The following is a 57671-nucleotide window of genomic DNA, read 5'->3' as shown; positions in this document are numbered from 1 at the left end:
GACGGGGATGACCTTCGATTTTTTTAGCAATATCAAAGGCCTTTTGATATTCCAGCTTACTATTGATAATCTGACGAAAGGCCATATTTTTCTCATAAGCAGAGGTCAGGCTATCGCCAAAGCGGATTTTCTTGGTGATATTGGTCAGCTCATACTCTGGCAGACCGAAGCGCTTGAAAACATCGCGAATGGCCTGCTTGGCTCCGAAGGTTGAGTAGGTCACAATCTGAGCCGCATGCATACTGCCATAGCGGTCCCGAACATAGCGGATAAACTCCGGCCGGTAAACATCCGGTATATCAATATCAATATCGGGCATGGTATAGCGCTCTAGATTGAGAAAGCGCTCAAAAAGCAGGTTATTCTTGACTGGGTCAATCCCAGTAATCTCCAAAGCATAGGCCACCAGACTGCCAACAGCAGATCCTCGGCCCATGCCCATATAATAACCCTGACTGCGACCAAAGCGCAGCAAATCCCAGACAATGAGGAAATAATCATCAAAGCCCATCTGATGAATGACATCCAGCTCCTGATCCAGCCGTTCCTGATAAAGTTTACCTGTTAAACCGCGTTTTTTTAAGCCAGCTTCAGACCGCTCCCTTAGTTCTTCCACAGCTGGCCGCTCCCGATTAAAGCGGGGTAGTTTCAGCTCCCTATTGATATCATAGTGAACATGACGGACTAGCTTCTCAAGATTAGCCAAACTCTCTGGGAAAGTTTCCTTAAAAGCTCCTGCCAGAGCATCTGGTGCCAGCAAAAACTCATGATTGGAAAGACTGCCAATCTCCCGCAGGCTGGCATTTTCTCGAATAGCCCGGAGCATCTGCAAGGTTTCCAAATCGCCCGTGTCAAAATATCGGACAGTATGCAGGGGCAGGGTTGGCCGACCGAACTCCTGCTTAGGTGTTGCTGGAAAGACACCAACATAAAAATCCAACCCCAAATCCAGATCTGCTACTCCGTTAAAAGCAGGAACAATCACAGCCAACCCCTTAAAGAGATGCTGGAAATCCTCCCAGTTTTTTTGTCCCATCATCTTGAGAGTCGAGACTTTCATCAGATTGCGATATCCCTGACTGTCTAAGGCCAGCAGACGGAGATGAAGCTCCTGCTCTGCCTTGATCAGACTCAGCTCCAAGCCTAAAAGCGGCTGCAGTCCCGCAGATTCGGCTTCCTCTAAGAAATGATAGGCTCCATAGAGATTGTCCACATCCATCATGCCCAGATGACTGTATCCTAAGTCCTTGGCTTTTTGCACATATTTCTTTATCGGGATCAAGCTATCCATAAAACTGTAAACAGTCTTGGTATCAAGTTGTATCACCACATTTTTCTCCTTGAACATGCTTTGCTTCTTCTTATAACTATTATACCGCAATTCACTGAATGAGGGAAATAGGAGTTTGACTAAACAGAAAGATTCCATTCACCCTTTCCGGCTTTCTTTGCCATTTTCCTAAGGAAAAGGTATAATAATTGTAAATTGAAGAAAATAAAGGAGACATGTATGAATCAGTATCCTCTGGTCTATCTTGACCATGTCCATAAAAATTATGGCGACGCACCCGCCCTGTATGATGTGAGCTTAAACATACAGCCCGGCAGAATCATCGGACTTCTAGGTCCTAATGGTAGCGGCAAGACAACTATTATCAAGCTTATCAATGGACTTTTGCAGCCCACCTCTGGCCATATCTATCTCAAAGGCGTCAAACCTTCTCCTGATACCAAAAGAATCGTTTCCTATCTGCCAGATACGACTTATCTGAGCGACAGCTCCAAAGTAATCGAAGCTGTAAAGTATTTCCAAGATTTTTATGATAATTTTGACAGCGCGAAAGCTATGCAGCTTCTAAAGGATCTTCATATCGATCCTCAAGCACGCATCGGAAGCCTTTCAAAAGGAAATAAAGAAAAAATGCAGCTCATTCTGGTCATGAGCCGCCATGCGGAACTCTATATCCTAGACGAGCCTATCGGTGGTGTTGATCCGGCTGCTCGCGACTATATCCTGCAGACCATCATTCAAAACCGCACACCTCAGTCTTCTGTCATCATTTCCACCCACTTGATCGCAGATATCGAGCCAATCTTGGATGAAGTAATCCTGATTAACCAAGGTCAGATCTTTTTGCATGAAAATGCTAATCAGCTGCGTCAACAGTACAATCAATCCATTGATAATCTCTTCCGCAGCCAGTTTCGCTTTTATTAGGAGGGCTTCATTATATGTTTGGAAAACTGTTTAAATACGACTTTAAGTCTAATTACAAATGGTATTGTATCACCTTTGCCATTCTTCTCATTCTATCAGTCTTTATGGGAATCATAGCTGGCAGCATCCTAAGACCTGAGGCAATGAATCGCTATAGTGAACATCCATTGTCTATTAGTGGTGTTATTATCACTTTCTATCTACTATTTCTCTTGCTGTTTTCTGCATCTTGCGCAGTCTTTCTATCCAATACCATCATTATTATCCGTCGATTTTATAAAAATGTCTTTGGGAGAGAAGGCTACCTGACTTGGACCTTGCCGGTCACCCCGCATCAGATTCTTCTGTCCAAGCTTCTTTCCGCATTTGTTTGGACCCTCTTGTGTATGCTGACCATGTTTATTAGTGGTTTAGTCATCTTTGGCATTGCTCTTCCCCTTGTAGGCTTTTCATTCAATGAGATTTTTAAATTTATTGGTGAAATACCAGATTTATGGCTATGGATTGTCAAATACGGCTTCCTTAATCTCCTTCAAATCCTTTCTGGTATTCTCTTCTTTTATCTAGCGATCTCAGTCGGACAGCTTTTCAAGAAGAATCGGATTATGATGGCTGTGCTCTTTGGATTTTTGATTTGGACTGTTCTGGCAGTCCTGTCACTCTTATTACCTAGTTCTTTTGATTCATATGGACTACTTAGTTTATATGATTACAGTTACTCCTCTTCGGAATTTGAACAGATGCTAGATGGCTTCATTATTATCAGAGTCGTCTTTGAGCTGGTCAAAATTTTCGGTTTCTATTTTACAATCTATGCCATTGTAAAAAACAAACTAAATCTTCAATAAGCAAAACAAGGTTGAAACAAAACGTTTCAACCTTGTTTATTTTTACTTCAGAATAATCGCTGCCACGATGGGGCTGACCAGAACGTACATGAGGCCGGTCACGCCAATCGCAAGTCCTGCCATAGCTCCTGCGACCTGGCCGTATTTAAAAGCGGTTCCCGTTCCTACCGCATGGCCGGTTCCCCCTAAAGCTAGACCGATAGCTACCGGGTCTGTGATTTTTAAGAGCTTAAGAAGCGTTGGCCCCAAGACACTGGTCAGAATGCCCGTCGCAACAACCACCACTAATGTCACTGTAGCAAGACCTTGCAGCTTGTCTGTGATACCGACAGCCATGGCCGTCGTGACAGATTTCGGAAAAAGAGAAACAGCCAGAAAGAAATCCATGCCGAAAAACTTAGCCAGCAGAGCAGTGAAGCTGGTATTGACTACAACCGCCGCAAAGGTCCCAATCAAAATACTGCGTGCATGGTGCTTCATCAAATGAAAAGTCTTGTAAAGCGGAATCCCCAAAGCAACCGTAGATGGCACAATTAGGTTGTTTAAATAGGAGCCGCCGACATAGTAATCCTTGTAGGAAATACCGGTTAATTTTAAAAATGCAATAACCAAAACTGCTGCAATCAGCAACGGTGTTGTCAAAGGATGAGGAAATCTCCGAAAAATCAATAGACCGAACAGATAGGCCAAGATAGACAAGGCAAGGCCAAAGAGAGGGTTGCTCCATAAATCAGACATTGCTGGCGTCTCCTTCCTCATAATCTCCTTCAAAACGAGTCTTAATCAGCTGCACCACAACTGCAATCACACAGACATTGAGCACAATCGCTCCTAAAACAATCAAAATAATCGGCAGCAGATAAGGTGCAATGACCTGAAATTTATCCATGATACCAACTGCTGGAGGCAGAAAAAGAATGGTCATATTTGCCAAGAGAAAATTGCCAACCATACTGATATGACGCAGGCGCAGGAGCTTGAATTGCAGAGCCAAAAACAGCAAGACCAAACCAATGATACTGCCTGGAACAGGCAGGTGGAAAACACTTGAAATTCCTTCTCCAACGAGGGAAATCATAAAAATAATCATCAACTGAACGTATAATTTCATACCAAACCTCCATCACTTGTATATCCAGTTTACTCCTTTTCAGAAAAATATCAAGGTACTTTCAGAAATTAAAACCTTTACATCCAAAATTTGCTTATAAAAATTCCCTCCATTGTCTGCAATAGAGGGTCTTTCTTATTTAGCAGTCGTCTGAGTAACTTCCTAAACAGATACTAGATGGATTGAATCATAAAGAAAATCATGAGCACAATCAAGGCAAGGCTTGCTAAAAGAACTAGAATTTTCTTTGCGAGGTGGGTTTCCCAGTAGCCTGACTTGCCAATCGATGTATTAGTTTCTCTATAAAATTGCTGGTTTTCTCTAGGAAGCAGACTAACCAGCAAAATCAAGATAAGGGCTACTACAATGGTAAATGTAATCAATATTGTTTGCATTTTATTTCCTCAAGGCTCCAATCAATGTAAAAATCAAGCCAATCAAGATCATCAAGCCCAAGGCGATGACAAAGGCCTTGTTGAGGTTTTCACCCAGGCTGGCCTTCTCTTTCTTGGGCTTGCCATGCTTAAGCTCATCTAACCGTCCCTCAATATCCTTATGAAATAAATCTTTTTTAGCCATGCTGACCTCCTAACAAGCTTTGGAGAGTCTCCTGATAAAGACTGACGGGTACATCATTGGCATGTCGGCCTTGAGCTTGCAAGGCTGACCGCATCTGCTCAACACCAGATAAGGCTTCTTCCAAAGTTGATGCCAGTTGAGCTGGCTGGCTGCTGTCGAAAATATGCTGTTGGGCAATGTAGTGCCTATCATGCAGTGTCTGCTCAAAGCCTAGAATCAAGAGATTGTTCTCAAAAGCCTTGCGCACTGCCTGCAGGACCTGACCGCCGTGATTGATATCCAGATAAATGTCCGATTCCAAGTAAAGCTGCTCGATCTGCTTGAGACTGGCATTTTGATAAAGGACGACATTCTTATAGGACAGCATAGATAAGAGTTTAGGTGACATTTCCGTGAGGGCAGCAATGCGAAAGACTAGCTGTGGCAGGGACTGAACCAAGGTCTCTAAGCCTTCAATCTGATCTGAATGGGTCAAAATTAAAGCATCTTTTCGTAGGTAGTTGTCCCGCTTGAAGTCATAATGATAGCCCAGATGCAGGAACTTCTGCTGCTGGTCAGTCGCTGCCAGACTCTTGGCCTTTTCATAAGTTGCTAAATCTGGAATGACAATGGTCTGCGTCCGCAGCTGGCTATTTTCCAGAATCAGCTGCATATTGCCCGGAAGCTCGTCATACAGAGGTTCCTGCCAGAAAAGAATATCCTGCCCAGCACGCCCTGTCAAGCTGTGGGAAACCAGGAAAGAATAAGCCAGCGAATTAAAGAGAATATGATCCAAGTCAAAGTCTAGCCGCTCTAAAAAGAAACGGATAAAATCCACTCGGCTTTTAAAAATCCGCAAGGGCTCTTGGTCCAGAGTCAGGATGATGTCACCGGTGGCGTGATTTTCCACGATACGCTCCTGACCATCAGTGCTGTAATAGGTTGTGTTGAAAGCCTCCTGGCCTGATTTATAGGCTGTTTTGGCAAAGCAGCGGCCTTGCTTATTATAACGCTCACTCAGTCGCAGCTGACCTTTTTTATCCAGCCAGTCTACCTGCTTGACCAGCCGGCCCTTGGCTTGACTGGCATAGTGAATCCGTGCCCTTTCTTCTCCCATGTCACTGACACGCGCCGCCTGATGGTCGCCTGTGATTTCCCAGAAAGGGGGCACTGGCACTTGATTGAAAAAGAGCGGGTGGTCTGCTCCCTCTTCATCCCCCAGAAAGTAAGTATAGGGGGAAATCATATCATCCGGCAGAAAGCCATTGGCCTCAATGACAATGGTCGGACAGTCATAGCCAGCTGCAAGGAGGGAATCATGCAGATCCTGGGTTTCCTGATTGTAATAATCAAAGAGCTGAATCATCTTTGACCTCCTTTAAAAGCTGGGACCAAGCCGCTTCAACCCGGCTGGTCAAATAATTCTCGGCCACTTGATAAGAGTGTTGGCTCATCTCCTGCTGGCGTCCTTGGCTAAAGAGAGCTATTATTTTCTCCACAAAAGCAGCAATAATCTGGTCCTCGACCTGATTGGAACTGACCGGCAGCAGATAGCCATTTTTACCATCATCGATAAAAGTCTGATTGCCATAGCGGACATCAAAGCCGATGAGAGGCAGACCTGATCCGACCGCTTCCATGAGAGTCAAACCAAAGCCTTCACTGGTTGAAGCTGTCAGATAAAGCTCATAGCCTGCATAAATCTGACTTAAATCTGCGTGCCCTTTGAGCCGAATGTAGTCTTGAGCTCCTGCTTCCTCAATCCTACGGCGCAGTTTCTCCTCTTCGCCACCCTTACCGTAAATATCCAGAGTCAGCTCAGGCAGCTGGGCATAGACTTGGACAGTTGCTGCCACTAGCCAATCAATATGCTTTTCTGTAGCAAGACGCGAAGCCGTGATCATGGAGTAAGGCTTGCGAGGCTCTTTGGGATAAGTTAGCTGGTCTAGACTCCCAACCGGTATGGTGACAATCTTGGGCTGCTTGTCCGAGTAATGCTGGAACTGCTGCTCTAGAATCGTTTTCTGAGCCTTTGTTGCCACGATGAAAAAGTCCACCTTGTCTGCATTAGTAAACTGGTAGTCATAGAAATTATTCCAGAGAATGTAGTCGTCACTGCTGGCATTTTCACTAAAATGCTCCGCATGGACCACTACTCCTAGCTTAGCCTTCTGGCTCTCCTCAAAGACAACCTGACCAATCCCTGTCTCCCTATCCAAGATGACCACATCATCTGCCTGCAGCTGCAAACACTGGAGAAAATAACGAACCAGCTCAGCCTTGGAATAGAAAATCCGATCCGGAAAGCGATAGAGCTCTTCCTGACCATCCTCTATCAGCATGTCATAGGCCACACTGCCGTCTTCGTGGTAAAAACGGCGCTGGTAGAGGGTTGCGGCGTCATTGTGGGGTGCGAAGTACTCACTGGCATAGCGGACATAGGAGAAATAATCCTTGCGAATCAATCTCCCCCGAGAGACATACTCCACATGCTCGACAAAGTCCTGGTCTTCCTGCCGCAGATAGCAAGTGATAAACTGATCATCCTGCGGATAGAAATAGCGGACAATCTTGCCCTCTCTCTCCGAGCGCTCCGGCTGACCTGCGACTTGAGCCAGCACCTGATCCTGCGTCACCGTCGTTGGTGCAATCTTGACATCAGTAAAGTAATTATAAAGCCAGATAACTTCCTCATCCAGAAAACCAATATTTTCCGTCAAATGCTGAATATTATCCGCTAAAATCATATCCATAAAGATAAACTTAGCCGGCTGCTGGATCCTGCGCAGTAGCTGGGCCCGATAAGCTTGGGCGTATTCTACACCGCTGCTGGCCCAGCCGATGCCTAAGTTGATGTTATATACTGTCATATTCTCCTCGTCTTACGGGAAGTACATGATGACTTCTCCTTTAGGGTTGAGTGCCAATTCACTCATCAAAAGATTCTTGACAATCTGCTGTTTCATGCGCTCCTTCATATATTCAAAGCCATCGTAAGCCTCTTGATAATATTCTACCAGAGGATTTTTCATAGAGAAATGCTGACCGCTTAAGGCTGTCTTGAGCTGCTGCAGATAGTCCACCTGCTCGACCCAGTTCTCATCAATAGCCTTGAGAACGGACACTCGCTGAAAATGGGTAAAGAGCTTGTCAGACTTGAGATAGGCTTTCTTTGCCTGTAATTCCTGCTCGGCAATATCCTGCAAGAGCTCTGCAATTTTCTCCGGCGAATAAATATCGAAATCATAAGGAATGCGCTCAGCATGATAGCTGAAATGGTCTAAGATAAAGCGATAGAGGTCAGCCCGCGTCCCATAGGACTGCTCATAGGCCGCCTGATGAATGACCTGACTGAGGACACGGCTGATTTCTTCATCGATCCGCTCCTCAGCTTGAATCAGGCGATTGCGCTCAGCATAGGTAATCTCCCGCTGAATCTTCATACACTGGGCATATTCCAGCGTCATTCGACGGGACATCTTGGCACTGCTTTCGCTGGCTCTCTGAGCCTTAGCCACTAAGCGTCTAAAGCGGCGCTGTCCTAGCTGGACTGGATGCTGCTGAACTTCTTCAGTTGAGTAGTCCTTGTAGAACTTCTTGAGCCAATCTGGCCCCCACTTCCTGAGCAGATCATCCTCTAGCGAGATGAAAAACTTACTAATCCCCGGATCACCTTGGCGACCAGAGCGGCCACGAATCTGTAGGTCAATCCGCTGGTTCTCCATCCGCTCCGTACCAATCACCACGAGACCACCCAAATCTGCGACACCTGGACCCAACTTTATATCCGTACCGCGGCCGGCCATAGATGTAGCCACCGTCACCGCACCTTTCTGCCCAGACTCAGCGATGATTTGCGCCTCACGAGCCGCATTGTTGGCATTGAGCAGATTGTGGGCGATGCCTTCTCTCAGCAGTAGAGATGAGTAAATCTCTGACATCTCCACTGAGCCGGTGAAAATCAAGAGCGGATTGCCTTGGGCATGGTAGTGCTTGACCTCGTCTAGTGAAGCAAAGACTTTTTCTGGCAGGGTCTGATAAAGCTGGTCTGGCAAATCCTGTCGAATAACTGGCTGGTTGGTCGGGATCTTGATGACAGACATGGAGTAAGTCTCCATAAACTCGCTCTCCACCACCTTGCCGGTCCCGGTCATACCAGAGATTTTCCGGAAGAGCCGGAAGAGATTCTGATAAGTGATGGATGCCATGGCACGCGTTTCCTCCGTCAGCTTGACATGCTCCTTAGCCTCAATGGCCTGGTGCTGCCCTCCCTGAAGCCGGGTCATTTCCAGCAGACGGCCGGTTGAACGATCCAGAAGCACAACTTCTGCCTCTTTGTCGCCCTGCCGGACTACATAGTCCTTATCTTTCTTGTAAAGCTTGTGGGCCCGCAAGGCTAGATTGAGATGGCGGACCAACTCTTGATTTTCCTTAGAAAAAAGATGCTCCAAGTCAAGAAAAGACTCCGCCGCAAGAATACCTTTCGATGTCAGCCAGACTTCATTTTTCTCGTCATCGTAGTGGTAATCCTCTTCTTCTTTCAAAGTCGTAATGAAGGTATCCATGATACTATAGAAGTTTGACTGAACTCGAGGCGCTCCAGAGATAACCAAAGGTACCTGAGCGCTATCCAAGAGAATGGAGTCAATCTCGTCTATGATGACATAGTTGAAAGGGCTAAGGTATTGGCTATCCTTATTCTCTGCTAGATTTTCAATCAGATAGTCAAAGCCCAAGGCACTATTGGTCGTATAGACAATATCCGCCTGGTAAATCATCCGCTTCTGCTTGGGCGTCAAATTTCCAGACCCATCAGCTACCACCGCTGCCTCAATAGTCAACCCAAGAAAACGATAGACCTGCCCCATTTCTTGAGCATCCCGCAGAGCCAGATAGGTATTGGTGGTCACCAGCATAGCTCCTTGTCCAGACAGGGCATTGAGATAGAGCGGCATGGTAGCCGTCAGAGTCTTGCCCTCTCCCGTAGCCATCTCAGCGACATTGCCTTCATGGAGAACAATCGCCCCCATGACCTGAACATCGTAGGGGAACATACCCAGCACCCGCTTGTCCGCTTCCCGCACCACAGCATAAGCCTCCGGCAGCAGGTCGTCTAAAGTCTCACCTGCGGCCAGTCTCTCCTTAAATTCCTGAGTTTTCTTCCGCAGCTCAGCATCTGACAAGCCAGCCATTTCTGACTCAAAGCTTTTGACTTTGGCTAAGATTTTCTTTAAGCGCTGAATTTGAAAATGATTTTTAATCATCAGACTCCTCTATGATTTGGTCAATGTTTAGGCAATGAAACTCTAAAGACTCAACTCCTGCACTCAGCAACTGAATCTTATAGCTATAGGCTTCGTTTGGGTAGGTAAAGATCATACTCTCCGAACGCTCCACTTGATTGCTGATTTCTTTCTCATAGCGGTCAAAGAAGATGATTTTCAGAAAGACGCTGGCTTCAGGATAGGTGGTCATATCTCTAGACAGGCAATAGCGAGCTCCCTTTTTGAGCAAGGGGAGAGCAGGCACCTGCCGGTCTCGCTGATAGTTCCATTTGGAAGACCATTCATGGATGGTCTGGCCGGAGGCCATCAGTTTATTTTCAAAAAATATATGTGAAGGGGAATGAATGATAAGGGTAGTTCCATAGAGATAGGTAAAGTCAGTCATTTTACCAGCTGCCGAAACCCCTCTCAGCTCTCCCCAGTATATGCCCTTTCTTTTTTGAATCTTCATTTCTTTCTCCCAAATTCCTTTTCCAATATCATTCGATAGTAATTCATGAACCAAGATATGGCTATAGTGGAGTCATCATTATGGCGTCCAGGGACACCTCTGCTAATCAGCTTGGCCTCAGTCAGATGAAGAGCTGCCACCAGATCCTCATAGGCCGTCGGATCATAGTCTTCTTCTTTCATATAGGCAATACCAAAGGTCGTCCGACTGAAATCAGCCTTCTCAAACTTACGCCAGTAGCGTTGATTCAGCTCCTCTACATGCTCCTTATCTTTGCCACCTGTGTGACGGTGAAGGACATCTAGAGCCGTCGGAAAGACCTTAGGCAGGCGTAAACGACCACGTTGGGCAATAGTCCCTAGATTTCCCAAGGGCTTGGACAAAACGATGGCTCGCGGACGAAACTCCGAACCGTAATAAACCGCACCATAGGTCCCCATTGACATACCCGACAGGATTAGATCCCGCTCAGTAAAGCCCAGAAAGTCCAAATGATCTTGGATAATCTTATGAATGCTGCTCTCCAGCTCCTGGCTGCCCAGATAAAACATACCGCCATCCACGCGCGGATCTGAAAACAAGAGAAAAGGACAGCCCAGACTCCGCATCATCCCAAAGCCCTCGAAGCCTTCCGCCCGACGGTAACCAGAAAAATAAACAGCCAAAGGCGGCTTCAAATCACCCGGATAAAAGAAATAATTAATCTCCTGACGGTGGCTATCGCGAAAAATCTTCCCACCCAGGACGTACTTGCCAAACTCATAGCGGGTTAAGCGCTGATGCAGAGCACCGACCTGAATCTGTCCCTCGCCTCTAGCCTCTAAACTGACTCCCAGATAGGAGGTAAAGTCATTGTCCAGAACCATGGATTCTCGCATGTCCTCTTCTGCGAAAATAGTCTCACGAGCGATATCCGCAGTCGAGCCTTCTTGGATATTATAGAGCCTCAGCCGCAGCTCACAGCTGCCTGACTTTTCATATTCAAGCCAGAGTTCAACTGGATTGAACTTATTGGCAATAATATTGTACTTCCAAGACAGGATTGGCTGAAAGTCCTGACCAAAGTCCCCTTCTAGCTCTAGATTTTCATAGCCATTGTAGCAAATCTTGCCCCGAAATTCAGGGCTAACCACCATATCAAGTGGGGTCATCTTATCCCCATACTGACCAGAAAAGAGAGCCTTGGACAGCTTGCGGACCAGGTCAGCTTGATCGCTCATATCCGTTGGCTGAGCGCAGTGACGCTTGAGGAAGTACTCAATATCCACTTCCTGGGTTTCCTGTTTCTGATCGTAGAAAACTGTATAAGGGACAATCTTGGCCTCAATCATAAACAAATCTGGAATCCGACGCAAATCGTCCACCAGAATCGCATCAAACTTGCCAATCTTATCCATCTCCATGACTTTTTTGATGGCTAGATTGGAGTTGGGAAAGAAATAATACCAGTTCATATTGTCTGGAATAGCAAGCTCCTTGCTCCAGTCGCTTGAGCCAATCTGTAAGATTTTCAGCTTATTTTGCATTCTCAGCCTCCTTGAGCCACTGCTCCCACCGGCCAATCAGCTCCAGACCAGTATTATGATGGATTTTTTCAATAGAATAAATCAAGGCCTGGTTCCAATTTTTCAAACCTTCCAAGAAATAGTCTGCAGCAGTCGGTAGATTAGAGATAGAGTCTAAGATATAGCCATTTTGCAGATGGGTCACATAGTCCGAACCCACCAGATTAATCTGCGGAATCCCGGCAGAAATCCCAGCAATCTGCGTATAGAGATTGGGCTGCTCACTCAGGTCGATGATTAACCGTGTATCGTCAAGCTCCTGAATCAAGCTAAGCTCGTCCGTGATATTCTTAATAGTGAAACGAAGATCCTGCTCCTGATTTTCCAGCAGGGCATTCTCAGCCTGCTCACTGCGGCGGTAGTTCTTGACAAATTCATATTGATTCAGATATTCATCAATGACTTCCTGCACCTTTGTCTCCACCTTTTGGATTCCTTCCTGCCAGGCATTGTAAACACCGATAGTCAGCTCCGTATCCGGATGCTTGGCCACATAGTGAAGAACCTTGAAAACGGCATAGTCATTAAGCCCTTCTTCCAGATTAATCTGATAAAAAATCTTGGATTCGCGGCGGCGTTGGCTCTTGCCCAGCTGCAGACGAGTATCAAAAGGCGACAGGTAGTGCACCTTCTGAGCCTGTCCAGGCAGGTAGCGCTGAATAGCCTTCTTGAAATCTATGCGATCAATCAAGACTAAATCTGCCTGCTGCAAATCTGCTTCTAAAGCTGGCCAATCAACTGTATGATTGCGCTCATGGAAAAAACTGAGAATGATTTGAACATTCTTGGGCAATAAGCGCAAAATAGCTTGAGTGTATAAGGGATGCGCTGCCAGGACGAAGCGGCTGTCCGCTGCTGCATTGCGCTCGATATAGTAGCCCAGCTTCTCCAAGATCAAATCCGGCATGCGGTCATACTCCAGCTTATCAAAGTCCAGTAAGTAAGCAGAATTGACCTCTACCCGGCAGTCGTCAGGCCTCAGATGCTCACGAATCCGCCAGTCACCATCCGGCTGCAGGTAGTCCTGATAAAGGGGCTGACCATCTTCATAATAGGTGATACTGGAGACAAAGCCCCGGTCATCAAAGATATAAAACTTCTCCAGCTGGTCATCCTTGAAAAACTTGATGAAGCTGATAAAGCCTTCTACTCCAAACTCGACATGGGCATAGAGCTGTCCCTGCCTGCGAACCATGATTAGAAAGGGCGTATAGACAAACTCGCAGTCTGACTCCCAGTCCAGATCCTTTATTTGCAAGACCTGCATTTCTTTAGACTGAATCCCCTGAATCTCATCAAAGACCGAGTAATAGTCCGTCTCAAAAATATCCTGCCGATGCAAGAGGTAGCGGGCATGCGGCATATAGGCTGGCAAAAGCAGCTGGACGGGCAGATTTTCACTTTGAAAAATCCGAATCTGATGAATCGAGTCATCAAACTCCAGTCGCTGCATAGAGCGATACCAAGGGACAATATCCCGGTGCCAAACCCGATCCCCACTGCCACTCCATGAAGGAATAAAGTAATACATAGTTTCTCCTACAACAATGAACGATAACGGTCATTAAGCGTCAAGGCATCTACCTCGTCCTTAATAGAAAAGACCATCCCGATAAAAATCATAAAAATCCCCGGAATCATGCTGAGTCGCAAATAGCGAATGTCCAGAAGTACCACTATCATAGGCAGACCAGAAATCAGGATAAGATAGAAAGCTCCCACTAGTGCAAAATAGGTCACCAAACCATTGATATACCGGCGGGTTGCTCCTCCCGGATAAACATTTTCAATATACTCTCCACTCTTTTGCATCCGCTCAGCAATCTGGTCGCCACTGATATTGATAAAGGCGAAGGCCAGTGCCAGGATGAAAATAGTCAGCAGATAGAGGATAAACCAAGCTGGACTTCCCATAGACAGTGCTTCTATCCAATGGTCAATCAACTGGTTGTCCGGCTGAAGAAAGTGGATTATCAAAAGGAAATACTGGGGAATGCTGACCAAGGTCATAGCGTACATAATCGGCATCCCACCAGCAGGATTCAGACGAATATCCAGATAAGAGTATTTCTTGAAACGGTTATGGATATTGATCTTATTGACTGGAATTCGGTACTTAGACCGCTCAACTGTAACAGCCAGATAGAGAAAGACTAGACTGAAAACCAGCATCAAGGCTAGCCAAAGTGAAGAAATCTTCAGCTCCTTGATGGAGTTCCAAATATCCTGTGGAATGTAGGCAATCATGCTGGCCATGACAATCATGATTGAGCCGCCAAGTCCCATGGCAGCATTCAAATCCGTCAGCCAGATGAGAAAGTAAGTCCCAGCCATCAAGACCAAGGTATCTAAGACCATAATCGTAGTCATATCCACCCCACCTGCTTCTTGCAGAGGCAGGTTTAAGACCAGCGCCACGGACTGAATCAAAGCAATGACCAAAGTCAGCAGCATCCGCCGCCTTTCCTGCACTTCCAGAGGGAGCTTACTCAAGCCTAGGCGCTTGGACACAGCAAACATCTGCCAGATCAGCATAGAGGACATCCAAGGAGACAAGCCGACAGAAAAGAGCGACATACTGCGTAGATTTCCCCCCATCAGGGCTGTCGCATAGTTCAAGGTCGTAGAGGTTCCGTCCATGGCAGCTGCCTTACTCATATCGACGAAAGGCAGGGTCAGCTTGGTTCCCAAGACATAGATAAATAAGAAAAATAAGGTCCACAGAAACTTCTTGATAATGACCGGTTTAAAAAATGACTTCACACTGACTCCTCATGACGATGGCTGAAAAAGCTCTAAGATAAGACTTCCATCACCGCATCTACTAAGACTTTCTTGCTAAAATAACCTTCCTTGAGCAGGAAAGAGAACTTTCTAACCCGCTCGACCATAGCCTGATACTCCTCGGCAGTCAGACCTTCTACGATCCGACTGGCCTCTTCCAAGTTGTCTACGACAAATCCCAGACCGCGCTCGCGAATCAGCTCTGCATTGGACAGGTAAGAAGGGACGATGACCGGAATCCCAGCTGCCAGATAGGTGGCAGACTTATGAGAGATATTGAGACCGTAGTATTCCGGCTCGTCTGCTGGATTTTCCTCAACACCCCAGACCAGGCCTAGACCGCCCTTGGACAGCTCCAAGAGCAACTCTGGCCGGCTGACCCAGCCGCGATAGCTGACATTGGCCTCTGGATTTAACTCTTCCTCAGGCGAAAAAATCTCCAGCGGCGTAGCATAAGACCAATTAATCAGATGTGGAAAACGCTCCACACTTCCGGCAAAATAGAGCTTAGGCGCAAACTGAGACTGGTGCAGGGGCAAATCATAGGGATGATCCCACATGCGTTGGACCAAAATCTTGTCCACAGTCAGCCCCTCTGCCACTAGCTTATCCCGCATCTGCTCAGAAGGAACGATGACTACATCTGACTGATTGTACATGTCGATATACTCTGGCATCAGATAGTAGTTTGACGGGAACATCAGCGGCGGCACATCATGGATAAAGGTCACCAGCTTGGCCTGCAAAATCTTCAGCTTGCTGATAAAGGCCTGGTCAAACTCCCGGCCGTTCCAAGTCGGCGACTGATAGATAACCACATCGCCGTAGCCCACACTAGCCATGATGCCGTCCAGACGCCGACTAAGCTCCGACTGGCTGTCGCTGTAAATATCGTAAAAGTAAAAACTCAATTCATTGAAGCCCAGCTGCTTGGCTAGCTTGGTCACATCATTCTGGGCAATCAAGGCCGTACTCTGGCCAGACATACCGTATAGATTGGTAATATTAACTTTCATACTCTTTTTCTAATCTTCATTCCTGAGCCAGATTGGCAACAATCTGACTGTCATAAGCCTGGTCATCTCTAAACTCAATATCCTGATCAAAGTTGTGCTCAGCTGTATGCTTGTGCGACAGCTTGACCTTGTGCCTAGCCCCCATCTGGAACCACTCATACTCTGAGTCAATATGTCCAATATCCAGGGCCCGATAACCTTCCTGAACCAGATCATAGACCAAGACCTTGGCCGTCGGACCCAGCATGGTCAAAATCAGACGATTATCCGCATGCTCTCGAACAGCCTGCTTGATGGCCTCCAGCTTGCTGTAGGCATTGCGCGAAGGACAGATAATCCGCTTGATGGACCTAGCCCCGTCAAAGAGGTCATTGCCCACACCAGAGCGGGAAGTCAAGCCCTCTACAATCAAGAGGTCCTTGTCCTGCCAAAGCTGCTTGAGCTTTGCAAAATAGCCCACAGACGGCGTCTTATCTTCCAAGTCAATATAAGGACGGGAAATAAAGGTCGATCCGTACCAAGGTGCTTGGCAAATATTTTTATATTTCTCAAGAAAATGTGGCAAATGATTTAGACTCCAAAAATTTTGGGCATCAATGGAATAGCGCTCTAGTCCTGTAAAGACATCGGGCAGACAAATCATCAAACGCTCATCGCTCTCCATAGACATAATCCCTCTCAAGCGTGCTGACAGCTCTGGATCGTATTCCTGATAGACGATACCACGACCTGCAATCAAATCCATCTCCCCATCTCCAAAGCGAACTACTGAAGCACCTTTCTCCAAGAGATAATCCAGCGACTGGTCGATAGAGAGTACAGAAATCTGCCGCTCCTCAGGCTCGGCCAATCTTAACTTCTCAATAGCCTGCACCATGACTTCAGGGTTATCAGCTGGAAAGACTTCCTGCCCCTGCTGACCATGGGCTGTGCTATCAAAGGCATAGACTGGCTTGCCAGCAGACTTAAAGCGAGCAATAATATCCCCTACCTCATCACCAGCATTGATATCCAGTAGCAACTGAGACTTGGCTTCCAGCGACTCCAAGAGAGCCGGAATGCCCGCAATATCTGAGCTGACGCTGACATTAGGATACTGGAGCAGACGCGTGATCGGCTCTGCCACCATGACCGGTGCCGCAATGTAGAAATGACAGGCAGGCAAGGCTTGAATCAGATAGTTGATATGCATCAGGTCACAAGAATAGGTGTAGACTAGGCAGGACAGGCTTGAGCTATCTTCCTCTTCCACCATCTTTTGAGTCAGGGCTCCGACTGGCTCGCGCATATCCGACCAATCCAATCCCTGATAGAACCACCAGACCTCACGATAGATGGACTGGGTGTACTCTTTCCAAGGCTTTCGCTCGGTCAGATAGTGAATCACAGGCGGATAGAGACCTTTTTCAGGTTCATAGTCCGAAAAGGTCGTGTGCAGCGTAATACAGTTATAAGCAAAAGGCAGCTCCATCCAGCGATTTTCAAAAAGCATATTGAGAATGCTTTGGTCACCAGACGGTACCTTGTCATGCCATTCATTGGTCAGTTCAATCAAACGTTGGCGAATATTTTCTCGCTTCCAAAGGGCATTATTGATTAATAAGAACCCAGCATTAAAGATATGCTGATGAAAATACACTTGCCCACCCAGATCCTTGACAGCAGCAAGTGGTGCATCTCTAAGTTCTGTTTCAAATAGGGAGCTTAAATCCCGCGTGACAACGATATCGCAATCCAAATACAAAGCCTTGTCTTCCTCAACAAAATCCGCTACAAAATAGCGCAGGAAAACAGTATAACTAATATCTGTTTTAAAATTTGATACCAGTGAAGCAGACACCCGAGCATTGACAATTTGGCAGTCCAGCTTGACCAGCTTTTTTTGTATGCTGACAAACCACTCTGTCGGAAAATCACTGTTGATGACATAAAACTTGATAAAGCGATTGTGGCAGACGATGGACTTAATGGTGGTTAAGACCTGCTCACTATAGGCAGCATTAGCCGCCAGCACCACAGCTCGAAAGGCTTGAGGCTTCTCTTTTTTCATCAGACTGCGCAGCTTTTCCACCATCTCCTGTGGATTTTCATGCGGATAGACCAGCTCTTCGTTTTCATTTTTCTTAGTATTGTCAAAAGCCAGAACTGGCTTGTCAAGCGCCTTGAAACGACGGCTCAGCTGATAGTGCTCGCTTCCATGGTGAATATCCAAATAGACCTGGCACTTATCAATGAGCTCATCCAGCACTGCATGAATAACCTGCGGATAAAGATGGATGTTCTCATACTGATTCAAAGATTGCAGATAAGCTCCCATCTCTGTGTAGCAGGCGATGTGAAAATCAACCCTAGGCAGGGACTGGGCTAAAAACTCTATCTGCTCTAATTCCTGTACATCTGTCAGGAGCATGCAGTTCAGAGCGGCCTGCTCCCAACGGTCCGGCATCTCAAACTCTCCCCGATGATGAGCTAAAATCTCCTCCAGACTCAAGGCCTGAAAGTCCCACCAAAGCTGGCGGTAGCGATAGCTAACTTCCGAGTTCCAAGGCTTGCGAAAGGTCGTATAGTGGATAATCAGAGGTTCCTGATCCAGCTCAAAATGACCATTCCAGCCACTGTAAAAGGCCACCAAGTCATGGCCTACCTGCAGATTGTAAATCTTATCCAAGGGCAGCCAGTCCTGAGCCAGCACATGATTTAAAACCGTCTGATCTCCGTTGAAATCCTCCATTTGGCCAGACTGGACCAAGCTCATGATGCGGTCCGTTTCCTTGATAAAGGTCTCCTGCAGTTGCCTCTCTTTCCAAGCTTGATTATCAATTAGCAGAACGCCAGCATTAAAGCCATAACCTCCGGCATCTCCAACCGCAGCCACAAGCTTGCCTTCTAGAGAAATATCAAATAAAGGCTGCAAATCTCTATTAACCACCAGATCGCTATCCAGATAAAGGACTCGCCCCTCAGCAACAAACTGTGGAATAAAATAGCGAGCATAGGTAGCTGAGCTGATATGGTCCTGAGTCAGCCACTCTGGACTGATCGTCACTTGGTCCAAGCTGATATTGACTAATTCACTGTCCAGCTGCTCGGCCAGCTCATTAAAATCACGGAACCATTCGTCACTCAATCCCTGATTGAAAACATAGATTTTTACATTTTTATTGTAATATAAAATCGACTTAATCGTAGTCGAAACTTGCTCCTGATAGGCCTGATCCCCAACCAAAACAATCGTTTTCATTTCTTCCCTTACTCTTTCATTTCATAAACTCTAAAACATCATTTCTATACTTGATATTATATAAAATATTGTCCAAAAAATCTATATTCTCAAGGATTTTCCTGCAGAATAAAGAACACTTTTTTTCTACTAAATTGTCAAAAAAACAGGAAGTTGTCAAAACTTCCTGTTTCTATTGCCTCTCGGTTTCTTTTTACTAATTCCTAGTCTAGGATTTTAGGAAGCAAGCACCAGAAATTATCAAGTTAATTCCCTTACGACTTACTCTGCCCATCACTTCCACAGCTCACTAACTTAGTGAACTTTTGACGGACTACAAAGATAAACTGATTGGCTCTATTTACTGCTACTCCTCAGAGTCGCTTTTCTTTTTACGTCTCTTGAAGGCCAAGCCCAACGCTCCTAAGCCCAGAGCCAGGATGGAAGCCTTGCTCTCCGTTTCCCCTGTCTGAGGCAGACGACCTCCGGAAATCAGATCCAGCTCAGACTGTCTTGCTGAAGCGGACAGACTTTCAGATGTGCTCTGACTAGCTGACAGACTCGTAGACAGGCTTTCCGATACAGACTGACTGACACGGGCAAGCTCGCTGAGGCTGACTGTCGCTGACAGTGACTCGCTAGTAGAAAGGCTGAGTGAGTAAAATTCCTTCTCATGAACCAGATCCAGCTGACTATGCAAGACTGAGGTGCTGGTGCTCACTGAGGTTAACTCACTGATTGACTGAGAATCGCTAATTGAAGCACTTACTGAAGCGGATTCGCTCGTTGAAGCGGATGCACTGGTGGATGCGGATGTACTTGCTGATACTGATGCACTGGTTGATGCGGACATACTTGCGGATACTGAAGCGCTCGTGGAGGCAGACTTGCTTGCGCTCACTGACGCACTTGTAGACGCGGACGTACTTGCACTCACTGATGCACTCGTCGACGCGGACGTGCTGGCAGATACAGACGCACTGGTTGAGGCTGAGGTACTTGCGCTCACTGACGCACTCGTCGATGCTGAGGTACTTGCGCTCACTGACGCACTCGTCGATGCAGACGTGCTTGCTGATACAGATGCGCTAGTAGATGCGGACGTGCTGGCACTCATAGACGCACTCGTTGAGGCTGACGTGCTTGCTGATACAGACGCACTCGTCGATGCGGACGTACTTGCTGAAACTGACGCGCTGGTTGAAGCTGAGGTACTTGCGCTTACAGACGCACTCGTTGAAGCAGACATACTTGCACTTACTGATGCGCTGGTAGACGCGGACATACTTGCACTTACGGATGCGCTCGTGGACGCTGACGTACTTGCACTTACTGACGCGCTCGTAGATGCCGATGTGCTGGCACTCACTGACGCACTCATCGACGCGGACGTGCTTGCAGACACAGACGCGCTGGTTGAGGCTGACGTGCTGGCACTTACTGAGGCACTCGTGGAGGCTGACGTACTTGCGCTTACGGATGCACTTGTGGACGCTGAAGTACTTGCGGATACTGATGCGCTTGTGGACGCGGACGTGCTGGCACTTACGGACGCACTCGTCGATGCGGACGTACTTGCGCTTACGGATGCGCTCGTTGAGGCGGACGTGCTGGCTGATACAGATGCACTCGTTGATGCAGACGTACTTGCTGAAACGGACGCACTTGTCGACGCGGATGTACTTGCTGAAACTGATGCACTCGTTGATGCGGACGTGCTGGCACTCACTGACGCACTCGTTGATGCTGACGTACTTGCACTTACTGACGCACTCGTTGATGCTGACGTGCTTGCTGATACAGAGGCACTCGTCGACGCTGATGTACTTGCAGATACTGACGCGCTCGTGGACGCGGACGTGCTTGCGCTTACTGAGGCACTTGTTGACGCGGACGTACTTGCAGACACAGACGCGCTAGTAGACGCGGACGTACTTGCACTTACTGACGCACTGGTTGACGCTGATGTACTTGCACTTACTGACGCGCTCGTTGAAGCTGACGTACTTGCGCTGACTGAAGCACTCGTCGACGCTGATGTACTTGCACTCACTGACGCACTCGTCGACGCGGACGTACTTGCACTTACAGATGCACTGGTGGACGCTGATGTACTTGCACTCACTGACGCACTCGTCGACGCGGACGTGCTGGCGGATACAGATGCACTGGTGGACGCAGACGTACTTGCGCTGACTGAAGCACTCGTTGAAGCTGACGTACTTGCGCTGACTGAAGCACTTGTCGATGCCGAGGTGCTTGCGCTGACTGATGCACTCGTCGACGCTGATTCACTTGCACTTACTGACGCACTGGTCGACGCTGATGTACTTGCAGACATAGACGCACTCGTTGAAGCTGATTCACTTGCAGATACAGACGCGCTGGTGGAGGCAGACGTGCTTGCTGAGACTGATGCACTCGTTGAGGCCGATGTACTTGCACTTACTGACGCGCTCGTCGAGGCGGACGTACTTGCGGACACAGACGCACTCGTTGAAGCGGAGGTGCTGGCTGACACTGACGCGCTGGTTGAGGCTGAGGTACTTGCACTTGTGGATGCACTTGTGGACGCAGACGCACTTGCACTTACTGACGCACTTGTGGACGCAGACGTACTTGCGGACACAGACGCACTCGTGGACGCTGACGTACTTGCAGATACTGACGCGCTCGTCGAGGCAGACGTGCTGGCACTTACAGATGCACTCGTTGAGGCGGACGTACTTGCAGATACTGACGCACTGGTTGACGCAGATTCACTTGCAGATACTGACGCACTCGTCGATGCGGACGTACTTGCACTTACTGACGCGCTAGTCGACGCAGACGTGCTTGCACTTGTAGACGCGCTCGTTGAAGCTGACGTACTTGCAGATACTGACGCACTGGTTGACGCAGATTCACTTGCAGATACAGATGCGCTGGTAGACGCTGATGTGCTTGCAGAAACTGATGCACTCGTTGAGGCAGATGTACTTGCAGACACAGACGCGCTTGTGGACGCTGACGTACTTGCACTTACAGACGCACTCGTTGATGCTGACGTACTTGCTGATACGGACGCACTGGTTGACGCAGATTCACTTGCAGATACTGACGCACTGGTTGACGCAGATTCACTTGCAGATACTGACGCACTGGTTGACGCAGATTCACTTGCAGATACAGATGCGCTGGTAGACGCTGATGTGCTTGCAGATACAGATGCGCTGGTAGACGCAGACGTGCTTGCACTTGTAGACGCGCTCGTTGAGGCGGACGTACTTGCAGATACTGACGCACTGGTTGAAGCTGATTCACTTGCAGATACTGACGCACTCGTTGAGGCGGACGTACTTGCAGATACTGACGCACTGGTTGACGCAGATTCACTTGCAGATACTGACGCACTCGTTGAGGCAGATGTACTTGCACTTACCGACGCACTCGTTGAGGCAGATGTACTTGCAGATACAGATGCGCTCGTCGATGCGGACGTACTTGCAGATACTGACGCGCTTGTGGAAGCGGATGTGCTTGCAGATACAGATGCACTCGTCGACGCTGACGTACTTGCAGACACAGACGCGCTGGTCGATGCGGACGTACTTGCACTTACTGACGCGCTAGTCGACGCAGACGTGCTGGCACTTGTAGACGCGCTCGTTGAAGCTGACGTACTTGCACTTACTGACGCACTGGTTGACGCAGATTCACTTGCAGATACAGATGCGCTGGTAGACGCTGATGTGCTTGCAGAAACTGATGCACTCGTCGACGCTGAGGTGCTTGCGCTTACTGATGCACTCGTTGAAGCCGAGATACTTGCGCTCACTGACGCGCTGGTAGACGCGGACGTACTTGCACTTGTAGACGCGCTCGTTGAAGCTGACGTACTTGCAGATACTGACGCACTGGTTGACGCAGATTCACTTGCAGATACTGACGCACTCGTTGAGGCAGATGTACTTGCACTTACCGACGCACTCGTTGAGGCAGATGTACTTGCAGATACAGATGCGCTCGTTGAAGCTGACGTACTTGCAGATACTGACGCACTGGTTGACGCAGATTCACTTGCAGATACAGATGCGCTGGTAGACGCTGATGTGCTTGCAGAAACTGATGCACTCGTTGAGGCAGATGTACTTGCAGACACAGACGCGCTTGTGGACGCTGACGTACTTGCACTTACAGACGCACTCGTTGAGGCTGACGTACTTGCAGATACTGACGCACTGGTTGACGCAGATTCACTTGCAGATACTGACGCACTGGTTGACGCAGATTCACTTGCAGATACAGATGCGCTGGTAGACGCTGATGTGCTTGCAGATACAGATGCGCTGGTAGACGCAGACGTGCTGGCACTTACTGACGCGCTGGTTGACGCAGACRTGCTTGCAGATACTGACGCACTGGTTGACGCAGATTCACTTGCAGATACTGACGCACTCGTTGAGGCAGATGTACTTGCACTTACCGACGCACTCGTTGAGGCAGATGTACTTGCAGATACAGATGCGCTCGTTGAAGCTGACGTACTTGCAGATACTGACGCGCTTGTGGAAGCGGATGTGCTTGCAGATACAGATGCACTCGTTGAGGCTGAGGTGCTTGCAGATACTGACGCACTCGTTGAAGCGGACGTGCTGGCAGACACTGACGCACTTGTGGACGCTGACGTGCTTGCACTTACTGACGCGCTYGTKGAMGCYGATGTACTTGCTGATACTGAAGCGCTAGTCGATGCGGACGTACTTGCTGAGACAGAGGCACTTGTGGACGCTGACGTACTTGCACTTACTGACGCGCTCGTTGAAGCTGATGTACTTGCAGACACAGACGCGCTTGTGGACGCTGACGTGCTTGCACTTACTGACGCGCTCGTTGAAGCTGATGTACTTGCTGATACTGAAGCGCTAGTCGATGCGGACGTACTTGCWGATACTGATGCACTCGTTGAMGCTGACGTACTTGCACTTACTGATGCACTCGTCGACGCGGACGTACTTGCAGACACAGACGCGCTTGTGGACGCTGACGTGCTGGCACTTACTGACGCACTAGTTGACGCGGACGTACTTGCAGAAACTGACGCGCTCGTCGATGCGGACGTGCTTGCGCTCACTGACGCACTCGTCGACGCTGATGTACTTGCTGACACAGACGCGCTCGTTGAAGCTGACGTACTTGCGCTTACTGACGCACTCGTTGAAGCCGACGTGCTGGCACTTACGGATGCACTGGTCAATGCCGATTCGCTTGCAGATACTGAAGCGCTAGTCGATGCGGACGTACTTGCACTTACGGACGCGCTTGTGAACGCTGACGTACTTGCTGACACTGACGCACTTGTGGACGCCGATATACTTGCTGACACTGACGCACTCGTCGACGCTGACGTGCTGGCACTTACTGACGCGCTTGTGGACGCGGATGTGCTTGCGCTTACTGACGCACTAGTTGACGCGGACGTACTTGCAGAAACTGACGCGCTCGTCGATGCGGACGTGCTTGCGCTCACTGACGCACTCGTCGACGCTGATGTACTTGCTGACACAGACGCGCTCGTTGAAGCGGACGTACTTGCGCTTACTGACGCACTCGTGGAAGCTGACGTACTTGCGCTTACTGACGCACTCGTGGAAGCTGACGTGCTGGCACTTACGGATGCACTGGTCGATGCCGATTCGCTTGCAGATACTGAGGCACTGGTTGAGGCAGACGTGCTGGCACTTACGGACGCACTCGTGGACGCAGATGTGCTTGCACTCACTGATGCGCTCGTTGAGGCAGACGTGCTGGCACTTGTTGACGCGCTCGTGGAAGCTGACGTACTTGCGCTTACTGACGCACTCGTGGAAGCTGACGTGCTGGCACTTACGGACGCACTCGTGGAAGCTGACGTGCTGGCACTTACGGACGCACTCGTGGACGCAGATGTGCTGGCACTTACGGACGCACTCGTTGAGGCAGACGTGCTGGCACTTGTTGACGCGCTCGTGGAAGCTGACGTACTTGCGCTTACTGACGCACTCGTGGAAGCTGACGTGCTGGCACTTACGGATGCACTGGTCGATGCCGATTCGCTTGCAGATACTGAGGCGCTGGTTGAGGCAGACGTGCTGGCACTTACGGACGCACTTGTGGACGCGGACGTGCTTGCACTTACTGACGCGCTTGTGGACGCTGACGTGCTGGCAGATACTGACGCACTTGTGGACGCTGACGTACTTGCTGATACTGAAGCGCTAGTCGATGCGGACGTACTTGCACTTACTGACGCGCTTGTGGACGCTGACGTACTTGCTGACACTGACGCACTTGTGGACGCCGATATACTTGCTGACACTGACGCACTCGTCGACGCTGACGTGCTGGCACTTACTGACGCACTCGTTGAAGCGGACGTGCTGGCAGACACTGACGCACTTGTGGACGCTGACGTGCTGGCACTTACTGACGCGCTTGTGGACGCGGATGTACTTGCGCTTACTGATGCACTCGTTGAAGCAGACGTACTTGCAGATACAGATGCGCTAGTAGACGCTGAGGTACTTGCACTCACTGACGCACTCGTCGATGCGGATGTACTTGCACTTACTGACGCACTTGTTGAAGCTGAGGTGCTTGCACTCACAGATGCGCTCGTTGAGGCGGACGTACTTGCACTTACTGACGCGCTAGTCGATGCAGATGTACTTGCACTTGTAGACGCGCTAGTCGATGCGGACGTGCTGGCACTTACTGACGCGCTTGTGGACGCGGACGTACTTGCACTTACGGACGAGCTCGTTGAAGCTGATGTACTTGCAGATACTGACGCACTTGTGGATGCCGATGTACTTGCACTTGTAGACGCGCTAGTCGATGCGGACGTACTTGCGGATACAGATTTCTGTGCTGAAGTTGATGCACTAATGGAAGCCGATTTACTAGCCGCCGTAGATTGGCTCGCAGACGTAGAAGCGCTTACTGACGCACTCGCTGATAAACTAGGACGTAAATCTTGAACAGTCCTATCAGCTGTTATTGTATCTCTTGAACGGCTAGCAGGAGTATCATCTGGATAAATAACCGTCACAGAACCATCATTGTTAACAACATATTGGACATTGTTGGGCAGATTCCCTGTATTAGCCGCCCTAACTTTTTCTTCAATAGCTGTTTTTTCACTTGTTGATAGTTGCTGGGGATTCAGAACTCCAGTTAAACTTCCAGGATTGTTTGGTGTATATTTATCTGTCTGGTTAGCAATAACAATTCTGAAATTTTTTGCTTCACTAGTTAAACCACTAGCATCTGTCGCTCTAACCTTGAAAGTGTAATAACCACCAGGTCCTGCTGGTTGACTTTTCGGTATCGTCCCTCTAATAGTTGTCACAAGAGGATTTTGTTCCGTAGCATTATTAGGATTGTTTATATTCGGTGTATCAAATGTAAAACCTAAGGCTAGCAAAGCGTTATAAGTTCTAGTAGCAGCAAGATCTCCTGCAAAATTTACATTGGTAATCTTACCACTATTATCATAAAAGTGGAGTTCAGCAGTACCTTCTTCTCCACGATAGAAGATATAATCTCTACCCTCATCAACAAAGACTGGGGCTACCCTATCTGTATCAACTGTCTGTGCAGCAGCAATAGTGTCTGTTGAACCATCCGGATAGGTAATTGTTACGGTACCATTTTCTGAAACCGAATAAGTTGATGTGGCAGGAAGATTTGGATTAGCACTTTTGACTGCAGCAATGACCGCATCTTTGTCTGTTTGGGTCAGACTATTCGCATTCTGAACATAGGTTAAAGTTGGAGCTTGAGGAGTATATTTTTCTGTCTGAGGTCTTATAATTAATACAAAACGCTCACTTTGTTTGTCTACTAATGCAGTGATATTCCCTGCAGCATCTTCTGCTCGGACATATTTAGTATAACGATCCCTAGGTCCAGCACCATGATTAATTGGCACAATACCATAGACACGCGTCCTTAGAGGATTAGCAGTCGTTGCATTACCTGGAACACTCAAGTTATCAGTAGAGTATCTTATCCAATTTGGATCTAAGTAAGTAGAATCCTCTGCTCCTTCAATATTTCGAACAATGACTCGATTAACTTGACCACTATCATCAGTCGTTTCTACAAAAAACTCAAATTCTTCTCCTCGATAGGCTATTACCTCTTGAGGGAGAGTGATTGTAGGAGGGGTTGTATCTGTAGCCCGACGCGTTCTTCTACGCCCAGTCTGACTAGAGGATTCTGTAGACTGCTGGCTGCTTGTAGAATTGCCGGTTTCTGATGCAGACGATGCAGAGGTCTGACTGGCAGAAACTGACTGAGAAGAACTGGTTGGCTGACTAGTACTAGCTCTGACTGAATCAGATGTACTTGAAGACACTGAAAGAGACTCAGATACACTTAAGGAATCTGAGACTGCTTGAGATGTGCTGGCACTGATAGAGGCAGAGCTAAACTGTGACATTGACTCTGAAGCTGAGATGCTGGCTGAGATAGATGCACTGACAGAAGCACTGGCACTGGCTGAAGATGTATCTGATACAGACTCTGACTCAGTATGTGAGCTTGCCGTTGCGGTTGCTGCTTCAGCAGCACTGCTTTCTTCTCCTAAAACTGTTTCACCACGTGTCGCTAAAACGTCTGTCGTGTCAATGACTTTTTCCAGAGCCTGCTCTTCTTCCGCATGGACGATTGTGTTTGTCACAAGAGCTCCGCCCAGCACGGCTCCCGTGGCGACAATGCCCCTCAAAAAATCAATGCCACTCTTCTTATCGGTAACTTGTTCTTCCGTTACCTTGAGCTCGATCGATGAAAGGCCTCCCCCTTTCATTGATCTAAAAAGGCCGAACTGTGATGTCGCAGCACGCAGCCAATGCTTACCCGATTTAATCAGCTTAAAACGAGTCACACGCTCTACTTCGTGGTACTTACCTTTTTGACGTTTAAAAAACATAATTCTCCCTTTAATTTATATCCTTTTTAAAAATCCATTAATCCCATTTTACCACACTATTTGATAAAGTGAACAATAATTTACTCATTTTTTTGTTGAAATTGTTTTCAAGCATTTCCAAAAATATTCATATTTTAAAATAATTAGGTTGCCTTCATCTCCTTTTACAAATAGAAAAAACGCCAAATAGCGTTTCTTGCAACTTATGACGGAAGACATGGGATTCGAACCCACGCACGCTTTTACACGCCTACTGCGTTTCCAACACAGCCTCTTAAGCCTCTTGAGTAATCTTCCACAAAAGAGAAAGCCTAGCTTTCTCAAAACTTTAACCATTATACCACATTACAGCCCCAACCGCCATAGTTTCCGTTAAATTTTTTCACAAATTCAACCAAAGTCCAAACATTCTGGTTCAAATCAAAGATTTCTGTCGTATCCATACGAATCACGTGTAGCTGATATGGTTTGTCCGCATCCTCTATCTTTTCAGCGGATACGAGGCTATAGCCCAGTTCCTCGACTTCCTTTAGGAAACCATCTCGATCTTCCTCAGACGCAAAATAGGCCCAATGGTCAATCTCGCGCTCCTGACTATGGTCATCGCCGTCCTGCTCCAGCTGGTACCAGACCCGCTGGTTGAGAATGGTCTGATACTCGTATTCATTAGGATAGAGAAAATCAAAGTACTGATTCCATTCCTCGTCTTCCAGGGTTGCCGAGTCATAGCGGCGGTCTGGAAAGTCGCGCATCACTTCGGCAATTGGCTCCAGATGGCTTTTCTTGTCTTGCAGATAGTAGTAAAACTCAATATTTCCATCTGTCGTAATCACACCGACATGAATGCCACCGACTTGCCCTAAAGCCTCAGAAAGCCGGTCCTCAATCACATTCAGCTCTTTAAACTCATCACTAGATGGAAAACCTGTCTCCCCATCGTACTGGAGGAGCGTTACCTTGAGCCTCATAGCATAAGCATAGAGAGGATAGGGTGCCTCATCAGCCAAAGCTAGATTCAGACGGATACTAGCCAACTTGTCATCAATATAGGTCGAGAAAGATCCCCACTCACTCGGAAAAGGATCTTCAGAAGGCACATCAAGCACTGCTTCTTCAACCTTTTCTACTTTCTCTTCCTCTTGTTTCTTACTAAACAGATTCTTAAAAAAACTCATATCAAACTTCCCTTAATACTTATGAAATCAACCCAATAGAAATACCAATATTTCCTTTGTCATCACTAACATTATTGTATTACTTTTTCAGACAGAAATCAAGATTCTCTGAAGATCGTAAAAGCAAAAAACGTTGATTTCTCAACGTTTTAGAAGGATTTTAAAATAATGGAGCCGGTGGGAGTCGAACCCACGTCCAAACATCTGCTAACACATTTGTCTACAACCATAGGCTATGTATTGATTTAACTTCACTTTGACACATAGCTCAAGCCCAAGTCAAGCGAGTCTATCAATCTCTTGCAAAATCCCTAGACTAGACCTTGCCGTAGCTTGCTTATAATAAGACCTGTCATCAGACACAAGCAATCCGAATCGGGTCACGCTGGCTGGTTTTTAGGCAGCTAAAGCGTAAGAATTGTTATTTTTTGCAGTTATATTTAACTGGCGTTTTACATCCGCTAGATGGGTTGCAAAATGTGCCGCATAATGCCTGTCGAATCCGTAACGACCCCAAGACAATAGGAACATTATAACAGAATCCACTAAAAAAAGCAAAAGCCTGCACACAGCAGGCCAGCACTTACTATCAGTTCTTAGCGAATCCCCAAAGCGATTCGAGCATAGCGGCTCATCTTTTCCACCGTCCAAGCTGGGTACCAAACCAACTTAACATCCGTCTTGGTAACCTCTGGAACATCTGACATAGCATCATAGATTTGATCAGTCAGAAGATCCGCCAGAGGGCATCCCATGGTTGTCAGGGTCATATCGATTTCCGTTTCTCCATTGGTCTCATCAAAACGGATTTCATAGATTAGACCTAGATTGACAATATCAATCCCCAGCTCTGGGTCAATGACCTGCTCCAAGCTCTCCAAAATACGTGTTTTAATCTTTTCAACTTCTTCAGGGCTGTATTTTTTTTCTGACATGCAATATCCTCCTTATAGATATAGCAGAAATTTCAAGTTAGCTCGAGGGGGCTTTTGCTTTCAGCTAAGGTTGCCGACTTTATGCTTCCTGCTGAAAAATTTCTGCCCCTTCTTACTCTTCACTTCTTAATCTTCGATAAAGTCTCTGAGTGGTTTGCTGCGGCTTGGATGGCGAAGTTTACGCAGAGCCTTGGCTTCAATCTGGCGAATCCGCTCGCGGGTGACATTGAAGACCTTACCGACATCTTCCAGCGTCCGCATTTTTCCATCGTCCAGACCAAAGCGCAGACGCAAGACGTTTTCCTCGCGGTCTGTCAGCGTATCCAAGACCTCATCCAGCTGCTCACGAAGGACAACACGAGTAGTATAGTCGACTGGATTTTCGATCACTTCATCTTCGATAAAGTCTCCCAGATGACTGTCATCTTCCTCACCAATAGGCGTCTCCAAGGAAACTGGCTCCTGAGCAATCTTGAGAATCTCACGAACCTTGTCCGGCGTCATATCCATGCGCTCAGCAATTTGCTCTGGTGTTGGGTCTTGACCTAATTCCTGCAAGAGATTGCGTTGCTCGCGGACTAGCTTGTTAATGGTTTCCACCATGTGGACTGGAATCCGAATGGTCCGAGCTTGGTCAGCAATCGCACGGGTAATGGCCTGACGAATCCACCAAGTCGCATACGTTGAGAACTTAAATCCTTTGGTGTAGTCAAACTTATCAACAGCCTTCATCAGCCCCATGTTTCCTTCTTGAATCAAATCAAGGAACTGCATACCACGTCCGACGTAGCGCTTGGCAATGGAAACAACCAGACGAAGATTGGCCTCAGCCAGACGCTGCTTGGCTTCCAAGTCTCCCTGTTCTACCAAGATAGCCAGCTCCTGCTCTTCTTCATTGCTGAGAAGGGGCACAACCCCGATTTCTTTCAGATACATGCGGACTGGATCATTAACCTTAGCTGAATTGCTGCCCAAGAGCTCTTCATCCGTCAGCTCCGCTTCTTCCTCTTCGTTATTTAAGACACGCGCGCTGGGATTTCCTTCCTTATCTGTAATTGAGATGCCCGCATCCTGGATGCGCTGCAGCAAATCCTCAATCCCATCAGCGTCCAAAGTGAAAGGGATGACTAGTTGGTCATTGATTTCATCATCCGTCGCAACACCTGTCTGCTTGTGGTTGCGGATAAATTCTGCAATTTGAACGTCTAATGTTGTTACTTCTTTTTGTTTTGTAGCCATTCCTACTCCATTCTTCTTTTTTGCTCAATCAAGCGCTCCAGCTCGGACAGGGCTGTATCCGTATCTCCGCTGTGAGAGGCTTCTCGAATCTTCTTACTAATAAACTGATTATGCTTGCGCAAAATCTCCCGCTCTCTGGTTTCTTCCACTTCTTTCAATTCATCTTCTAAAAACTCATCCGGCAAGTCTTCTTCTAAAACGCGGTACCAAGCCTGCTGGACATGATCCGGCAGCTGGGACAAATCCTGTGGTGTCACCTCGCCATTTGCCAGCAAAATCTCATACAAGGCCTGCAAGTCTTCCGAGTCAAAGGCAAAGTCTTCTCTCAGCCGGTATTGGTTCAAAATCAAAGGATGATGCATCATGCGGTGGAAGATATGATTTTCCGCCTTCATGAGACGACTCAGCCGATTTGAGGGCGAAAACTGCATGAAGACTGGTTGAGACTGCTGAGTGGGCGCCTCCTGACTGCGACTAGAGCGCTCAGCCAGTCGGCTGTTATTTACCGTCTGCTCCACCTGCTGATAGTCAAAGTCCGGCAGCAATTCAGCCAGCATGTAAATATAGGAGTTCTGCGCTGTGATGGACTTAGTCTTCGCAATAATCGGTGCCATCTTCTCTACAAACTCAATCTGAGCCTGTAGATTTTCAATATTATCTGGTTTCAGATGATGTAGCAGAAACTCCACATTACTTATTCGCGTTTTGCTCAGCAAATGCTGCAAATCTTCCTCAGAATTTTTAGCTAGAAATTCATCAGGATCCAAATTATCCGGAATCCGAACAATTTCCACCGTCATATCTCTCAGCTCATCCAAGGCCTTGGCAGTCGCTGCCTGCCCTGCTCTATCTCCATCGTAAGACAGGATAATCTTCTTGCAATACTTACTCAGATGCTGGACATGCTCAGGTGTCAGAGCTGTTCCCATAGAGGCAACCGCATTTTCAATCCCAGCCCGATAAGCCGCAATCACATCCATGAAGCCTTCCATTAGATAAACCTCATGGCTCTTCTTGATAACCGGCTTGGCCTTATCCAGATGATAGAGCTCGTAGCTTTTATTGAAAATAGCGGTGCTGCGACTGTTTTTATACTTAGCCTGATGGCTGTCTGAGGCCGCTGCTTGCCAAATCCGACCGGAAAAGGCCACAACCTGTCCGCTGTCATTGGTCAGGGGAAACATAATCCGGTTCTGAAAGGCATCATAGACCAGATTATTCTCCGCCAGATTAAATAGACCCGAGTTCATGATGGTATTCTCATCAAACTTGCCAGCCATACTCTTATGAAGATAATTGCCTTCATTTGGAGCCAGCCCGATTTGAAAATGCTTGAGAACATCATCTGTCAGCCCCCGCTGGTAGAGATAAGACCGCGCTTCCTCTCCCATCTTGGTCGTCATCAGGACTGCATGGTAAAATTTCGCTGCCTCGGTATGGATATCGTAGAGAGCCTGATGCGGATGGCTTTGTCTCGGTCGATCATTGCCCACTGTCTCCACAGCCAAGGGAATACCTGCCCGTTCTGCTAAAATCTGCACAGCATCCATAAAGGAAACGCCTCGATAATCTTCAATGAATTTGAAGACATCGCCCGACTTGCCGCAGCCAAAACAGTGATAAAACTGCTTGTCCTCTACAACGTTAAAAGAGGGCGTCTTTTCGCCATGAAAGGGACAGAGTCCCAGAAAATTCCGCCCAGCCTTAGTCAAGGCCACCGTCTCTCCTATGACATCGACGATATTGACGCTGTTTTTAATTTCAGAAATGATTTCTTTATCAATCAAGAGACAATACCTCCAATTTATCATAGAATATCATTCTATATTTTATACTAAAATGATGCAAATGTAAAATATTTGACAAGCAAATATCTTGAGGATGTCATATAAATAAGCTATAATATAATCTCATTAATAAATTCTTGAAAGGAAAGAAAGAATGTTAAAGGATCTTAAAGAATTCTTGCTGCGCGGGAACGTGATTGATTTGGCAGTCGGTGTGATCATCGCCAACGCCTTTGGAGCAATCGTCACTTCATTGATTACTGACGTAATCACTCCCCTCTTCCTCAACCCAATTTTGAAAGCTGCAAACTTGGAGCAAATTTCTCAATTGAAATGGAACGGAATTGCTTATGGTAACTTCTTGAGTGCTGTAATTAACTTCTTGGTAATCGGTACTGTTCTTTTCTTCATCGTCAAGTCTGCTGAAAAAGCACAAAGCCTTGCTAAGAAGAAGGAAGAAGTTGAGGAAGCGCCAGCTGGACCAACTGAATTGGAAGTCCTGCAAGAAATCAAAGCTTTGTTGGCTGAGAAAAAATAAAGAGAATTCACTGATGAAAATCAGTGTTTTTTTCTTGCCTGTTGCTCACAATCATCCTCTTCTCTCCAAAGAGCCAAAACAAAAAACAGACCGGAGTCTGCTTTTTTGTTCAATTAGAATTTTTTACGTTTACGAGCTGCTTCTGATTTGCGTTTGCGTTTTACAGAAGGTTTTTCATAGAATTCACGTTTGCGTGTTTCTTGAAGAGTACCAGCTTTAGTAACCGCACGTTTGAAACGACGAAGTGCATCATCAAGTGATTCATTCTTGCGTACTACTGTTTTTGACATTTTTTTCACTCCCTTCAAGTCCAAAATCTATATAATCATACCACATACAGAAAAGAGTGTCAAGTATTTTCTGTAAGTATGATGTAGCTCCTTTATTATACAAACAAGAAAACCAACTGCTCTGCTGCAGCTGGTCTTCTTTTGCTTAGAGGGTTTTACGCTTCTTAGCGGCTTTGGAAAGGGAAATGTCCTGAACCTTATCGTAGAACAGGAACTGCTGAATAAGCTCCCTGTCGCTCATGTCAGGATTCAAGTCAACAACATAGTCCAGCTTGATAGACTTCTTTTCAGCCGACTTGAGAGAGGTCAGTTCTGCTGATTTACAAGTCGTTGCAAAGATAGCATCAAAGAGTACTTCGTAGTCAAAATCAGCTGGAACCTGAACCTGGACATAACGTCTGGTCGGACTGACTGAAGTAAAGCTCATCTTTTCAAAGAGCATCCAGATGCCTGAAATAGCTAGAGTAAAGACAATTCCCAGTGCTACAAATCCCATTCCTGTTGTAATCCCGATAGCCGTCGCCATAAAGATAGCTAAGAGCTCCTTGGAGCCACCTGCGGCCGACCGGAAGCGAATCAAACTGAAAGTCCCTGCTACGGCGACACTGGTACCCAAATTTCCATTAACCAAGAAGATGATAATGGAAATAATGGCTGGCAAAAGGGAGAGTGTGACGACAAATTCCTTGGTATAAATGGTTTGGCGCTTATAGACCTTGGCCAATATAATTCCTAAAACCACACTAGTTGCTAGTGAAAAAATCAATGCTAAAGGATTTATCTTGACCTCCGTAGAGGAGTAGATACTGTTAAATAACTGATTGAGCATAGACTACCTCCTTAGGCCTTGACTGTTTGAGTCAGCCTTTCTTTAGTTTTCAGGTAGGCTTTGCCGTATTTTGAGAAGGACTGGTCTTCAAGACCGTATTTGTTCAGAATATCAGCCAACCACTGAGGATATTGACCAGGAACCTTGATTTCCATAATTACCTTGTCATCGTCCAGCAAGGGCAGTCCATAGCGGCCTGAAGCTAAATCTACATCATAATCTCGGTAGCGAATGTTGGAATCAACTGTCACACGTACCTTTTTATCTTCCAATCCTCTCATAGAGTAGCGGTCATAACTAATCACCATTTTGGGCTTCAAGTCTAGATAGCGCTCCTGCAGCTGCTCCACTTCTGCCTTGACCCGGTCATCAGAAATAGTATGGTCTGCCACACCATTCACAATATAGTTGGTCACAGAGAGAGGATTGGAAACTAAACGATATTTGAAGCCTACTTCATCGCGTTTCTTCTTGATTTCCAAGAAAACTTGACTATCATCATTTGGCTGCTCAGCATAAGTGCGCATCCGCATCTTTTCGCGACCACCTTTTCTGGCAATGGAATCCTGAATCATCTGGAACTCATCATTATCAAAATACACATTGGAAATGGTTGATGTCGCATAATCATCTGCGGTAAGGTAAGGCCTCATGTCAGCTTCAAGACGAGCTAGCATTGCTCGGTCAAGAATATACTTAGTTTCGATCCGTTGGAAGTTTGTTTGGATTTGCTTTTGTTTCATTTGGATTCTCCTTTGATTCTACAAATGTAGTTTTTGCTCTCAAAAGAAATAGAGCTTCCGCTCTGCACCTACAAGCGTCTGGATAAGCTTTGCTTTCTTCTCCTTTCCAAGCAGTATTTTTTAAAAACATTCTACAAATGTAGTTTATAATTATATTCTACATTTGTCGTTTATAAATGTCAAGAAAAAAGATAAATAATCTTTCAGTTTTTTAGCATTAGAAAACGAAGTGCAAACTGTAAGCAAAATCGACCTAAAATAAAAGATAAACTGATGACTAACTGCTCTTGGAGGATTGCCAAATCCCCCTTTGAGAAGATAATAAAATTCTACCAGTCTAAGCTTTTAAGAAACTTAAACTGGCAGAATCCTTTATTTAATCGTCATCACGATCATCATCATCGTCCGAATCATCAGTGTCTGTCGTATGAGAGGAACTGTTCTGAGACGGAGTTTGAACTGTTGCTGTACTAGCTCCTGTATTCGCTCCGGTAGAGCCCGCTGCTCCCGTATTCCCTGCACCTGCAGTAGAGCTGTTATCAGCTGGAGTTGATGCAGCTGACGAGGATGGGCTGACTTCTTTTTCGACCGTTACCGTCTTTTCGACAATAGTATGCTGCTTGGATTGGATTAGTTTTCCATCCTTAGCATTGACAATGGTTTCATGAGCTGTTTTCCCGTGCGAGAAGCGAATTTTATAGGTGTCTTTCTCACGCGCAATCTGGAGGTCTTTAATATCCTTTTCAGAAAGAGACAGCTCTTTTAAGACGGATGCTAGTGCCTGACGCTGACTGAGTCCTTGAGGCCGTTTTTGTCCAGCAACAGGCTTGCTTTGTTGAGCAGCTGGGCTTTCTAAGGCAAAGACCGAGCTAGTCAAGAGCAAAAGGAGAGGAACTGCTACTACAAAGGCAGCAGACAGAAACCTCTTAGGCAGGCGGTTATCCATAATACCGACAATCCGACGCTTGAGATTAAACTTGTCAGAGTAAAAGCAGGTCGTCAGGGCAATTGGGGTCTTCTTACTGCGGTTTATCATGGTCAAAATCGTTTCACCGTAGAAAGTCCGATACTCTGTATCTCTACAGCTCAAAACATCGTAGTCACAGTACATTTCTCCTGCTTCCTGGGTTTCCCGGCAGGCAAAGCGGACAACTGGATTAAACCAGTGCAGACTCTTGGCAAAAATCCCTAAGAGATTGATTAAAACATCGCGGTGCTTATAGTGGGTCAGCTCATGCTTAAAAATCAGCTGCAGCTCTTCTTCTGTGTAGTCCAACTCTGGCAGCACGATTAAAATATCTCTGAAGCCTAGCAGCATAGGACTTTGGGACATAGGATAGTGGAGCAGACGAATCCGGCCCTTAACTCCCATCTCCTGCTGAACAGCCTGAAGCTGAGCCATCGCTTCTTCGTCCTGAAACTCCGTGCCCCAGCGCTTCAGCATCTTTCTGAAGCGAATATAAGAATAAGCATATCTTCCAATACTAAAGACAAAGCCAATCATCCAGATGGCAAAGAGAATTTCAAACCAAGGTAGGCCCAGAAAAGCCTCCCATAGATTTGTCTGGGCAGCATTTTCAACTGCTGGAGAAGCACCCTGAGCTCCACCTGTCTGGGTAGCAGTCACTGCTGTCTGAACTACCGATCCTGTATTCAGCCGAATCAGGCCTGAGCCAAATTGGGGACGGACCGGAAACAGAAAACTCAGCAATATTAGAAACCAAATAAAATACTTCACTCTGACTGAAATCTTGGTCTTAAAGACCGTAAAAAGCAGACTAAGCAAAAGCACCAAAATGGATGTCGACAAACTGGTCAGCAGAAAAGAAAGAAGGAACTGTTTCATGCTCATCCCTCCATCCTACTTTCCTTGGTTGAGCAAACTACGCAGCTCATCCAATTCATTTTCCGAAAAGGAGTTAGAAGAAAAGAGTGTTTTGACAAAACCGCCCATTGAACGGCCGCTGTGACGCTTCAAGAAATCCGAAGCCTCAACTTCCAGATACTCATCTTCTGAGATCAAGGCTGTATACTGCCTTTCACGCCCCTTGCGGACACTTTCTAAAAAGCCCTTTTCAGTCAAGCGAGCCAAGACTGTCAGCAAAGTTTGGGGCTTCCAGTGATTGTCTGGTCCCAGCTTTTCCATGATACGAGCAGAGGTCGTCGGGGTAGGCAGCTGCCAAATTACTTTTAAAATAGTAAATTCCCCATCTGGCAAACGTTTGATAGATCTTTTCATCGTTCCCACGCGCTTTCTAAATAATGCTATTTCTATCTTTATTCTACACTTGTCTAACAAAAAAGTCAATCATTATATAAAAAAAGAGTGGGAAATCAATTTTCCTCACTCGATCTTAGAAAAATAAACTAAGTAGGGTCAGCATAGCCAGCCCTCCCTGCTTGAACAAGATTTTAGGGTCACTGGTCACTGCACCGTATGCTGCCACCAAGATGATATAAACCATAAAAATTCCCAGCCAAACCGGACTAGGCTGTACAAAGGCCGCAATCAAGACCAAGACAGCAATCAGACCGTTATAAACTCCTTGATTCTTGAAAAGGGTATTGACCGACTGCCGCTCCAACTCCTCTTGCGACATACCGAAAACCCGAGCTGTTGCTGCAGAAGTCGTCGCAATGGTCTCCAAGTACAGGATGTAGAAAAATTCCAAGGCAACCAAACTTGCCAAAATCAGTGTAATAATAGACATTTTACTCTCCTAAAATAAATAACGAAACTTAGTATAACACAGACTGACTGGATCTGCGAAAATCTTGCTCAAAAATGGACAGTTTGTATAAAAAATGTGACTAAAAATACTGAAGAAAAAAAGCGTAGCAGAAATCAGCAATTTCTGACTGGATGTGATACAATCTTTTTGAAAAATGGAGGTAGTTTATGTTAACCTATGATTTAATTGTCATCGGCTTTGGTAAGGCCGGTAAAACATTGGCAGCCAAAATGGCGGGCCAAGGAAAAAAAGTTGCTTTGATTGAGCGAAGCAAGGCTATGTACGGGGGAACCTGCATTAATATCGCCTGCATCCCAACCAAAACCCTGCTTGTCGCTGCTGAAAAAGGCCTGGCTTTCGACCAAGTCATGGCTGAGAAGAATGCTGTTACCAGCCGTCTCAACGGGAAGAACTACGCAGCAATCAGTGGTGCTGGTGTTGACATCATCGATGCGGAAGCTCATTTCCTTTCCAATAAAGTCATCGAAATCACAGCTGGCGATGAGAAAGAGGAACTGACTGCTGAGACTATTGTCATCAATACTGGTGCTGTTTCCAATGTCCTGCCAATTCCAGGACTGACTGAGACCGAACACGTCTATGACTCAACTGGCATCCAAAATTTGAAGGAACTTCCTAAACGCTTAGGAGTTCTGGGTGGCGGTAACATCGGCCTAGAATTTGCCGGACTCTACAATAAAATGGGCAGTCAGGTGACTGTGCTGGATGCTGCTCCTGTCTTTCTGCCTCGAGTAGAACCTTCTATCGCTGCTCTAGCTAAGCAATACATGGAAGAAGACGGAATCCAGCTCCTGCAAAATGTGCAAACCAAGCAGATTAAAAATGATGGTGCTGAAGTTGTGGTTGTGACGGAGGATGGAGAGTTTCGTTTTGACGCCCTGCTCTATGCTACCGGTCGTAAGCCGAATGTTGAACCACTACAGTTGGAAAATACAGATATCGAGCTGACAGAGCGCGGAGCGATTAAGGTCGATAAGCACTTGGAAACATCTGTACCTGGTGTATTTGCAGCGGGCGATGTCAATGGCGGTCTGCAGTTTACTTATATCTCATTGGATGACTTCCGTATCCTTTATAGCTATCTGGCTGGCGATGGCAGCTACACACTGGAAGACCGTAAAAACGTCCCTACCAGCATGTTCATCACACCACCTTTGGCTCAAATCGGATTGACTGAAAAGGAAGCCAAAGAGCAAGGCCTGCCGATTGCAGTTAAGGAGATTCCAGTCGCAGCAATGCCTCGCGGACATGTCAATGCTGACTTGCGCGGTGCCTTCAAGGCTGTTGTCAACACTGAAACCAAGGAAATCGTCGGAGCGACAATCTTCTCAGCAGGGGCTCAGGAAATTATCAATATCCTGACTGTAGCCATGGATAATAAGATTCCTTACACCTACTTGAGCAAGCAAATCTTCACCCACCCAACGTTGGCTGAAAACCTCAATGATTTATTTGCTATCTAATTTTAAGCCCCTGATGGGGCTTTTAAGATGGCTTCAAAACATTTGCCTACATTTCAACCCCTTTTTGTGGTACAATAATGCTAGTTTATTTTAAAAAGATTGAGGAAAATTATGTCTGAACTGTATGATATTACGATTGTCGGCGGCGGTCCAGTTGGCCTATTCGCAGCTTTTTACGCCCATCTGCGCCAAGCCAAGGTTAAAATCATTGATTCCCTGCCTCAGCTGGGCGGTCAGCCGGCCATTCTCTATCCAGAGAAGAAGATTCTGGATGTACCGGGCTTTACCAATCTAAGTGGCGAAGAACTGACACAGCGTCTGATTGAGCAGTTGGAAACTTTCCAGACTGAGATTTGCCTCAATGAAACGGTTCTGGATATCGTCAAAGCGGATGATGGCTTCACCATCACGACTTCTCAAGCTCAGCATCAGACCAAAACTATCATCATAGCTATGGGAGGCGGCGCCTTCAAACCGAGAGCTTTGGAGCTAGATGATGCTGAAAGCTACAGCAACTTCCACTATCACGTTTCAAACATCAGCCAGTACGCTGGCAAAAAGGTTGTTGTTCTGGGCGGCGGCGACTCGGCTGTTGACTGGGCGTTAGCTTTTGAAAAAATCGCAGAAACCAGCCTGGTTCACCGTCGGGACAACTTCCGAGCTTTAGAGCATAGTGTGGAAGAACTCAAGGCTTCTAGTGTTGAGATTAAGACACCATTTGTACCCAGTCGATTGGTTGGTGAAAATGGCAAGATAACCCACTTGGAAATCAGCCAAGTCAAGGGGGAGGAAAGTCAGCTTCTGCCTCTGGATCACCTCTTTGTCAACTACGGTTTTAAATCCTCTGTCGGCAATCTCAAAGATTGGGGCTTGGAGCTCAACCGTCACAAAATTTTGGTCAATAGCAAGCAAGAAACTTCCGTGCCAGGTATCTATGCAGCTGGTGACTGCTGCAGCTACGAGGGAAAGATTGACTTGATTGCGACTGGGTTAGGTGAGGCACCTACTGCTGTCAACAATGCCATTAACCATATCTATCCTGAGCAAAAAGTCCAACCCAAACATTCTACAAGCCTATAAAAAAACAGCTGCCGAGCTCAAGCTCAGCAGCTTTTATAATTCATCTGCGATTTTATTGATTTTTCTCAAGCGATGATTGACGCCGCTCTTAGTCAGTGGCCGGCTCAGACTATCAGCCAACTGCTGGATGGAGTAGTCTGGATGCTGGATGCGAAGCTGGGCTACCTCCTGCAGGTCTACAGGTAGACTCTCAATGCCAATATTATCACTGATTTTAGCAATATTGTTGATGATTTTCATACTGGCTGTGACTGTGCGGGCAATGTTCGCTGTCTCCGCATTATTAGCGCGGTTGAGGTCATTGCGCGCTTCCCGCATGAGCTTAAGAGACTCAAACTCAGCCATGGCTTCCATAGCCCCGATGACAATGAGAAAATCCATGATGTCTTCAGCTCTCTGCAGATAAGTGACAGCCCCCTTCTTGCGCTCGATGGTCTTGGCATCAAGCAGAAAACGACGCATCAAGGCAGCCAAGTCCTCGGCATGATCCAGATAAACGGACAGGATTTCCAGCTGGTACTTTCCTGAGTCTGGCTCCCGCATGCTGCCATTTGAGAGAAAGGCTCCCCGTAGGTAGGCTCGACTGGCTTCGTCATCAGTCAAAATAGCCTGGTCAATCCCTGCCTCGATACCAAAAAAGGAGTCAGCCAAGTGCAGGTCAGAAAGGATTTCTTCCACTTTCTGATCCAGAAATACTGTATAAACACGGTTCTTGCGCAGATTGGTCTTCTGATGGTGGCGGATTTCTGACTTGACCTGATAAAGGTCAGATAGCAACTCATAGAGATGGCGGGCAATTTTGGCATTTTCTGTTGTGACAGACAGGGTCAAACCACTGCTGGCCAAGCCCAAACTGCCAGACATCTTGATCATGGCTGACAGCTCATTTTTATCTCTGCTTGCCAGACTCAGCAGTTCTTCTTTTACTTTTACTGTAAAGCTCATTTACGTACCTGTATAATCTGCATCAATTCATCAACGACCAGCTCACCATCATGGAAAGCTCCGCCATTTTCTAAACGCAGAAAATTCGAAGAAATAACGCGCGGAACCTGCTCTTGTAAGCCTTGAAAATCATGCTCCACCTGTACCAGATATTCGTCAAACTGGTTGCTGTCCATGTACTCATGAGGGACAGGTTCGATATTGACCAAGACTGTATCTACAAACTTCCTGCCTAAATGACGGTGCAGGACTTGGACGTGGTCGCTGTCTGAAAAATGCTCTGTTTCGCCGCGTTGGGTCATGATATTGCAGACATAGGCCACTTCTGCCTTGGTGTCTAGAAGAGCTTGGCCAATTTCCTCAATAACGAGATTAGGCAAGATAGAGGTAAATAGTGAACCTGGTCCCAGAACCACCATATCGCTTTCTAAGATGCTCTCGACTACCTTTTTACTGGCAGCAGGCTTCTTGTCATCATAGGTATTGGTCACATAAACCCGCTCAATCATCCCACTCTTGCTGGTCAGATTGCTCTCACCGACAACTTCCGTCCCATCTGCAAATACAGCATGCAGAGTTAGAGGAGTGTCGCTAGAAGGGTAAATTTTTCCTGTCGTATGGAAAAACTTGGTCAAAAGCTGCATGGCATTATAGGTTGAGCCCTGCATTTCGGAAATACCGGCAATAATCAGATTGCCCAAGGGATGCCCCGCTAGAACGCCATCTCCTTCCGCAAAGCGATACTGGAAGACCTTCTCATAAAACTTTGGCATGTCGGACATAGCTACCAGGACATTTCGCAGGTCACCTGGCGGAGTTAGCTGCTGGATGTTTTTTCGCAGCTCACCAGAACTGCCGCCATCATCTGCTACTGTGACAATGGCTGTAATCTCTACGTCTTTTTTACGCAGGCTGTCTAAAATAACTGAAATTCCTGTCCCGCCGCCGATGACTGTAATTCTTGGCTTTCTCATGAGCGGTTCACCGTTTCTTTCCGACGGTTTTTGTCGCGGTGACTGGCATTGACCGGCCAATTTTTAGCCAAATCATCTGCTAAGCGCTGAGCAAAGGCTACACTGCGGTGCTGACCACCCGTACAGCCCACAGCAATAGTCAGGATAGACTTACCTTCCTTCTGATAGCCTGGCAAGATCGGCTCTATCAAGCCCAGCAGATGCTGATAAAATTCTTCTGACTCGGCATGGTTCATGACATAATCAAAGACATCCCTGTCCAAGCCAGTCTGATTGCGCAGTTCAGGTTTATAGTAGGGATTGGGCAGAAAGCGCACATCAAAGACCAAGTCTGCATCCAAAGGCAGACCGTATTTGAAACCAAAACTCATGACCTCAATGCGGAAACTATGCATGTCAGCCTGATTTGAAAATTGCTCAGAGATGGTCTTTCTGAGCTCCCGTGGTGTCAAATCTGTTGTGTCCACAACATTCTGACTAAGATTTTTCAGAGGAGCTAAAAGTTCGCGCTCCAGTTTAATCCCATCTAAAATCCGTCCATCAGCTGCTAACGGATGACTGCGTCGCGTTTCCTTATAACGAGCCACTAACTCCTTATCCGCCGCATCTAGGAAAAGAATCTTGAAATCAATGTTCTCATTTTGCTCTAAATCATCCAAAACGTTCTGGATTTGCAAAAAGAAGGAACGGCTCCGCATATCGACAACCAGAGCCAATTTATCATTGTCAGTAGTCCCTTCGACCAGCTGCAAGAACTTCGGCACCAGAGTTGGCGGCATATTGTCAATGGTAAAATAACCTAAGTCTTCAAAGGACTGGATAGCTACGGTTTTCCCCGCCCCGCTCATTCCAGTCACAATGACAAGCTGAATTTTCTTCTCAGACATAATAATCCTTTCATCAGATAGAATCTGTCAAAGAGTGGTTTTCCCCCGCTCTTTTTTAGAGAATCTCGGCAATAACCTCAATCTCAATCTTCACATCCTTAGGCAGGCGAGCCACTTCGACTGCTGAACGAGCTGGAAATGCTTCTGTAAAGGCCGTTTTGTAAACTTCATTAAAGGCCACAAAATCATTGATATCACTCAAGAAGCAAGTAGCCTTGACTACATGGTCAAAATCTGTTCCAGCGGCTTCCAAAATGGCTGAAACATTTTTCAGCACCTGCTGGGTCTGCTCTTCAATAGTCGTCCCAATGATTTCTCCAGTTTCAGGAGACAGGGGAATTTGCCCGCTCGCGAACAAAAGATTGCCGACAATTTTTCCTTGAACATAAGGTCCAATCGCTGCTGGTACTTTATCTGTATGAATCGTTTTTGCCATAATTATCACTTCTCCTACTTATTTTTTTCATTATACCATAAAATAGCAGGCAATGGCCACGACAGATTGATAAGCCTTGACTTTTTCCATTTTTTCATTAATGAGGTCCTTAGAAGCTAAAAGGAAATCGACTTACCTATCAGAACCCATTTTTTAAGATTTAAAAACGCTGAGAAATTTTCCCCAGCGTTTATAGTTTCAAAATCAGAAGTCTTATTCCTCTTCCGCTTTCGCTAATGCTTCTCTTTCCAGACGCAGCTTACGCTTGGGATTCAGTTTGTTAAAGAGCTCTTCTAGCTTTTCTGCATTCCAGACGTCGGCTGCAGAGACAAAATTTCCATTTTCATCGCGGAAGGATATTGGTTTATCACCCACTGCAAGCCTCCTTAGTCAACGAATTCAAACTCAAACTTGCCGATGCGAACCAGATCGCCATCCTTGGCTCCGCGAGCACGAAGGGCTTCATCAACGCCCATACCACGTAGCTGACGGGCAAATTTCATAACTGCCTCATCACGGTCAAAGTTGGTCATATTAAAGAGTTTCTCTAGCTTGTCACCCGACAGCACCCAAGTCGCATCATCATCACGAGAGATTTCAAAGGCTGGTGCTTCCTCGTCAAAGCCATAGTAAGCTTCTTCTTCCATTTCAGACTCATCATAGAGCAAGAACTCTGGTGTCTTATCCAGTAATTCTGCGGTCGCATCCAAGAGCGTCGCAAGTCCTTGCTTGGTCAGACTGGAAATCGGGAAGATTTGCGGTAGTTCCGCAAACTCATCATAATTAGCTGATAATTTCTCTTTGAATATCTTAAGATTTTCAGCGCTATCTGGCATATCCATCATGTTGGCAACAATAATCTGCGGGCGCTCCATGAGACGAAGATTGTAGGATTCCAACTCTTTATTGATAGCCAGATAGTCCTCATAAGGGTCACGTCCCTCACTAGCTGACATATCGATGACATGCAGGATGACCCGTGTCCGCTCAATATGACGGAGAAACTGGGTTCCCAGTCCCACTCCTTGGCTAGCCCCCTCAATCAAACCCGGCAGATCTGCTACTGCAAAGGACTCTCCAGAATGAGTGCGAACCATGCCTAGATTAGGCACGATAGTCGTGAAATGATAGGCACCAATCTTAGGCTTAGCCGCTGTGATAACACTAAGCAAAGTGGATTTTCCGACAGATGGAAAACCAACTAATCCAACATCCGCAAGGACCTTGAGCTCAAGCAGAAGCTCTCTCTCTTGACCTGGTTCTCCATTTTCAGAAATCTCAGGTGCAGGATTTTTAGGCGTCGCAAAGCGGATATTTCCGCGACCGCCTCGGCCACCACGCGCTACGATAAATTCTTGACCATTTTCTACCAAGTCTGTCAGCACCTTGCCAGTCTCAGCATCACGAACCGTCGTCCCCTGCGGCACACGAACAATCAAGTCCTCAGCCCCTCGGCCATGCATTCCCTTGGTCATGCCCTTTTCACCAGACTGAGCCTTGAAGTGGCGATTGTAACGAAAATCCATCAGGGTACGCAGGCCCTCGTCTACAACAAAAACAACATTGCCGCCTCGACCGCCATCGCCACCCCAAGGACCGCCATTAGGAACATATTTTTCACGGCGAAAGGCCACCATGCCATCGCCACCATTGCCAGCCTTAACTTGAATCTTGGCCGTATCTAAAAACATACTCATTTTTTCTATTCTCTTTTTCTAGTCTAAAAAAACGCCCTGAAGCGTTTGGATTAAAAGATTGCACTGAGAGCAGAAGCAAAGATTGCTCCAACTGTCACGATGAGCATGATAATCACGACTAGCATCGTCAATTTTTCAAATCCTGTTTTTTTGCGTTGTCCGTTATCTCCAAAAGCCACGATAACACCTCTATCCTTTAAAAATTACTAGGTCTATTCTAACATGATTGCTCCGTTTTTTCAAATGGAAAAGTATGTAAAAAGGCTTTAAGAGAAAACTCTTAAAACCTTTGAATTTTATCTAGTCTTTTTTTGAAGAAAGACATAGCTTCCAAAGCCAACTAAGATTGCCAAACCTGCAACTGACAGCCAAAGTGTAGTTTCTTGACCAGTCTTAGGCAGAACTTTTTTGTTGCCTCCTGCAGCACCTGGATCATTGGTACCATTGTTTGAATTGTTATTTCCATTCCCTGGATTGTCTGTTCCGCCCTTTGGATTGTCGGAACTGTTACCAGGGGTATTGTTACCATTGCCTGGAGTGTTATTTGGATTATTGTTTGGATTATTATTTGGGTTGTTGTTTGGATTGTTGTTATTGCCAGGAGTTGGCGGCTGAACTGACTTACCTGGATCATTACCTCTATAAGTATTTGTAAAGACTGGATCCAAGTCATACTTGACAGAGCCCAAAAGCTCACCATTAACATCTGTTACAGTAACTGTCAGCTGTGCTTCCTTGTCATCATAGACGTAGTTAGGATCGTTTCCTGGGATTTCCTTAATGCTGTAGCGGTAAGTACCAGCAGCACTGTAGTTTAAAGCCTTGAAGTTGATAGAGCCGTCTGCTTCATTGGTAACAGTTTGAAGCAAGTTACCACTTTCGTCAAAGAGACCAAAGGTAAACTGACCTTTTTCTAACTCTTTGTTAACAAGCTTCTTCTGAGCCTTAATCATTACGTCTTTTGCCAACAGAGCGCTTCCTTTACCAGAACCATCTTCTAAGCGGACTGACTTAGTAATAGTGCGTTCTGGGAAGCCTTTTGCTGTCCAAGACAAGGTGTTGTTAACCACATCACCTACTTGAACACCATCTGGTACGCGAGTAGAGTACTCGATGTACATTGGCCAATTGTAGTTATCACCAAAGTTGATGGTAAAGCCATTGGCATCACCATTAGCATTTTGCGTAAGAACCGCCTTATTGGTGAAGTTATCCAAAACAGGCAGAGTCAGCAAGTGCGCTTCATTGCGGATACCACCTTCTACAGGAGCATAACGAACTGCTCGCAGTGTACCTGGTACCAGTGTTAGACCGTCGCCAAAGTTGTCTGAAATCACCATGTTACGAAGCATGTCCTGTCTTGCATTCAGGATAATGCGCCACTTGACAATTTTTGGATCGCTACTGTCTTGGTAACCATATTTCATTTCATATTCACCAGCAGTTCCTTCTACCTTTTCGTATTGGAAAGAAAAATCTGTCTGGCCAAATTTGAAGGAAACTGGCCCTGAATTTTGCACCTTGTCGTTATTAACTCGTACATTAAAAGTCAGGGACATTTCTTTTTGTTCGGTGTAGTTAGTAAAGTAATTACTAAAGGTTACCGTAACTGTCTGACTTGCTGGATTCGCTTGAGCTTTTCCGACTACTTCTCCCTTGTGATTGACAACATCAGATACTTGGAAGTTTAAGGGAGTAATCAGGGTTAATTCCTGCGGCAGTGAGAAAGTAAGGGTGTCGCCTTCAGCGATAGTTTGAGATGACGGGAATGTGAAACTAGTTGTTACAGACAGAGTTTCATTGGTCATAACTGTTGAGTCACTTGTTAATGGCACACCATCTTTGGTAATGCTTGTTTGCTGGGTATAATCTGTTACCTCAGCAGCCTGTGCCCTAGCAGCCAAACCAAGACCTGTAACAATGGCCGTTAACAAGATTAAAATTTTAAGAATAAGTGTTTTCTTATTTTTCATCTTATACTCCTTTCGTAGCTTATTATACCAAGAGTATTGCAATTTATCAACATTTTTATTCAAAGTGTTTAAAAATTCATACGAATATAAAAAAACCAAGACATTATGTCTCAGTTTCTTTACATTTATTAGTCTATCCCAATTTCATCTCGAACAACATTAGCAATGGTATCTACATAGTAATTAACTTCTTCGTCAGTTGGTGCTTCTGCCATGACCCTCAGCAGAGGCTCTGTTCCGCTCGGACGAACCAAAATCCGGCCATTACCAGCCATTTCGGCTTCCATTCTCTCAATCACCGTCTTGATAGCTGGAACTTCCATCGCCTTATCTTTCATGCTGTTTTCCACACGGATATTGACTAGTTTCTGCGGATAGATGGTTACTTCAGCAGCCAATTCGGATAGTTTTTTACCTGTTTCCTGCATGACCTTGGTCAATTGCACAGCTGAAAGCTGACCGTCACCTGTCGTATTGTAGTCCATGATGATAACATGTCCAGACTGCTCGCCACCTAGATTATAGCCATTCTTGCGCATTTCCTCTACTACATAGCGGTCACCAACTGCTGTCACAGCCTTTTGGATACCTTCACGCTCCAAAGCCTTATGGAAGCCTAGGTTAGACATGACAGTCGTAACAATGGTATTCTGCGCCAGCTCACCTTTCTCAGACAGGTACTTACCGATAATGTACATAATCTTGTCACCATCTACCAGTTCGCCATTTTCATCCACAGCAATCAAGCGGTCGCTATCTCCATCAAAGGCCAGACCAATTGCTGCACCAGACTCACGGACAACTTCCTGCAAAGCTTCTGGATGTGTAGAGCCGACATTCAGATTGATATTGAGGCCGTCTGGATTTTCTCCAATAATCGTCAACTGAGCGCCGAGGTCTGCAAAAATCTGACGAGCGCTGGTAGAAGCCGCACCGTTAGCCGTATCTAAGGCCACATGCATTCCTTCTAGTTCTAAGCCAGTTGAAACCAAGTATTGTTGGTACTTGCGCAGTCCTTCTGGATAATCCACCAAGTCACCTAAACCTTCGGCACTTGGACGTGGCAAGGTATCTTCTGCTGCGTCCAGCAAAGCTTCGATTTCCAATTCACGCTCATCATCCAGTTTATAACCGTCACCACCAAAGAATTTGATACCATTATCCAAAGCTGGATTGTGGCTGGCAGAAATCATGACTCCGGCGCTGGCTTTCTCTGACTTGACCAGATAAGCCACACCAGGCGTTGCAATGACACCCAATTTATAGACATGAATCCCAACGGACAAAAGTCCTGCAACCAAGGCGCTTTCCAGCATTTCTCCTGAAATTCGAGTGTCCCGGCCAACAAAGACCCGAGGAACTTCACTTTCGTGCTGGCTCAGAACATAACCACCAAAGCGGCCGAGTTTAAAGGCCAATTCCGGCGTTAGTTCCACATTTGCTTCTCCGCGAACACCATCAGTTCCAAAGTATTTACCCATTATAAATAGTTTCCTTTCATAAGACCTGGATGTAAAGATTTAGGATGCAACTCAGGCAGGCTAACTTCATCCAAGTTTATTTTCAAAATTTTATTTAGTTTTTATTTGATGAGCTCGAATTTGAGCTACTGTTAGAGGAAGACGAGCCTGAGCTGTCTGCTGTTTTAGTGTTGACACGCATAGTTGTTTCAAATGGTGTCACCACGCTTGGCATGACATTTCCCTGACCATCAACAGCCTGCAGCGGTGCTGTTCCGCTGTAGTTGCCGGTGATAATGACATTGGTCGGAAGAATAGCTACGACAGACTCAATCTTAGATAGGGTCTCCTCGTCACTTGTTACAGTAGCTTCCTTATTTTCCAAGGTCACACCACTGATAGACACATTTTCAGCCACTTGGCTGTCTGTGATGAGGTAGCGGACCTCAACCTTCTTGCTGGCTTTTTTACCAATCTTAACCGAAATCTTCTGCGGGGTGACTGTAGCAGTCAGACCGCTCGGCAGGTTTTCCACTTTTAGCGGAATCTCTACTGTGCCTTCTGTAGCCTTGGAAAGATCAGCTACGACTCGAAACTTCCGAGTACTTTCCTGCATTTCACTGGCTAGATTGACACGGTTGGAGCCTGTCAGGGCGACGGAAACTTCAGAAGTGAAGCCGCTGATAAAGTAATTCTCGCTGTCATATTTGATGTCAATTGGCACATTGGAAACCGTATTGGTATAAGTTTCAGATGTGACCTGTCGAACTCCAGTATTGTTTTGATAACTGCTAGAGGTTGCATAGACAAAAAGCACTAGGGCAAAGAAAAACGAAGAGATGATATAAAGAATTTTTTTACGTTTTTTCATTTCTTCCATCCCCCCATGAAGCGTTTTTTCAAACCTGCCGGCTTGTCCTGCTCTGATAAGAAGACCTTTCTCAGCTCTATCTCAAACTCATCCAAAGTCAAATCATGCTTGAAAATTCCATTGTGTGTAGTGGAAATCCCACCTGTTTCTTCTGAAACAACAAAAGTAAACGCATCGGATACTTCAGACAGGCCAATAGCTGCGCGGTGCCGGGTTCCAAACTCTTTAGAGATACCGCTGCTTTCTGTCAGAGGCAGGTAGGCACAGGAAGCCGCAATTTTATTGTTTTTTATAATGACAGCTCCATCGTGCAATGGCGTATTGGGGATAAAAATATTGATTAGTAGCTCTCCAGACACATCTGCATCCAAAGGAATCCCTGTTGCAATATATTCCTGCAAGGTGCGGGTTCCCTGAATGGCCACCAAAGCCCCGATTTTCCGAGGACTCATATAGGCAACAGACTTGACAAAGGCCTGAACCATTTTTTCTTCGTTACTGATGGGCGTTGTAGAAAAAATATCTGTTGCTCGGCCGAGCTTTTCCAATCCTGCCCGAATCTCTGGCGAGAAAATCACCACAGCCGCAATAACCCCGTAAGTGATGACCTGATTAATCAACCAAGAAATGGTGGTAAAGCCGGTGATATTGGCAAAAAACTGTGCCAAGATAAAGAAGAGCACCCCACGGACCAGAATCATAATCTTCGTACCGGCAATGGCCTTGATTAGATAATATAGAATCCATGCGACGATAGCGACGTCAATAATATTAATTACAATCCTCCAAGGGTCAGAAAACAAACTGGCCCAATATTGGAGATTGGTTAGTTGTTGAAAATTCATACTTAGACTTCCTACTCCTGTACAAGCAAAATCAAACAGCTGTAGCAACAAATAGAGCTTATTAAATCTAATAACAGCCTGATTTTATCTTGTAATTAGAGTTTACTCAATTAACTTCTCTCTTTTTATTTTACAGTGGGTCTTAATGCTTAAAGACTTACCAACCCATTATATCACGTTTGTCAATATTTTTCTGTAACCTTCTTTACTTTTTTATGATAAAATATTTCTTATGAAGATAAATACAGCCTTGGGCCTCTTGGCAGGCAAGTCCTCCCACTTTGTTCTCAGCAAAATGGGACGCGGTTCGACTCTGCCAGGGAAAGTTGCCCTGACATTTGATAAAAATATTTTACAAAACCTAGCAAAGAACTATGAGGTCGTGGTTATTACCGGAACCAATGGGAAAACTCTGACTACAGCTCTGACAGTAGGCATTCTCAAGGAAGCCTTTGGAGAAGTGGTGACCAATCCCAGCGGTGCCAATATGATTACCGGAATCACGACAACCTTCCTGACTGCTAAAAAAGGCAAATCTGGCAAACATATCGCTGTGCTAGAAATAGATGAAGCCAGCCTATCTAGGATTTGTGATTATATCAAGCCTAGTCTCTTCGTCTTTACCAATATTTTCCGTGACCAGATGGACCGCTATGGGGAAATCTACACGACCTACCAGATGATTCTGGATGCTGCAGCTAAAGTGCCTGAAGCAACTGTACTGATGAATGGTGACAGCCCCCTCTTTAACTCCGTAAGCCTGAAGAATCCTGTACGCTACTATGGATTTGATACCGAGAAAGGCCAAGCTCAGCTGGCTCACTACAATACAGAGGGCATCCTCTGCCCCAAGTGCGAGCATATCCTCAAGTATGAGCTCAACACCTATGCCAATCTGGGAGCTTATATCTGTGAGGACTGTGGCTTCAAGCGTCCTAAACCGGATTACAGCCTGACCGCTCTCAAAACACTTGAGCATAACCGCTCTGCCTTTACCATTGATGGTCAAGACTATCAGATCAATATCGGCGGTCTTTATAATATCTACAATGCCTTGGCCGCTGTATCAGCAGCTCAGTTCTTTGGTGTCGAGCCAGCTACTATCAAGGCTGGATTTGACAAGAGCCGGGCTGTCTTTGGCCGTCAGGAAACTTTCAAAATCGGCGATAAGGAATGTACCTTAGTCTTGATTAAAAATCCGGTCGGAGCGACCCAAGCTTTGGATATGATTGGACTTGCACCCTTTGACTTCAGTTTGTCCGTCCTGCTCAATGCCAACTATGCGGACGGCATTGATACCAGCTGGATCTGGGATGCTGACTTTGAGAAGATTTTAGAGATGGAGATTCCTCATGTCATTGCAGGCGGTGTGCGCCACTCTGAGATAGCGCGTCGACTGCGGGTAACGGGCTATCCAGCAGATCAGATTACTGAAGTCAAAGATTTGGAAGCAGTCTTTAAGGCCATTGAGCAGCAAGAAACCAAACATGCCTATATCTTAGCAACTTATACTGCCATGCTGGAATTCCGCGAATTACTGGCAGAACGACAAGTGGTCAGAAAGGAGATGAACTAATGGTATACAGATCCCTCACTTCTCCTGAAAACAAGGACTATCGCTACGATGTAAAGATTGCCCATCTCTATGGCAATCTCATGAATACCTACGGCGATAACGGTAATGTTCTCATGCTTAAGTATGTGGCTGAAAAGCTAGGCGCTAGAGTTGAAGTCGATATCGTCTCTCTAGAAGATGACTTTGACAAGGACAGCTTCGACATCGTCTTCTTTGGCGGAGGTCAAGACTATGAGCAAACGATTGTGGCTCGTGACTTGCCGGCTAAAAAAGAGGCTTTGGAAAGTTTTATCAATGAAAATGGCGTTGTGCTAGCTATCTGCGGTGGTTTCCAACTCTTAGGCCAATACTATATAGAAGCTTCTGGCCGACGAATTGAAGGTCTGGGTATTATGGGACATTACACCCTTAATCAAACCAATAATCGCTATATCGGTGACATCAAGATTCATAACGAAGAATTCAATGAGACCTACTACGGCTTTGAAAATCACCAAGGACGGACTTTCCTCTCGGACGATGAAAAACCTCTGGGCAAAGTCGTCTATGGAAATGGCAACAATCAAGAGGATGGTTGCGAAGGTGTTCATTATAAAAATGTCTTTGGCTCCTACTTCCATGGTCCCATATTGTCCCGCAATGCGAATCTGGCCTACCGTCTGGTGACCACCGCTCTAAAAAATAAGTATGGCTCAAATATTAAACTAGCCGCTTATGAAGATATCCTAGCCCAAGAAATCCCAGAAGAATACGGAGATATCAAAAGCAAGGCAGAGTTTGAATAGATAAACAGGAGAATCACTATGAAAGAAAAATTGCACTATATTCTGCTTTTAATTACCGTTCTATTAGTTGCTGGTATTTCCTTGGCCAATATGCAGAGTGTCAATGTTAGCTTTATCCTATTTAGCTTCAAACTTCCCTTAATCATATTGATTTTGGTCTCAGTGCTCCTAGGCTCTGTCACGACCTTTCTCATCAGCATGCTAAAAAACTTCTCGCTGAAAAAAGAGCTTAAGAAAACCAAAGAAGCACTTAAAAATTCCCATACAGAAAACTAGGTTGGAAATTATTCCAGCCTAGTTTTTTTGTATTTTCTTTTTATGAAATTTTATTGTATCTATTCTTTCTATATCTTTCAACAGCCATAAACCATCGAACCATATTGTTTTGCCATAATACTAAAACTCCTACAGCTGTCATAATACCTATAAAGCTTAAAGTAATAATCTCACTGCCGATAGGTGTACCTATCATATTAAAAACTAGAATAGATATAACTAAAATTGGACTAATCAGCCCCATTAAAGCCATAGATACTGTGAAAACCCAAGCAACTATCTTCTTACCAAGTGTAACCTTCTTATCTCCAAAATTACCCCAAATAAGATTCGTATCAACTGCCCGTCTAAAATTTTCTTTACTGGTTGGCTGTGCCAACTTAACATTCTTATAAAGGGCTCGCTCTACTATGACCAGCAAAAGAGTACCTTCCAGAAACCAAACAATTAGAAAATAAACCAAAGTACCATAGCCATAGACACCACCAAACAATCGTGTCTCAGGAAAAAGCTGCATCACACCACTAAAAGCAATCAGAAATGATGTAATTAAAATGATTTGTTTTCGATTGCCACGCGATGCCTCTGTATTCAATAGTTTACTTTTAGGAGCTGCTAAGGGATCTCTTGGCTTTTCTACATTTACATAAATAGCCTGACCATCACTTTCCCCTATATAAATAACTTTCCTAAAAAACATACTTTTTTCTTTCCTCTCTATATACTAACAATTAAAACAAGTCAGGTTGATATAGTTCTCAGCACTTTCTTTTCTTCCTCTTTTTAAACTGATAATAAATAAAACTCCCCGTAGCATCCAAGACAATCGTATAACCAAAAATTCTTATAAACCATATTACCCAAATCGGAATATTTTCAACATCTATATGCAATAATTGCAAACAAGCAATAATACCAAGAAATAGAATAACCTCTGCAATCAAACGGGGCTTAGTCTTTTTGAAATCTAAAGTTTTAAAAAGACTCTGATTATATAATTCTTCTGGTACTTCTTCCCAGTAAGTCTTATCTTTCGCTCTCAACTTAAGTAAATATCCGACTTCAACAATGAGTCTCGAGAAAGCTGATATAAACACTAGATTACCAAAAATACCTAATATTTGCTTATAATAGCCGGTTATCCAACCAACCATCATTCCCCCAAGCAAGGTAGCTCCTAGAATTATCCAGATAGAGGGTTTACTATAGACACTCGAAGCAGCAACATAGTTGGCATTAGTCCGTTGCTCGGAAAAGCCTGTTTCTAATTGTTTCTTTAGCCATCTTACATTATAAAGGATTAAACCCAAAAATAGAATCAGAGAACTAAGCCCAAAAATAATGGTATATATAAAAGAATTTCTCAATAAATTATTAGTGAGTACAACAATAACATAATCCGTTAAAACTAATGACAGAAGTAATCCATTAATCATTGCAAAAAGCATGGCTGTGCCAAAAAATTGATGCCTATAAATCAATTTTTGATTGAAAGAAACAATTTGACATATCGTCATAAAAAGAAAGTATACACAAAAAAATAGGAATATAAGATTAGAAAAGGGATTCAATTTGAGTTGATCTTTTATAAAATAATACACATGCGACAAGGCAATACTTAAGACAAATATACCGGACCAGGCCAAACCAAGCATCCCAACGGAAGCTCGTGTCGCACCTAGTGATTGAAAATAGTTCTTGTTTAATTCTTCTGGTCCTAAAACTATATTTTTTCACTCATTTTCTACCTCAAAAAATTTAGTCTCTGTGTCTCTGAAAGCCGTTTGTTAGTCAAGTATAGTTACTAACATTGTATGGATAAGTCTAGACTGGTTTATGGTAATCGAACGAATTGATAACATGGGGTTATAATTTCCTATTTTCATTTTCTAATTCATCATTTAATTCATTTATAATTTTATTATTTATAACAGTCTTAACGACTCCATTCCATATAATATTTGGAATCAAAGAAAGTAATATAGCAAGCACAACTAATTTTATTATAAACTCTATAATTGTACTTGGCATAAAATAAAACCAATAAACAAAAGGAATAACTGCAAAGACAATAAACAACACTACTAAAATGTTTGCAAGATAAGGTGTTTTTATCTGTTTCAAAACATCATTATGTTTTAAAGTTATATCGTGTATAACTTCAAAATATTCTTTCTGGACAGTACTACTAGGAGCTTCAATCAAAGGATAAGTATTTCTAATTGAAACCATCCATAATTCAAAAAGTATAAACAACCAAATTCCTAAGATTATCGGTAACAGAAAAGAAAAAAGACCAAACTCTTTTTGAGGAACAATGTAATTATCAGAATAACCAGCGATAAAAGCCATAATCGGGACAATCAAAAATGGCGAAGACATCCAAGTTAATCTGCCAATTTTCTTAGCTATGTTTTGGTGATTCCCTATGCTTTCCTTATCGAGCCTTCTCCAAATAATATCTCCAGATAAAAGATAGTACTCTGCAGCTAAACCTGTTCCTTTTAAATTAGTTCCCATGCCATTATCAACAGCAAATAATAATCTTATCTTTTTCACAATGGACATCTCCATATTAGCTTTTTAGACTTAATATTTCGATCTAGTTCTTTATTTACATCACTTCCTAAAAGTAATAATTTTTTACTCATTTTCTTCTCCATTTTCTTGTGTTGTTTCTTCTTCTAGCATGCCGCTTTTGACCAGCTTTTTATAATATCGTTTGCTATACCATTCTCGGTCTGAAATCTTTAAGTAGGATTTATACTCTTCTGGGTACTTGTGGATATAATAGGCTTGAAAAATATGCACATTCATCATAAAAGCTATAAAATAACCGCTAATGACAAACCAAACCACCAAAAATAATCCAAAAATATAAAAATACCAAAGGACCGGAAGTTGATTCATTAGATGATAGACCAGTGATACCGGAAAGAGAACTACCATCGTTCCGACTGTAATCATCATCACTTTCTTAAGAATTGACTTTTCTTCTTCATCGTTCAGTCTCCTTTTCAGATTCTGGATACTATTCATAATAATACAGAAAAAGAGAATAATTCCCAACACAAGCTGAAACCAGAATCCCACCACTGTATAAGAGTCGTAAGCTACCGCGCTGGCAAAGTATAACCCTGATATAAAAGCACAAATTGACATTGAAAAATAAAAAGGAAAGTAAGTCCAAAGCTGACTGTTCAAGCGTTTCTTGGGCCAAAAAACAGGGATAGAAGCAAAAAGGAAAGTTAGATAGAAAACTATACTGATTGGTCGCATTATTTGCCCAATTGTGTGAAACAAAGAAACTGATTGATGAGAAAGATAGTGTACTTCTCCACTTTGACCTACACTACTTGGTAAAGCAATTAATAGAAAGTAAACCATAATTCCAAAAAAGATAAATATGCAAAACACGACCGTAAACAGCCGATTGAGCATCCCCATATGAATAGGATTTGGCATACCGGCGGTTAATGCAAACTTTCCGTTTGTTACGATTTTCTTACTTCGTTCAAAGTCTGCACCGAAAATACTGACTTTTTTCATTTTTAATCTCCAAATTTCATCTGGCAGAAAGTTTCATAGCCTTGAGAATCTTCCATTTGAGGATAGACAACAAATTGTGTCACAAAACAGCAACTGTCGCAACAACTACTCCTCGCTTCGCTAAAGATATAGCACTTACCTTCTGCGATTCGACTGTTTTACCTAACACTTAGTTACAAGTTTCGCTCTCTGTTTCTTTCTTAAAACATACCTTCCCTTGACTGTATAGATCCATAATCTTTACAAAACGAACTGGATTGTTTTGGTTATAAAACAAAAAGGGTATATAGAACATAAATCCAGCTATCCAAAAATCGTAATTGGTCTCAATAGGCTGACCAAACTTTTGAGTATAGCCGTAAAAAACACATACTAAATATATAACAGCAGCAATTATTATGTAGCGAGCAATTCGATAGATTGTTGAAGATGATTTAGCTGGGTCAAAATTCTCGTCACCCACCATCAAATTATGGGAAGCCGCATAATAAAACACCTTCTCTGTTGTCGGCTAAGCCTTGCGAACATTTTTATAAAGCCCTCGCTCAAGAATAGC

At 45.3% G+C, this 57671-nt stretch carries 48 protein-coding genes, 1 tRNA gene, 1 other RNA gene and 3 pseudogenes (2 of these 53 only partly in view); 8 read left to right on the top strand and 45 right to left on the bottom strand.

Going from position 1 to position 57671, the window contains the following annotated elements; translation table 11 throughout:
• Positions 1 to 1330: the start of a DNA polymerase III subunit alpha gene (locus K4I03_RS08700; protein WP_321573165.1), read on the bottom strand. 1781 nt of this gene lie to the left of the window's left edge; 1330 of the gene's 3111 nt are visible here — the first part of the coding sequence; it begins with the start codon at positions 1328 to 1330; the stop codon falls past the left edge of the window.
• 180 nt (positions 1331 to 1510) lie between these two features.
• Here K4I03_RS08700 and K4I03_RS08695 point away from each other — a divergent pair, with 180 nt between their 5' ends.
• Complete coding sequence (locus K4I03_RS08695; RefSeq protein WP_002900663.1) at positions 1511 to 2218, top strand: ABC transporter ATP-binding protein; 708 nt, start codon at positions 1511 to 1513, stop codon at positions 2216 to 2218.
• A gap of 14 nt (positions 2219 to 2232) precedes the next feature.
• Positions 2233 to 3066, top strand: a complete 834-nt coding sequence (locus K4I03_RS08690) for a hypothetical protein (RefSeq protein ID WP_002917452.1) — start codon at positions 2233 to 2235, stop codon at positions 3064 to 3066.
• Between the two features lie 42 nt (positions 3067 to 3108).
• Here the strand turns inward: K4I03_RS08690 and K4I03_RS08685 are convergent, their stop codons facing one another.
• From K4I03_RS08685 to dnaG, 22 genes and pseudogenes are all read right to left on the bottom strand, one after another.
• Complete coding sequence (locus tag K4I03_RS08685) at positions 3109 to 3804, bottom strand: LrgB family protein (RefSeq protein WP_002897855.1); 696 nt, start codon at positions 3802 to 3804, stop codon at positions 3109 to 3111.
• The gene (locus tag K4I03_RS08680; RefSeq protein WP_002900667.1) at positions 3797 to 4177 is read right to left on the bottom strand and encodes a CidA/LrgA family protein; all 381 of its coding nucleotides are present in this window, start codon (positions 4175 to 4177) and stop codon (positions 3797 to 3799) included. The genes K4I03_RS08685 and K4I03_RS08680 overlap by 8 nt, the downstream gene beginning before the upstream one ends.
• A 173-nt stretch (positions 4178 to 4350) precedes the next feature.
• A complete protein-coding gene (gene asp5, locus K4I03_RS08675; RefSeq protein ID WP_227964712.1) occupies positions 4351 to 4572 on the bottom strand; it encodes an accessory Sec system protein Asp5 in 222 nt (73 codons plus the stop codon).
• Position 4573: 1 nt separating this feature from the next.
• Positions 4574 to 4756, bottom strand: coding sequence for an accessory Sec system protein Asp4 (gene asp4, locus K4I03_RS08670; RefSeq protein WP_002897858.1), 183 nt, complete (start codon positions 4754 to 4756; stop codon positions 4574 to 4576).
• A complete protein-coding gene (gene gtfB, locus K4I03_RS08665) occupies positions 4749 to 6101 on the bottom strand; it encodes an accessory Sec system glycosylation chaperone GtfB (RefSeq protein WP_061602702.1) in 1353 nt (450 codons plus the stop codon). Before gtfB ends, asp4 begins: the two co-directional genes overlap by 8 nt.
• Positions 6085 to 7605: an accessory Sec system glycosyltransferase GtfA gene (gtfA, locus tag K4I03_RS08660; protein WP_227964711.1), complete on the bottom strand. Its 1521-nt coding sequence runs from the start codon at positions 7603 to 7605 to the stop codon at positions 6085 to 6087. Before gtfA ends, gtfB begins: the two co-directional genes overlap by 17 nt.
• A gap of 12 nt (positions 7606 to 7617) precedes the next feature.
• Positions 7618 to 9999, bottom strand: coding sequence for an accessory Sec system translocase SecA2 (gene secA2 / locus K4I03_RS08655; RefSeq protein ID WP_227964710.1), 2382 nt, complete (start codon positions 9997 to 9999; stop codon positions 7618 to 7620).
• Positions 9992 to 10471, bottom strand: a complete 480-nt coding sequence (gene asp3, locus K4I03_RS08650; protein ID WP_227964708.1) for an accessory Sec system protein Asp3 — start codon at positions 10469 to 10471, stop codon at positions 9992 to 9994. The genes secA2 and asp3 overlap by 8 nt, the downstream gene beginning before the upstream one ends.
• Positions 10468 to 11997: an accessory Sec system protein Asp2 gene (gene asp2, locus K4I03_RS08645; protein ID WP_227964706.1), complete on the bottom strand. Its 1530-nt coding sequence runs from the start codon at positions 11995 to 11997 to the stop codon at positions 10468 to 10470. The genes asp3 and asp2 overlap by 4 nt, the downstream gene beginning before the upstream one ends.
• Positions 11987 to 13567: an accessory Sec system protein Asp1 gene (gene asp1, locus K4I03_RS08640; protein ID WP_227964703.1), complete on the bottom strand. Its 1581-nt coding sequence runs from the start codon at positions 13565 to 13567 to the stop codon at positions 11987 to 11989. The genes asp2 and asp1 overlap by 11 nt, the downstream gene beginning before the upstream one ends.
• Positions 13568 to 13575: 8 nt before the next feature.
• Positions 13576 to 14799 carry an accessory Sec system protein translocase subunit SecY2 gene (gene secY2, locus K4I03_RS08635; protein ID WP_227964702.1) on the bottom strand — a complete coding sequence of 408 codons (1224 nt, stop codon included), beginning with the start codon at positions 14797 to 14799 and terminating at the stop codon, positions 13576 to 13578.
• 32 nt (positions 14800 to 14831) lie between these two features.
• Positions 14832 to 15836 (bottom strand): sugar transferase, encoded by a 1005-nt coding sequence (locus K4I03_RS08630; RefSeq protein WP_227964700.1) that lies wholly within the window; start codon positions 15834 to 15836, stop codon positions 14832 to 14834.
• A 16-nt stretch (positions 15837 to 15852) separates the two neighbouring features.
• Entirely contained in the window at positions 15853 to 19077 is a 3225-nt protein-coding gene (locus tag K4I03_RS08625; protein WP_227964697.1) for an SP_1767 family glycosyltransferase, read from the bottom strand.
• 346 nt (positions 19078 to 19423) lie between these two features.
• The gene (locus K4I03_RS12695; RefSeq protein WP_457853177.1) at positions 19424 to 24061 is read right to left on the bottom strand and encodes an LPXTG cell wall anchor domain-containing protein; all 4638 of its coding nucleotides are present in this window, start codon (positions 24059 to 24061) and stop codon (positions 19424 to 19426) included.
• 315 nt (positions 24062 to 24376) lie between these two features.
• Positions 24377 to 26227: pseudogene (locus tag K4I03_RS12690) on the bottom strand (accessory Sec-dependent LPXTG-anchored adhesin); the annotation flags it as partial.
• 69 nt (positions 26228 to 26296) lie between these two features.
• Positions 26297 to 28009 (bottom strand): annotated as a pseudogene (locus K4I03_RS12685) (accessory Sec-dependent serine-rich glycoprotein adhesin); the annotation flags it as partial.
• Positions 28010 to 28218: 209 nt separating this feature from the next.
• Positions 28219 to 28306, bottom strand: a tRNA-Ser gene (locus tag K4I03_RS08615).
• 38 nt (positions 28307 to 28344) lie between these two features.
• The gene (locus K4I03_RS08610) at positions 28345 to 29184 is read right to left on the bottom strand and encodes a DUF695 domain-containing protein (protein ID WP_223314581.1); all 840 of its coding nucleotides are present in this window, start codon (positions 29182 to 29184) and stop codon (positions 28345 to 28347) included.
• Between the two features lie 166 nt (positions 29185 to 29350).
• Positions 29351 to 29699: a transfer-messenger RNA gene (gene ssrA / locus K4I03_RS08605) on the bottom strand.
• 81 nt (positions 29700 to 29780) lie between these two features.
• Positions 29781 to 30119, bottom strand: coding sequence for a metal-sulfur cluster assembly factor (locus tag K4I03_RS08600; protein WP_002895943.1), 339 nt, complete (start codon positions 30117 to 30119; stop codon positions 29781 to 29783).
• A 126-nt stretch (positions 30120 to 30245) separates the two neighbouring features.
• Positions 30246 to 31358 carry an RNA polymerase sigma factor RpoD gene (gene rpoD / locus K4I03_RS08595; RefSeq protein ID WP_002897871.1) on the bottom strand — a complete coding sequence of 371 codons (1113 nt, stop codon included), beginning with the start codon at positions 31356 to 31358 and terminating at the stop codon, positions 30246 to 30248.
• A 2-nt stretch (positions 31359 to 31360) separates the two neighbouring features.
• Positions 31361 to 33145 (bottom strand): DNA primase, encoded by a 1785-nt coding sequence (gene dnaG / locus K4I03_RS08590; protein ID WP_321573163.1) that lies wholly within the window; start codon positions 33143 to 33145, stop codon positions 31361 to 31363.
• Positions 33146 to 33299: 154 nt separating this feature from the next.
• Here dnaG and mscL point away from each other — a divergent pair, with 154 nt between their 5' ends.
• Positions 33300 to 33683 (top strand): large conductance mechanosensitive channel protein MscL, encoded by a 384-nt coding sequence (mscL, locus tag K4I03_RS08585; protein WP_002904176.1) that lies wholly within the window; start codon positions 33300 to 33302, stop codon positions 33681 to 33683.
• A 113-nt stretch (positions 33684 to 33796) separates the two neighbouring features.
• Here mscL and rpsU read toward each other — a convergent pair whose 3' ends face one another.
• From rpsU to K4I03_RS08555, 6 genes are all read right to left on the bottom strand, one after another.
• Positions 33797 to 33973 (bottom strand): 30S ribosomal protein S21, encoded by a 177-nt coding sequence (rpsU, locus tag K4I03_RS08580; protein WP_000048054.1) that lies wholly within the window; start codon positions 33971 to 33973, stop codon positions 33797 to 33799.
• A 145-nt stretch (positions 33974 to 34118) separates the two neighbouring features.
• Positions 34119 to 34802: a DUF4956 domain-containing protein gene (locus K4I03_RS08575; protein WP_002904175.1), complete on the bottom strand. Its 684-nt coding sequence runs from the start codon at positions 34800 to 34802 to the stop codon at positions 34119 to 34121.
• Positions 34803 to 34813: 11 nt separating this feature from the next.
• The gene (locus tag K4I03_RS08570) at positions 34814 to 35545 is read right to left on the bottom strand and encodes a polyphosphate polymerase domain-containing protein (RefSeq protein ID WP_227964692.1); all 732 of its coding nucleotides are present in this window, start codon (positions 35543 to 35545) and stop codon (positions 34814 to 34816) included.
• 376 nt (positions 35546 to 35921) lie between these two features.
• Positions 35922 to 37391: a M56 family metallopeptidase gene (locus tag K4I03_RS08565; protein WP_227964689.1), complete on the bottom strand. Its 1470-nt coding sequence runs from the start codon at positions 37389 to 37391 to the stop codon at positions 35922 to 35924.
• A 15-nt stretch (positions 37392 to 37406) separates the two neighbouring features.
• Positions 37407 to 37784, bottom strand: a complete 378-nt coding sequence (locus tag K4I03_RS08560) for a BlaI/MecI/CopY family transcriptional regulator (RefSeq protein WP_002895954.1) — start codon at positions 37782 to 37784, stop codon at positions 37407 to 37409.
• A 115-nt stretch (positions 37785 to 37899) separates the two neighbouring features.
• Positions 37900 to 38256, bottom strand: a complete 357-nt coding sequence (locus K4I03_RS08555; protein ID WP_049547882.1) for a DUF1304 domain-containing protein — start codon at positions 38254 to 38256, stop codon at positions 37900 to 37902.
• 188 nt (positions 38257 to 38444) lie between these two features.
• Between K4I03_RS08555 and K4I03_RS08550 the strand changes: the two genes are divergently transcribed.
• Together K4I03_RS08550 and K4I03_RS08545 are read left to right on the top strand one after the other, a co-directional pair.
• Positions 38445 to 39761 carry an FAD-containing oxidoreductase gene (locus tag K4I03_RS08550; protein ID WP_227964687.1) on the top strand — a complete coding sequence of 439 codons (1317 nt, stop codon included), beginning with the start codon at positions 38445 to 38447 and terminating at the stop codon, positions 39759 to 39761.
• A 111-nt stretch (positions 39762 to 39872) separates the two neighbouring features.
• Positions 39873 to 40841 carry an NAD(P)/FAD-dependent oxidoreductase gene (locus K4I03_RS08545; RefSeq protein WP_227964683.1) on the top strand — a complete coding sequence of 323 codons (969 nt, stop codon included), beginning with the start codon at positions 39873 to 39875 and terminating at the stop codon, positions 40839 to 40841.
• Positions 40842 to 40874: 33 nt separating this feature from the next.
• On the opposite strand, the gene whiA is transcribed toward K4I03_RS08545, so the two are convergent.
• The 11 genes from whiA to cdaA all read right to left on the bottom strand — a co-directional run bounded on the left by whiA (position 40875) and on the right by cdaA (position 50929).
• Positions 40875 to 41786: a DNA-binding protein WhiA gene (whiA, locus tag K4I03_RS08540; RefSeq protein ID WP_002897881.1), complete on the bottom strand. Its 912-nt coding sequence runs from the start codon at positions 41784 to 41786 to the stop codon at positions 40875 to 40877.
• Positions 41783 to 42760, bottom strand: a complete 978-nt coding sequence (locus K4I03_RS08535; protein ID WP_002895961.1) for a YvcK family protein — start codon at positions 42758 to 42760, stop codon at positions 41783 to 41785. Before K4I03_RS08535 ends, whiA begins: the two co-directional genes overlap by 4 nt.
• Positions 42757 to 43647: an RNase adapter RapZ gene (gene rapZ, locus K4I03_RS08530; protein ID WP_227964680.1), complete on the bottom strand. Its 891-nt coding sequence runs from the start codon at positions 43645 to 43647 to the stop codon at positions 42757 to 42759. Before rapZ ends, K4I03_RS08535 begins: the two co-directional genes overlap by 4 nt.
• 55 nt (positions 43648 to 43702) lie before the next feature.
• Positions 43703 to 44083, bottom strand: a complete 381-nt coding sequence (locus tag K4I03_RS08525; protein WP_227964677.1) for a RidA family protein — start codon at positions 44081 to 44083, stop codon at positions 43703 to 43705.
• Positions 44084 to 44296: 213 nt separating this feature from the next.
• Positions 44297 to 44458: a hypothetical protein gene (locus K4I03_RS08520; protein WP_002895966.1), complete on the bottom strand. Its 162-nt coding sequence runs from the start codon at positions 44456 to 44458 to the stop codon at positions 44297 to 44299.
• Between the two features lie 11 nt (positions 44459 to 44469).
• A complete protein-coding gene (gene obgE, locus K4I03_RS08515) occupies positions 44470 to 45780 on the bottom strand; it encodes a GTPase ObgE (RefSeq protein WP_227964674.1) in 1311 nt (436 codons plus the stop codon).
• 50 nt (positions 45781 to 45830) lie between these two features.
• The gene (locus K4I03_RS08510; RefSeq protein ID WP_002895969.1) at positions 45831 to 45959 is read right to left on the bottom strand and encodes a DUF4044 domain-containing protein; all 129 of its coding nucleotides are present in this window, start codon (positions 45957 to 45959) and stop codon (positions 45831 to 45833) included.
• 117 nt (positions 45960 to 46076) lie between these two features.
• Positions 46077 to 47816, bottom strand: a complete 1740-nt coding sequence (locus K4I03_RS08505) for an Ig-like domain-containing protein (protein WP_227964671.1) — start codon at positions 47814 to 47816, stop codon at positions 46077 to 46079.
• Positions 47817 to 47881: 65 nt separating this feature from the next.
• The gene (gene glmM, locus K4I03_RS08500; protein ID WP_002895974.1) at positions 47882 to 49234 is read right to left on the bottom strand and encodes a phosphoglucosamine mutase; all 1353 of its coding nucleotides are present in this window, start codon (positions 49232 to 49234) and stop codon (positions 47882 to 47884) included.
• Between the two features lie 94 nt (positions 49235 to 49328).
• The gene (locus tag K4I03_RS08495) at positions 49329 to 50093 is read right to left on the bottom strand and encodes a CdaR family protein (RefSeq protein WP_227964668.1); all 765 of its coding nucleotides are present in this window, start codon (positions 50091 to 50093) and stop codon (positions 49329 to 49331) included.
• Positions 50081 to 50929 carry a diadenylate cyclase CdaA gene (gene cdaA / locus K4I03_RS08490; protein ID WP_227964665.1) on the bottom strand — a complete coding sequence of 283 codons (849 nt, stop codon included), beginning with the start codon at positions 50927 to 50929 and terminating at the stop codon, positions 50081 to 50083. The genes K4I03_RS08495 and cdaA overlap by 13 nt, the downstream gene beginning before the upstream one ends.
• 232 nt (positions 50930 to 51161) lie before the next feature.
• On the opposite strand from cdaA, the gene murT reads away from it, so the two are divergent.
• The 3 genes from murT to K4I03_RS08475 are packed head-to-tail and all read left to right on the top strand — an operon-like array spanning position 51162 to position 53566.
• A complete protein-coding gene (gene murT, locus K4I03_RS08485) occupies positions 51162 to 52505 on the top strand; it encodes a lipid II isoglutaminyl synthase subunit MurT (protein WP_227964663.1) in 1344 nt (447 codons plus the stop codon).
• Entirely contained in the window at positions 52505 to 53290 is a 786-nt protein-coding gene (gatD, locus tag K4I03_RS08480) for a lipid II isoglutaminyl synthase subunit GatD (RefSeq protein WP_227964661.1), read from the top strand. Before murT ends, gatD begins: the two co-directional genes overlap by 1 nt.
• A gap of 18 nt (positions 53291 to 53308) precedes the next feature.
• Positions 53309 to 53566 (top strand): LapA family protein, encoded by a 258-nt coding sequence (locus K4I03_RS08475; RefSeq protein ID WP_002895980.1) that lies wholly within the window; start codon positions 53309 to 53311, stop codon positions 53564 to 53566.
• Positions 53567 to 53606: 40 nt separating this feature from the next.
• Here the strand turns inward: K4I03_RS08475 and K4I03_RS08470 are convergent, their stop codons facing one another.
• The 5 genes and pseudogenes from K4I03_RS08470 to K4I03_RS08450 form a co-directional block, all read right to left on the bottom strand.
• Entirely contained in the window at positions 53607 to 54266 is a 660-nt protein-coding gene (locus K4I03_RS08470) for a hypothetical protein (RefSeq protein ID WP_227964659.1), read from the bottom strand.
• 58 nt (positions 54267 to 54324) lie between these two features.
• Positions 54325 to 55221, bottom strand: coding sequence for a hypothetical protein (locus K4I03_RS08465; protein WP_227964657.1), 897 nt, complete (start codon positions 55219 to 55221; stop codon positions 54325 to 54327).
• Positions 55222 to 55432: 211 nt separating this feature from the next.
• Positions 55433 to 56140 (bottom strand): hypothetical protein, encoded by a 708-nt coding sequence (locus K4I03_RS08460; protein ID WP_321573162.1) that lies wholly within the window; start codon positions 56138 to 56140, stop codon positions 55433 to 55435.
• A gap of 69 nt (positions 56141 to 56209) precedes the next feature.
• Positions 56210 to 57115, bottom strand: a complete 906-nt coding sequence (locus tag K4I03_RS08455) for a beta-carotene 15,15'-monooxygenase (protein ID WP_227964655.1) — start codon at positions 57113 to 57115, stop codon at positions 56210 to 56212.
• Positions 57116 to 57284: 169 nt separating this feature from the next.
• Positions 57285 to 57671 (bottom strand): annotated as a pseudogene (locus tag K4I03_RS08450) (hypothetical protein); it runs 285 nt beyond the window's last position.

The organism is Streptococcus sanguinis, assembly GCF_020729725.1.
Taxonomy (GTDB): domain Bacteria; phylum Bacillota; class Bacilli; order Lactobacillales; family Streptococcaceae; genus Streptococcus; species Streptococcus sanguinis_V.
This window is presented reverse-complemented; position numbering and strand designations above follow the sequence as displayed.

Excerpts from the sequence above, each read along its gene's own strand:
- asp5 (WP_227964712.1), bottom strand. The coding sequence starts at position 4,572 with ATGCAAACAATATTGATTACATTTACCATTGTAGTAGCCCTTATCTTG.
- whiA (WP_002897881.1), bottom strand. The coding sequence starts at position 41,786 with ATGAGCTTTACAGTAAAAGTAAAAGAAGAACTGCTGAGTCTGGCAAGC.
- cdaA (WP_227964665.1), bottom strand. The coding sequence starts at position 50,929 with ATGAATTTTCAACAACTAACCAATCTCCAATATTGGGCCAGTTTGTTT.
- gatD (WP_227964661.1), top strand. The coding sequence starts at position 52,505 with ATGGTATACAGATCCCTCACTTCTCCTGAAAACAAGGACTATCGCTAC.
- obgE (WP_227964674.1), bottom strand. The coding sequence starts at position 45,780 with ATGAGTATGTTTTTAGATACGGCCAAGATTCAAGTTAAGGCTGGCAAT.
- K4I03_RS08680 (WP_002900667.1), bottom strand. The coding sequence starts at position 4,177 with ATGAAATTATACGTTCAGTTGATGATTATTTTTATGATTTCCCTCGTT.
- K4I03_RS08470 (WP_227964659.1), bottom strand. The coding sequence starts at position 54,266 with ATGTTTTTTAGGAAAGTTATTTATATAGGGGAAAGTGATGGTCAGGCT.
- asp4 (WP_002897858.1), bottom strand. The coding sequence starts at position 4,756 with ATGGCTAAAAAAGATTTATTTCATAAGGATATTGAGGGACGGTTAGAT.
- asp1 (WP_227964703.1), bottom strand. The coding sequence starts at position 13,567 with ATGTATTACTTTATTCCTTCATGGAGTGGCAGTGGGGATCGGGTTTGG.
- K4I03_RS08560 (WP_002895954.1), bottom strand. The coding sequence starts at position 37,784 with ATGAAAAGATCTATCAAACGTTTGCCAGATGGGGAATTTACTATTTTA.
- K4I03_RS08565 (WP_227964689.1), bottom strand. The coding sequence starts at position 37,391 with ATGAAACAGTTCCTTCTTTCTTTTCTGCTGACCAGTTTGTCGACATCC.
- K4I03_RS08465 (WP_227964657.1), bottom strand. The coding sequence starts at position 55,221 with ATGCTTGGTTTGGCCTGGTCCGGTATATTTGTCTTAAGTATTGCCTTG.
- K4I03_RS08555 (WP_049547882.1), bottom strand. The coding sequence starts at position 38,256 with ATGTCTATTATTACACTGATTTTGGCAAGTTTGGTTGCCTTGGAATTT.
- K4I03_RS08570 (WP_227964692.1), bottom strand. The coding sequence starts at position 35,545 with ATGAAACAAAAGCAAATCCAAACAAACTTCCAACGGATCGAAACTAAG.
- K4I03_RS08695 (WP_002900663.1), top strand. The coding sequence starts at position 1,511 with ATGAATCAGTATCCTCTGGTCTATCTTGACCATGTCCATAAAAATTAT.
- K4I03_RS08630 (WP_227964700.1), bottom strand. The coding sequence starts at position 15,836 with ATGAAAGTTAATATTACCAATCTATACGGTATGTCTGGCCAGAGTACG.
- K4I03_RS08535 (WP_002895961.1), bottom strand. The coding sequence starts at position 42,760 with ATGAGAAAGCCAAGAATTACAGTCATCGGCGGCGGGACAGGAATTTCA.
- secA2 (WP_227964710.1), bottom strand. The coding sequence starts at position 9,999 with ATGATTAAAAATCATTTTCAAATTCAGCGCTTAAAGAAAATCTTAGCC.
- rpsU (WP_000048054.1), bottom strand. The coding sequence starts at position 33,973 with ATGTCAAAAACAGTAGTACGCAAGAATGAATCACTTGATGATGCACTT.
- gtfA (WP_227964711.1), bottom strand. The coding sequence starts at position 7,605 with ATGACAGTATATAACATCAACTTAGGCATCGGCTGGGCCAGCAGCGGT.
- K4I03_RS08625 (WP_227964697.1), bottom strand. The coding sequence starts at position 19,077 with ATGAAAACGATTGTTTTGGTTGGGGATCAGGCCTATCAGGAGCAAGTT.
- rpoD (WP_002897871.1), bottom strand. The coding sequence starts at position 31,358 with ATGGCTACAAAACAAAAAGAAGTAACAACATTAGACGTTCAAATTGCA.
- asp2 (WP_227964706.1), bottom strand. The coding sequence starts at position 11,997 with ATGCAAAATAAGCTGAAAATCTTACAGATTGGCTCAAGCGACTGGAGC.
- glmM (WP_002895974.1), bottom strand. The coding sequence starts at position 49,234 with ATGGGTAAATACTTTGGAACTGATGGTGTTCGCGGAGAAGCAAATGTG.
- K4I03_RS08495 (WP_227964668.1), bottom strand. The coding sequence starts at position 50,093 with ATGGAAGAAATGAAAAAACGTAAAAAAATTCTTTATATCATCTCTTCG.
- mscL (WP_002904176.1), top strand. The coding sequence starts at position 33,300 with ATGTTAAAGGATCTTAAAGAATTCTTGCTGCGCGGGAACGTGATTGAT.
- rapZ (WP_227964680.1), bottom strand. The coding sequence starts at position 43,647 with ATGTCTGAGAAGAAAATTCAGCTTGTCATTGTGACTGGAATGAGCGGG.
- K4I03_RS08575 (WP_002904175.1), bottom strand. The coding sequence starts at position 34,802 with ATGCTCAATCAGTTATTTAACAGTATCTACTCCTCTACGGAGGTCAAG.
- K4I03_RS08525 (WP_227964677.1), bottom strand. The coding sequence starts at position 44,083 with ATGGCAAAAACGATTCATACAGATAAAGTACCAGCAGCGATTGGACCT.
- K4I03_RS08475 (WP_002895980.1), top strand. The coding sequence starts at position 53,309 with ATGAAAGAAAAATTGCACTATATTCTGCTTTTAATTACCGTTCTATTA.
- K4I03_RS08685 (WP_002897855.1), bottom strand. The coding sequence starts at position 3,804 with ATGTCTGATTTATGGAGCAACCCTCTCTTTGGCCTTGCCTTGTCTATC.
- K4I03_RS08600 (WP_002895943.1), bottom strand. The coding sequence starts at position 30,119 with ATGTCAGAAAAAAAATACAGCCCTGAAGAAGTTGAAAAGATTAAAACA.
- K4I03_RS08550 (WP_227964687.1), top strand. The coding sequence starts at position 38,445 with ATGTTAACCTATGATTTAATTGTCATCGGCTTTGGTAAGGCCGGTAAA.
- asp3 (WP_227964708.1), bottom strand. The coding sequence starts at position 10,471 with ATGAAGATTCAAAAAAGAAAGGGCATATACTGGGGAGAGCTGAGAGGG.
- K4I03_RS08455 (WP_227964655.1), bottom strand. The coding sequence starts at position 57,115 with ATGAAAAAAGTCAGTATTTTCGGTGCAGACTTTGAACGAAGTAAGAAA.
- K4I03_RS08690 (WP_002917452.1), top strand. The coding sequence starts at position 2,233 with ATGTTTGGAAAACTGTTTAAATACGACTTTAAGTCTAATTACAAATGG.
- gtfB (WP_061602702.1), bottom strand. The coding sequence starts at position 6,101 with ATGATTCAGCTCTTTGATTATTACAATCAGGAAACCCAGGATCTGCAT.
- K4I03_RS08610 (WP_223314581.1), bottom strand. The coding sequence starts at position 29,184 with ATGAGTTTTTTTAAGAATCTGTTTAGTAAGAAACAAGAGGAAGAGAAA.
- K4I03_RS08460 (WP_321573162.1), bottom strand. The coding sequence starts at position 56,140 with ATGGAGATGTCCATTGTGAAAAAGATAAGATTATTATTTGCTGTTGAT.
- K4I03_RS08545 (WP_227964683.1), top strand. The coding sequence starts at position 39,873 with ATGTCTGAACTGTATGATATTACGATTGTCGGCGGCGGTCCAGTTGGC.
- murT (WP_227964663.1), top strand. The coding sequence starts at position 51,162 with ATGAAGATAAATACAGCCTTGGGCCTCTTGGCAGGCAAGTCCTCCCAC.